Here is a 57,671-nt window from a genome sequence, read left to right as displayed (position 1 = left end):
ATACCGGTTACAAAGGCCGGGTGGGTGTATTTGAATTACTGGAAATGACTGAAGCGATGATGATGGCTTTAAAGCGTAATGACAGTGAGGCTTTTAGTAAATCCGCTAAAGAAAGCCCTAATTTTATCCCCTTAGCTAAAGCCGCTTTTGATTATGCGGTACAAGGGGTGACTACCGTGGAAGAAGTATTACGCTTAGTTGAGACTATTGATATTATTTAATGAGTAAGTTGCCAATGAAACAGCTAAGAAAGCAGTTAAACACACAATTAAGCAATATACCTGTTAAGGCATAGAGATATTTATGGCGTCATTTAATTATACTGGGCGAAATGCCAACGGTAGCCGAGTAAAAGACAGCATTGAAGCAGCAAACTCTGCTATTGCCGCGGAAAAAATATTCAAAAAAGGCATTACGCCAACGTCGATTGTAAAGGCCAAATCTGGCAGTACGGGTAGTGCTAATCAAGACATAATGGAGCTGTTTAATAATGGCAGGGTCTCTTTAGAAGAGTTAATTATTTTTTGTCGACAAATGTATGCCTTGATGCGCTCCGGCGTGCCAATATTACGATCAATCAATGGCATGGTTGATTCGGCTAACTCGCTGACCTTAAAAAAAGCCTTAACAGACATTGGCAAACAATTAGAAGGCGGTTATAGCTTTTCTTCTGCGCTAAATCAGCATCCTAAAATATTTGATCATCTCTTTGTATCCTTGGTCCATGTTGGCGAGAATACCGGTCAATTAGAGCAATCTTTTTTCAAATTAATTTCTTATTTAGAGCGAGAGTTAGATACTCGAAAACGGATAAAAGCCGCGTTACGTTATCCTACTATGGTATTGATAGCCTTATCGGCAGCGATGGTGATCTTAAATATTTTTGTTATTCCAACGTTTGCCACAATGTTTTCACGCTTAGGAGCCGATTTACCGCCGGCAACAAAATTTATTATGGCTAGCTCTAATTTGTTCACCAATTATTGGCCGTATATGATATTTGCCGCTATAGGCGGGTTTTTTATGGTGAAGCAGTCGCTGAATACTAAGCAAGGGCGTTATCAATGGGATAGACGAAAAATAAAAATCCCCATTATTGGCAGTATCATCGAACGCTCTATCTTGGCGCGCTTTTCCCATAGTTTTGCCATTGTCTTAAAAGCGGGTGTGCCAATGACTACAGGGTTAACCCTAGTGGCCGAAGCTGTTGATAATAGCTATATGCAAGAAAAAATATCTGCCATGAGGAAAGGCATCGAAAGTGGTGAGAGCTTATTACGTTCGGCGATGGCAAGTGGCTTATTTACCCCATTAGTCTTACAAATGGTTGCCGTAGGTGAAGAAACTGGACGGGTTGATGAACTACTTGCTGAAGTGGGTGATTATTACGAACGAGAAGTTGATTATGACTTAGCCACTTTAACCGCAAGAATTGAACCATTATTGTTAATTATCGTTGCGGCCATGGTATTAGTATTAGCGCTAGGCATCTTTACCCCAATGTGGGATATGGCCTCGGCTATGCAAGGTTAGCTGATCAGTATCATGACTAAAACGCCCAGTTATACCGAAAAGAAACAAAGATCCCTGACCGAGTTTATTGTTGTTGTTGTTATTATTGCCATATTGATGAAGTTTTTAATCGATATTTCCTTTAGTCAGCAAGCGAAGATAACCAATGTTGCCTTTGTCGGTTTAGGGCAAAGTTTTACCAGTAAAGTCAATGTGGTACATGGGCAATGGTTGATGGATAAACAACCTGACTTTGTCGTGTTAAATCGCTTAAATAGTAATGAGAAGCAATATGTAGCGGTTAACAAGTTTGGTTGGGTTGATGATGACCATAAAAGCCTCGCTTGTCAGCGGATTTGGTCACAAGTTTTAACAATTCCGTTAAAGGTTGTGAATGAGTCAGTGGTAGCGATAGAAATTCACAAAAAGTCCATTAAAAACGGACGTTTATGTCGTTATAGTATTGCTAATGGCCAATCTTTTGATTATCGTAGTGATACAGGCAAAGTGAAGCCGGTTGAATTATTGTCCACTAGTCACTAATTGTTAGCATGAATGCAGCTTAAATAATGATTTAATGAATAGCAACAATGAATTAGCTTGTTTAGAATTGTAATTTTGTTTACAGTCATTGATAATGTTAAACTAAGCATTAATAGTAATAGTAAATTATATAAATTTGAGGCTCATACTTATCGGGTCTACATTTAAAGTATTAGCGGATAAAAAAGGTTAACTCTATGATGAAACGTATTACTCATAAACAATCGGGCTTTACCCTTATTGAATTGGTTGTTGTAGTTGTTATTTTAGGTTTTTTGGCAGTAACCGCTATTCCCAAATTTATCGATTTAACCGAGCAGGCTAAGCAAGCCAATATTGAAGGTATGGCTGGTGGTTTTGCCACCGGTGTTTCATTAGCACGTTCGCAATGGGAAGCTGAAGCACGTCCAAAAGATACCAACGATGTGCATTTGGTAAATTACGACGGTACTACCGTTTACTTAACTACTGAAGATAGCACAACTAGCCCAACTATTAGCCCAGGTTATATTGTCGGTACCGACGCAACTAAAGGTATTAATACCGGCCTTAGCATGGATACTGATGCTTGTATTTCGGTATGGGATAACTTATTGCAGCAACCACCTTTAATAGCATCGGATGTTGCACAAATTAATGCAGATGATAGTTTTAGATATTTAGCGACCAAAGATCCTGATACTTCTGGCGCTACCACATTATGCCATTATCATTTGAAAGAGACATTAGCACGTAATAGTGCCGGTGCTTACCTTGCACCAACAGTTTTAGCCCAAGAGGGTAATAGTTTTAGTTACCAACCCGCAAACAGCTCGGTAATTATTTATATCAATAACAATTAATTTCGGATAGTTGTTATTGAATCATCAAAAATACATCACGTATTTAATTTTGTAGTATAGAGGAAAAAGCATGAGAAGTAGTATCAATATAAAAGCAAACCAAACAGGCTTCACGCTAATTGAATTAGTTGTGGTAATCGTCATCTTAGGTATTTTAGCCGTTACGGCAGCACCTAAATTTATTGATTTAACTGGTGATGCTAAAGCATCTGTTGTACAAGCAGTCGATGGTTCATTGAACTCAGCTGCAGATTTGGCTCATGCTAAAGCATTAGTTGCAGGAGTTACAACTGGCCCTATGAGTATTGCAGGTCAAAGCATTGTAATTGTTAATAGTTACCCAAATTCAGCGACTATTAATTTATTAATGGATGTTGATGGCTCTGACTTTACCTTTTTGGCATCGGGTGGTGTTGCAACTTACACACATGCTAAAGCTGCGTCAGCAGCTGGATGTGTAGCTTCATATACTAATGCTACCGATGAGTTCTCTAAGCCAGCTATCGCAAGCATCACTGATCTCTGTTAATATTTCGAAAAGCTACTTAATGGTAGTAATTAAATCAAAGCCGGGCTAGCCCGGCTTTTTTGTGCCTGCTAAATAGTCGCATGCATTATCTGAATATAATTTGTATACACGGGGGGCCGTTATATCCTTAACTGAGGTCTTGCTGCTGTATACAGCTATCCACACATAAGTTAAGTGGTATGTATTGATTGTTGGGTAGGCAAGGGCTGGATATATTTTACTTGGTAGAAATCACTGTGTATTTTGTGTTTTCACCAATAGTATTACTACTAACCCAGAGGCTTATTAACTGAGCTGAGAGCATAAATAGCGTTGAATACCCTCAGATTATAAGTGCGCTACTTATCAGACATATCAGGTTCATTAGCCTTAATGATACTTGATCCCCAGTTAATCCTTTCTGGGTAAGTCCGCTTAGCTTCTTCGAGTAGCAATTGATATGCTTCATGTTGTCCTAGTGCTTTTATTACTAATAAGCAATTTATATACAGCCCTTCTCTAGGCTTGTGCTTGATACGTTGTAATGCCCAGTAAAGGTAGGATTTGAGCTTATTACCATCACTTTCCTTTAAACCATCAATTAAAATATGTTCATATACGATGGCATCAAGACGACTTTGCCAAGCCATGGGGTTGATTATATTTTTTAGGTTTTTCTTTGCATCGATACTTGTTGGATTCTTTTCATGTTCAACTATTATATGAGCGGTATGTAAGGTTGTCAGCAGAAACGGGATGAAAATAGCCGGAATCAATAAAGCCAAAAAGCGTAAAAGGAAGGTCTTTTCTATTGAGATATTTTGATGACTTTCATCGTCAGCCAGTGCAAAGCGATCCACCAACCACAGCATAACTAAAAACACTAACCAATGACTAACACTGCTATAAAAAGGGAATTCTAGCTGGCTGTGCAACAGTAAGGGCAATATTAACGCTAATACAACTAAGCCTGTTGTTAATGGTATTTTAGCCCAAGTATAAATATAGCCAATGATAAATAATACAAAAGCAACTAAGGCAATTATGCCGCCTTCGACCACCCAAAAAAGCACCTCATTATGTGGATGAGACAAGTTGGCAATGATATTACCAATTTCAGGATTCTCAAGTGCATATTCATTAAAGTGATCAATAAAACTGCGTTCAAAGCCACCATAACCATAACCGATTAATAGTTTTTCTTTAATCATGTCTGCACTCACTATGAAAATGGCGTCTCGAGCACCGACATTCTCATAAACTTGCTGGCCACGAACGGGAGTGCTTGAGTTTTCGAGGCTGATAGTGGCACTAACTATTGCTAGCGCGATAGTGACCAAGTTAATGAGTAATTTTTTTTTATTTTTTTGATATAAATAGGGTGAAATAAGCAAGAGCACGGCGAGAGCCGCGACAAAGCCGGTACGAGATTGCAGTAAGACTAATAAAAAACTGGTCAAAAAGAGGCTAGATAATATCAATAAGTAAAATAAAATCTTGGTGTTTTTGCTTTGCGTTAATCGCTGGGACTTTATTGACAGGAATAAGGCGATAGCTAAACCGGTAGCCATAAAACTTGCCATTACATTTGGCTGAATGAAAACACCGTGTGGTCGACTGCTACCTACAATATATCCACCCCAATCACCAGCTTCAAAGATAAAAAATTGCACTAAACCAAAACATGCTTCAATAACAACGGCCAGTAAAATTAGGATAAGCAAGTGCAATGCATCGATTTTTGAAAGCTTAAATTGATACAGTGAAAAGAGAAAAAGTAAGCCACCCACTAAGGCTAGGATTCGGGGAATAGCATGGTCGGTAAATTCGAACTGGTAAAACACCGGAACGATTAAACAAGTCACGCCTAAGCTCAGCCATAAAAGCATCTTGCTATAGTAGACTTTCTTATTTAAGGTGATTTGCCACAAGCCAAGTGATATCAGGATTGAAGTGATTAGCCAAGCAATAACATTATAGGAATAGTATAAGCCGACGCCACCGGGGGTATCTAAAACAATATGCATGCCGACAAGGAAATAAAGTATGAGAAAAAACTTATAATAAGGTAATAAAGACAAAATAAACTCGGCCGGAAAATACGAAACCTGAGTATACAATTTAAAGCTAAAGTGTTGTAATATATTCACTATAACTTGTTGGGTATGTTCGAGCGATACTGTCGAGGCTTTGCTGGAAATACTATTGCTGCAACACTATTATTAGAACTAAATGCTGGAAATAATGAAAGTTATGGAAATTGCCATCGGAAGCTGTAATGAATAACCAAGGTTTTACTCTCATTGAGTTAGTCGCGGTGATTTTGCTGATCTCTATTTTAGCGGTGTCAGTTGCCCCCAAGTTTGACGGTACTGCCGGCTACGAAGCGCACGCCCATCGAGTGCAACTTATCGCCTCCCTGCGCTTAACCCAACAACGCGCCATGCAGCAAACGGACTCCACTACTGGCTATTGTCATGAATTAGTCTTTGATAATGTTCAAAGTCGTTACGGTATTCCCAATCGAATTAATTGCACACCAACCAACCCAGTATTTCCCTCTGATTGGCAAGCAGATGCTACCGGCCATACCGTAGATACTAGTTATGACATCAGTTTTAATGTTAACGGTAATAGCAACCCGCAAACAGTTGGTTTTGATTGGCTGGGCCGACCGGTTGGCGCTTGTGCTGGTGGCTGTGAAATTAATGTCGTTAGTGCCGTGCAAACACTTAAAATAACCATAGAATCGGAGGGTTATATTCATGTCTTTGACCTCCCATAGAAAATCATTGAGTTTTCAGCAAGGTTTTACCTTAATCGAGTTAATTATTGGCATTGTGGTACTCTCCATTTCGTTAGCCATAGTCAGTACCTTGATTGGACCAGCAGAAGAAAAAAGTGCCGATAACGTTCTGCAAATAAAAGCTTCTGAGCTTGGCCAAAGTTTGATAAATGATATAACCAGTCGGGCTTTTGATGATAACTCTGATATGTCCGGTGGTTTGGTCAGATGTGGCGAGCCTGATATCGCTAGCAACCCTTGCTCAGTGATACTTGGCCCTGAAACCGGTGAAGTCACGAGAGATCAATTCGATGATGTTGATGACTTTGATGGTTTTACCGCAAAAGTTAATTCAACCAATGACCCTATCGATGGTGGTTATCGCCAATTTACCATTAATGTCAGTGTCGTGTATGCCGGTGCGGATTTAGGATTGGCGCACAGGTTAGCAAAACGTATTACCGTCACGGTAACCACTCCTTTGGGAACCGCGATTGAATTCACTAGCCATAAGGCGAACTTCTGATGGTGGGTAATAAATTAAAACACAGTAGTAGCGATTATTTGACCAAGAGAAAGCTAAGTCACGGTTTTACCTTAATCGAGCTGGTCTTAGTGATTATGATTTTAGGTATCATGGCGGCTGGTATTGGTGGTTTTATCAGCTTATCTACGCAAACTTACTTAAACGCTTCTAGCCGTGATGAGTTAATAGGCAATGCCCGTTTTGTGGTTGAGCGACTCAATCGCGAGTTACGTAATGCACTGCCTAGCAGTATTCGCACCAAAGAATGGGACGGGGACACAGTGCAATGCATTCAGTTTACCCCGATAGTTGCCAGTACCGTTTATACTGATATTCCGGTTTTACCTGAGCCCGCCAGTCAAACACTTTCAGTCATTCCATTTAATGGTTCGGATGGTACCCCTTATCAATGTGCAAGCGGTTGTAGTGATCTTGTCACCGTTTACCCACTCAATAATGATGATGTATATGCTGACTACAGCACGACTGTCGGAAAACTATTTCGTCTTGGAGTCATTGAACCTTTGGTTGACCCTGGGCAATTAAACATACCGCAAGCAGTTTCCTTTGCTGAAGACTCTCCTACCCAGAGGCTTTATATCATCAACGAGCAAGTCAGCTATTGTGCCATTCCGGGATACATAGTTCGTTTTAGTGAGCCAGTTAGCGATGACGAACAAACATATCCCATTGGAATTCCGCGTACTTATATGGCGGGCTATTTAGTTAATGATATCAGTGGCCATTTACCTTTTAGCTATCTACCACCGACACTAAAACGTAATGCGGTGGTACAAATCCATTTGCAATTTACTAATGATGGCGAGGACTATGTTTTTGATCATGAAGTACATATAAGCAACGTACCTTAAACTATATGCCCCTTAAAATGAGTGTGCCTTAAGGTCTTTATTAATAGTTTACGGACTAACTATTTAAAGCCCCGGATTTAGGGGCTTTTTTTATGCTTTATATTGCAAAAATAAGTGCTTAGCGTTACCGTTATAGTAACTTTGCCTATGAATTGTAGCCTTTACGCCAATATGTCTATTCATTATCAGCATTCTCCTGAAAATACAGCGAAATCTAGTTTACCTTACGCGATTAAACAGCAGGGTAGCGCCATCATTCTAGCGCTATTCGTTATCATTATTCTGTCCTTATTAGGTAGTGCTTTAATGCGCATGATTTCTACCAGTAGTGAAACCGTTTCCCAAGAAGTACTAGGCACCCGCGCTTATATGGCAGCAAACTCGGCTATGCAAGCTGAGTTACAGTTGTTATTCCCCCTTAACGGTGTTGCAGGCAGTTGTAATGCAACAAACAGTTATGATTTACAAACCACATCGAATGATGATATTCCCGGACTATACGATTGCTCAGCAACGACAAGTTGTGATAACTACCATACTGATACCCTTAACTTGGTTGAGTACTATCGTATAACAAGTACCGGTGAATGTGGCAGTGGCACTATGGCGGCAGACAGTCTAAATATGGTCAATAGTAGCCGTACCATTCAAGTAGAAGCGAGGAGTTTGTAAATGAACTGGATTTATCTAAGTTTATCAATCCTTACATATGTTGTATCTACTCCAGTATTTTCCGCTGACTGGTGGGATACAAATTGGAGTAAATGCCGTGAAATTACTATTGATAACACAGGGAATACTACTTTAACTAATTTCCCCGCCTATATCAGTCTGGGCTACGACTCAGATATGCAAACAGACTTTGACGATATTCGCTTTATCAACACAACCTGCAACAATAATGGTTCAGAACTAGATTTTGAAATTGAATCACATACCCCCGGAACAAGCGCTAATATCTGGATTAAGATCGACAGCTTACCCGCAGCGGGAACAACTATCTCTGTATATTACGGTAACGCGTCGGCCGCATCTGGCGAAAATGTTAAAAATACCTGGGACAGTAATTACCAAGGTGTGTGGCATCTGGGCGAAGATACTGAGGAAGCCAATCTTGACTCAACCTCCAATTCAAATAATGGCTCCCCGAAAAAGAAGCCGGCAACCAGTGTAGGAAGAATCGGCAAGGCACTTGATTTTGACGTCGATAAAAAAACTTACGTGAAAATCGATAAAGATGATTCTTTAAATCTCACTGAATACGATGATTGGACTATATCGCTGTGGGTGAAACCATCTAGTGATTTTACCGACAATAAGTATCCAGCAATGTATGTATATGGCGATTACCGTGCTTCGGTAAGTCTTGCTGTAGAGGAAGGGCCTGCTGATGGGAGAATAGAAAACTACCTTAATGACAACTCAGGAATTTACAGCAACAACATCCTCAATATTGGAGAATGGAATCACGTTGTCGTCGTTCGAACGCCGGAGAACACTTATTTTTATCTAAATGGCTCACCTGATGGCTCAGTAGTAAGTCCAACTATTGATTCGGATTACAAAGACTCCTATATCGGTGGGTATCCTGGCTATGAAGATGGTGACTTGAAAGGTGTGATCGATGAAGTCCGTGTCTCTAACTTGGCCAGAACTGAAGACTGGATACAACAAAGTTATCAGTTGGTTGAAAATCAAGATACTCATGTTTCGATTGGCGATGAGATTGCTCAAGGTGTTGATTACAACTTAACGGGGCGTTTGAATATTGATAATGCTTTTGAGGCATATATTTCAACAGATGATTCAGTTCAAGGGACTTTACTTACCTCAGGAGATGTTTGGCAAACAACAAACGAACTAGCAAGTTCGTTAGTTGCCGGCCAAGATTATTATTTGCATATCTATGCAACCGATGAAGCCGTACATGCAAATGACGTGGCTGGTTTTTTAGGTGACTTTGAAATAACGGGTACAGAACATACCTTTTCAAATGGCCTGAAAACACTTGATACAAATACCGCTAACTGGTCTGTTAGTAAAACAGGTTGGGAAGATTACCTGCCTGTTTCAGGCTATGGTACAAACGGTGTCGGCCCTTGGGGAACTAGAGTCGACGTTAGTGCCACGGCGCAGTGGATCTGGTCCTCAGATAACAAGGCTGATAACGTCAATTATTTTTCAACTAAGATTACGGCGCCAGATACAACTAATCTTCACCTTGAATATCGTTTTGATGACTGTAGTTACGAAGATGGTGGTGAAGTTCTTGATAGTGCCGGAGAAAATCATGGCACACCAAATGGCACTGTAGGGTTATATGATCCAGGGAAAATAAATACAGGGTTAGACTTATCCAATTCAGATTCGACTAATTGGGTTAGAGTACCCAACGAGAGCGTACACGGTTTAACAGATTTCACTATTACTACGTGGATTAAAATAAGTAAGCAAGATAAGAAAAATGATCAGTATATTTTTTATGCGTTAGGAAAGGATAAACACGACAAACAAATCGATATACACCTACACATAGAAGATAAAAAGAAAAAAGATAAGGTACACCTTAATGTCGCAGGTGAAGAGGAACAGTTCGAAGTTAACTTAGAGTTTGATGATGACGAGTGGCATCATTTAGTTTTAAGGCGCGATGGGGATAAAATCTGTTTTTTTATTGATGGTGCTGAGGCCCATTGTAGTGGAGGGAACGCTGACGATGAAGGCGAGGAGATCGAAATAAAGGATGGAGAGGAAGGCGATGATGCGGTTGTTATAGGTCAAAAACAAAAAGAATTTGGCGATGACTTTGACTCTAAAAAGGCTTTTACAGGTCAATTAGAAGAATTTAAAATATTTAACCAAGCTCTTTCTGAAAATGATATTCAGCAAATGGTTGCTAATGAAAATAATGGAAAAAATTATGATGGTAGCTCTAGGGCACCTTCTTCATGCAGTAGCATCCCTAATCATTTTCAAATAGATACAAAAGATGAAATAGGACTTACCTGTGAGCCGGATGTAATAACTATCAAAGCTTGTGCTGATGACTTATGTGAAGTTCCTTATCTAGCTGGGACTAGCACAACACTAACGGTTAGTGGGGTTGTTGATACTTATTCACCAGTAACCTTTGGTGTTGGTGAAAGTGAAGTTGAGGTTAGCTACAGTTACACCAAAGAAGGAGAAGTATCTTTAAGTTTACTTGATGCTTATAAATGCTCTAATGCTGATCCTATACCTTGTAAAGTCCATTTTCACAATGCTGCTTTTGTCTTCAGTACTATAGAAGATCAAGTCGCAGGTGTAGATTTTATAGGCATTAATATAAAAGCAGTTAAAGATGAAAATGGCGTTTGTACGGATATTTTATCAGGACCTAAAGATGTAGAAATGGCGATGGAGTATATCGCGCCAAATAGAAGCACAGATAATAAATATTACTTATCAGGTAAAGAAATACCGAAAAACCCCTCAAACAATGTAAATGACTATGAGAAAGTTTCGCTTAATTTTGTTACTGACTCTACAGCTGATCTAGGAGTAAATAGGTATGATGATGCAGGACAAGTAAAATTGTATGCCCTTTATGTAGAACCAGCAAGTGGCAATAACGCCGCTTTTACCATTTCAGGTTCATCGGATGCTTTTTGGGTAAGCCCACATCATTTTGCTGTTGCAGCAACCAATGGCAGCGTTGTTTTGGATGGTAATACTCATGATTCGAACAAAAAACAAGTTGCTGGCGATAACTTTACAGTATCAGTCATGGCTCAAAATTTTGATAATAACGCTACCACTAACTATATTGCCCAACAAGCGCAACTACAGTTAGAGCGGACAGGACCGACAAACGGCGGTGCTGAAGGTACATTAACCTATAGCACTAATCAAAGTATTATTAGCCAGCTTACTAATGACCCTTCCTATTACACCGATGCGACAGACCTTGTTTTCGATTTAAGCGGGGAATATCACTTTAATGGCGCCATGTACAGCGAAGTAGGGTTAATTAGACTGTATGTTCGAGACAATAATTATGGCTCCGGAGTCTATAAAGCTGAGGGTAGTGCAAATTTCGGTCGATTTATACCCAGTCACTTTGAAGTGACGAACATTGTTGATGGTATGTCAGTAGGTGCTTGTAGTGCGGGTGGCTTAGACATACCTTTTGTTTATAGTGGGCAAATGTTGTCTGATGAACCAACTACAGGGGCGTTAAGTTATGTACTTAGGCCATCAATCACGGTAACCGCAAAATCCAGTATATGTACTACTAACTCTGATAGTTGTACTACTACAAAGAACTATACTGGGGATTTCAATAAGTTATCAGTGGATAGTTATGATCGAATAATACCCAATACTGATGCGACTCAACCTGGTAAAGATCTACTTACCTTAGTCGCTTTAGTCGCTAATTTTGATGTTGCAAGCCTAGTAGGCGTTGATGGTGAGGTTACTTACACCTATAGCGACAATGATAATTTTGTTTATGTAAAAGAAGCCAATAGTGAAGTGAATGAGTTCACCAGTGATATTGAGTTATCTTTAAGGGCAATTATTGATAGTGACCTTGTGGAAACGCTCGATAATGAAGTAGATAAAGTTGGTATTATTGCCACTTTAAATACTAAAGGTAAACTAATCCGCTTTGGCCGTGCTCAGTTAGAAAATAGCTATGGTCCGGAAACGTCGAATTTACCGCAACCATTGTCCGTGAATTATTTTGAAAACGGGCAATATACAGTTGCAGCAAACGACGAATGTACGCCATATGATGCCGCCAATATGACGGTTACTAATACTGGCGTGTCAGAGCCTTTACCATTGCCCTTACCAGGTATTGATGCTGTAGATGGCGAGTTTATTAATGAAACCCCACCAGGACAAACTCGTGTTATTGAATTAACAGCGCCAGGTGCAGGTAAAACCGGCCAAGTTGCCGTCATTTATGACATAAGTGATTGGTTAAAGTACGACTGGGCTTATGATGATGAAGGGGTAGATGGTCTATACAATGACAACCCTAGAGCGGTGGCTACCTTTGGTATTTACCGCGGCAATGATCGCATTATTTATCAACGCGAGATAGCGAAATAAACTAGCTAAATACTTCTATATTATAAAATGAGACTTGGGTCTCATTTTTTTTAACTTTTCTTTAGTCCATTCTTTTAAAAAAGCAACACATTAGTGACATACTAAGGTATGATTATCTGATCTGTTATACCCATATCAACAGCATCAATTTAATTAGCATTTTACAGGACATTTTGAGCTATGTTTAAAAAAATTCGCGGCATGTTTTCTAACGATCTTTCCATCGATCTAGGTACCGCCAATACACTTATTTATGTAAAAGACCAAGGTATAGTGTTAAACGAGCCTTCTGTAGTTGCCATTCGTCAAGATCGTGCTGGTGGTTCTAAAAGTGTTGCTGCAGTAGGTGCTGCTGCTAAAGCCATGTTAGGTCGAACGCCGGGTAATATTGAAGCGATTCGTCCAATGAAAGATGGTGTCATTGCTAACTTTTTTGTGACTGAAAAAATGCTACAACACTTTATTAAACAAGTGCACAGTAATAATTTTTTACGTCCTAGTCCTAGAGTTTTAGTCTGCGTTCCTTGTGGTTCTACCCAGGTAGAGCGTCGTGCTATTCGCGAATCAGCCATGGGTGCTGGCGCTCGTGAAGTTTACTTAATTGATGAGCCAATGGCCGCTGCTATTGGTGCTGGCATGCCAGTGTCTGAAGCAACGGGCTCTATGGTAGTTGATATTGGTGGTGGTACTACTGAAGTGGGTATTATTTCATTAAACGGCGTGGTTTATTCCTCATCAGTACGTATTGGTGGTGATAAATTTGACGAAGCAATCATCAACTATGTTCGTCGTAACTTTGGTAGCTTAATTGGTGAAGCTACTGCCGAGCGTATTAAGCATGAAATTGGTACCGCTTATCCAGGTGATGAATTGATTGAAATTGAAGTTCGTGGTCGTAACCTTGCTGAAGGTGTACCGCGTAGCTTTACTTTAAACAGCAATGAAATTTTGGAAGCATTACAAGAGCCGTTAAGTGGTATTGTCAGTGCGATTATGGTGGCGTTAGAGCAAGCTCCACCAGAATTGGCTTCTGATATATCAGAACGCGGCATGGTGTTAACCGGCGGTGGTGCTTTATTAAAAGACCTTGACCGTTTATTAATGGAAGAGACCGGTATTCCGGTAGTGGTTGCTGACGATCCATTAACGTGTGTTGCCAGAGGCGGCGGTAAAGCCCTAGAGATGATTGATATGCATGGTGGGGACTTATTCTCCTATGAGTAGAATCAACTTTTCTTCTGCGTCATTTAGCCCAATTACGGCGTTAATAGTACTCATTGACTAACGTCAACTCCGTGCTATTGCCTTGTACTTGAGCTAAATGCCTGTGAATAAATAGTTGATTGAAACTAGATAAATTATTTAAAGGTTGTGGTATTTATCATGAGCTATTACCTTTTAAAAACTAAAGCCTAATACATCTAGCCTGTAACGTTTTATGAACCCAATTTTCAAACATGGCCCATCCCCACAGTACCGAATCATTTTGGTGCTGCTTCTTTCTGCTTCATTGATGTTTTTTGATCATCAAATGGCAAGCTTTGAAACGGCTCGTGGTTATTTACAGTCGTTAGTGAGTCCCTTGCAATACATGGCTAATGCGCCTAAACAAATGATGAATTGGGCCTCGAGAAATATCGTTACCCGTCAACAACTCATGGCGCAAAATGAACATTATCGTGAAAATGAATTGTTCTTTCATGAGCAAGCGATGCAATTGAGCATTGTCACTTTAGAGAACGAACGTTTACGCTCATTACTGTCTTCACCCGTTCGTGCGGGCATTGATAAAATGTTCGCCGAAATACTGTCGGTGGATAGCGACCCTTATTCCCATCAAGTTGTCATCAACCGTGGTGCAAACGATGGTGTTTACGAAGGTCAGCCGGTGTTGGATGAAAAAGGTATCGTTGGGCAAATATTACATGTTGGCGCGAGTAGCTCTAGGGTGATATTAATCAGCGATATCACCCATGCCGTTCCGGTCCGTATTCAACGTAATGGCCTAAGGCTCATTGCTTCTGGTAGCGGTCAGATAGATCGTCTTATTCATAACTTTGTGCCACACAGTGCTGATATAAAAAAAGGCGACTTGTTGGTCACATCAGGGCTTGGCGGGAAATATCCTGAAGGTTACCCCGTTGCCCGCGTTGTACTGGTCCGTACCGATGAGTCACGAGAGTTTGCCATTATCTATAGTAAACCCGTCGCTCAAATAGATAGGTTACGTTATTTGTTATTACTATCGAATACACCGTCTAAAGAGCAGACAACAACACCGCGCGTGGATGGTGCGAGTGCCGTTAAAAAAGATTCCACAGTGGCAGGTAAATCGTAATGTTTGCTAATAATGGTATTATTATTCTATTGACCTTGCTCATTGCTTTAATGGCAAGTATTACGCCTATGCCACTGAGTGTTGATGCCTTTCGTCCCGACTGGGTATTAATTGTGTTAGTTTATTGGTGCTTGGCCTTACCTGACAAAGTTAACATTATTACCGCCTGGGTCATGGGTTTTATCCTCGATGTTTTACTTGGCTCGGTACTTGGGATACATGCTTGCGCCATGGCATTATCGGTTTACATAGTCGTGGTTAACTTTCAAAAAATCCGTAATTTTTCTGTTTGGCAACAAGCACTGATTATTGGTGTGCTTTCGGCTCAATACCATCTTATTGTCTTTTGGTTACAACGCTTATTGACGGAAGTTGTTTTCTTACCTAGTTACTTATACCCAGTGATAACAACTATTGTGCTTTGGCCGTGGGTGTTTCTCTTGTTACGCCGGGTGCGTCGCCATTTCAAAATCAAATAGATTACTGAACATACTAGCTAAATGCATTGAGCATGGTTACATTGGGGCTAGATAAATGCCGACTCAACAATTACTTTTCAAGGGCTGGTCAAATCATCAGCATATAATCTATGGTCAAGGTAAAGGCGAGTTCAATCGCTAGCAGTAAAAAACTCATTTTAGCCTCGCAATCTCCGCGACGTAAAAAGTTGTTAGCGCAATTAGGCTATCAATTTTCTATCCAGGTCAGTGATATTGATGAAACCGTAGCCGTGTCTGAAACGCCCTATGCCTATGTGTTACGTTTAGCTAAACATAAAGCACAACATGTTTGGTCACATTTGCCGACCACAACACAGCAAAATAGCGTTGTTTTAGGCGCAGATACCAGTGTGGTATTTAATGGCCAAATTCTCGGCAAGCCAGAAAATGAAGCAGACAGCATTAAAATCTTATCTTTATTATCTAACAATCAACATCAAGTACTCACTGCTATTGCCCTGGCGAGCAATGAGGGTGTTATCGGACAGGTCATTACCACAGAGGTGTTTTTTAAAAGCTTGAGCAAAAGTGAAATAGCGGCGTACTGGTTAACGGGTGAACCACAAGACAAGGCCGGTAGTTATGGTATTCAAGGGTTAGCCGGACAGTTTGTTAAAGGTATAAATGGTAGTTATTCAGCCGTGGTTGGCTTACCACTTTATGAAACCGCCCAGTTACTTGGTGAAGCTGGCATTTATGGCAGCATCGAAGCAAAATAAATTATTGAGCCGAATGATAGCGCTTAGTCATTGTTCTAAGCTATTGATCTAAATTATTGATCTAAGTAATCGAATGAAGGGATATTTATGAGTGCCGAATTATTAATTAATGTTACGCCTAGCGAAACACGCGTTGCCTTGGTCGAAAATGGTTCATTGCAAGAAGTACATATTGAACGCCAAGGTAAACGTGGCATCGTGGGCAATGTTTACTTAGGTAAAGTTATTCGTGTACTGCCAGGTATGCAGGCCGCTTTTATTGATATCAACCTAGAAAAAGCAGCTTTTCTGCATGCCTCTGATATTAATAGCAAGCTCATTTTAAAAGAAGAAACTGAGCAAGTACCAGATATTCGATCTTTAGTCCATGAAGGGCAACTTATCATGGTGCAAGTGGTAAAAGACCCGCTTGGCTCGAAAGGGGCACGATTAACCACAGATATTACTATTGCTTCTCGGTATTTAGTGTTGATGCCAAATTCACAACATGCGGGTATTTCATTACGCATTGAAGATGAAAGTGAACGAGAAAGGTTAAAAAAGATTGTTAGTCCTTATTGTGATGAGCATCAAGGCTTTATTGTCCGTACTGCGGGTGAAGGTGCCGGTGAAATTGAGTTACAACATGATGCCGAGTTTTTACGACGTGTTTGGCGAAAAGTCCTAGAGCGGAAACAGCGTAAGCAAACCAACTTACCGCTTTATCAAGATTTGTCGTTATCTTTTCGGGTTTTACGAGATTTTGTTGGTATTCAACTCGAACGTATTCGTGTTGACTCTAAGTTAACCTTTGACCAGCTAGCATCGTTTACCCAAGAGTTTGTTCCAGAGCTAACGCCTTTATTAGAATATTACCCGGGCGAGCGACCAATTTTTGATTTATTCTCTGTTGAAAATGAAATTCAGCGAGCATTACATCGTAAAATAGAGCTGAAATCGGGCGGCTACTTAATCATAGATCAAACCGAAGCCATGACCACCATAGATATTAATACCGGCGCTTTTGTGGGACACCGTAATTTAGCTGACACCATTTTCAGTACCAATATTGAGGCAACACAAGTTATTGCCAGGCAATTAAGACTGAGAAACCTGGGGGGCATCATCATTGTCGATTTTATCGATATGCACAATGAAGATCACAAACGCAGAGTATTGCACAGCCTAGACATGGCCATGAGTAAAGACAAGGTAAAGTATAGTCTGCACGGATTTTCAGCCCTTGGCTTAGTCGAAATGACACGTCAACGTACCCGGGAAAGTTTAGAGCACGTTCTGTGTGGAGAGTGTCCACTGTGTACTGGTCGCGGCCACCTTAAAACAGTAGAGACAGTATGTTTTGAGATTCTAAGAGAAATTGTCCGGGTGAACCGCGCCCATGATGCCGAAAAATTCACCGTTTATGCGGCAAGTGCGGTCAGTGAGTATCTCGTCAATGATGAGTACCACATCTTAGCTGAAGTTGAAGTTTTTATTGGTAAGTTGATTAAAGTACAAGCCGAACCCATGTATAATCAGGAACAATTTGACGTTGTGATGATGTAATCGAACGCTATTGAATAAAACCTTGCGGGGTAGGGGGCATTTAGTCGCTTTTTATCGCTACCCCGGTGTAATTACCAAATAAAAAATATAGGACATGCTAAGTTTTAATGAACATTGTAAGTACTTCTAACCGCTGGCTAAACCGCCTTTATAAAACAGTTGCCATTTTGTTGGTGTTGTTAGCGGTACTCATTAGTGCCTTCCGCCTATTTCTCCCTTATGTGCACCATTACAAACTGCCACTACAAAATTACTTGAACGAACAGACTCAAGCAAATATTATTATTGGTACTTTAAATATGACTTGGCAAAAGTCAGGGCCGATCTTAGTTATAGGTGATGTGCAGGTACTAAAAACAAAGCGCGCTGCTATTTTTATTAAGCAAATTGAGTTACAAGTAGACTTTTGGGCAACTATTTCAGCGCAAAGCCTTATCTCGAAAAATTTAATTATTTCCGGTGCGCTCGTCGATATCTCAGAGACGCTTTGGCAAAATAAATCCCATAAAAACACCCCAGCTCCACTGGTAAAAGACGATGAAATAAATGACATTGATGTTATTAGTGATCTGTTTTTAAATCGGATAGAACGTTTTTCTATTCGAGATAGCCAAATAACTGTGCGTAGTAAGGCTAATACCCGAAGTATCAGGCTAAATCAGTTACGTTGGCTAAATACTGGTGAGCGACATCAGGCACAAGGTAGTGTGGTACTCAATGGTTTAAGCTCTAATAACTTGCAGTTAAAGTTAGACTTACAAGGTGAGCAAGCTAGTGCGCTGACTGGGCAGTTGTACTTACAAGCAAACCATATAGATATAACGCCATGGTTAGGTAACGTGTTAGTTATCGATGATGATAAAACTAACACGGATATTAATTTTTCAGCTTGGTTACGTGTGAACGAGAGTCGTATTAATCGTTTACAAATCAATTTTGAAGAAAGTAGCATGAATTGGCGCTTTGAAGACAAGCAACAAAAACTTACTTTAGATCAAGGGCAACTGCTGTTGGTCAAAGGCAAGGCTGCACATAGCTTTAAGCTTTTTAGTACACCACTCTCCTTAAAGATTAACGAACAACCCTCACAAAATTTTACCGCTATGTTGGCTAAAAATTCGGATGATTTCTCCTTACATTTATCTGAAGTAGATGTTGCCATGCTCGCGCAACTAGCACCATTATTAGTCGCTAAGCAAGAAACACGTAATTTACTAGCGCAGATGACATTAACCGGAAAAATTGAAGACCTCTATGTTCGGAACCACAACAACGAACTGCAAATAGTGACAAATTTCTCCAGCTTTAATAACAGTTTTAGTCACGGTATACCCGGTTTAGAAAATGTTTCAGGCAGTCTTAGTTTTATCGATAATTATTTATCGGTAGATTTTGTTGCTGAGCAGGGGCGGTTAGATTTTGACAAGTTATTTGTGCAAGCCTTCCCTTATCAACGTTTAACGGGGCAGTTAAATGCCGTTTTTGATGATGATGGTTGGGCATTGACGGTTGAAGAATTTGATTTCATCTCAAAAAATATTAACTTATCTGCGCAAGTTAAAGTTGAAGCCCCTAATGATGGTGAAGTCAACTTAGCTTTATTAACTCATATATCCAATGGTAATGCTGGCCTGGTCGGGCGTTATCTGCCGCTAGCCATTATGAGTGATAATTTAGTTAACTACTTAAATTCTGCCGTAGTCTCTGGTCGTATTGAAAATGCGCAAGTGCTTATTAATGGCCCAATAAATCGCTTTCCATTCACCGATGGCAGTGGAATTTTTGTGGTTGATGCAGAATTAAGTAAAGCAGAATTTAAGTTTGTAGAAAATTGGCCTGCGATAACTGATTTTGTCGCTAATTTAAACTTCACTAATAATTCTATGATGATTACCGGCCGAAGCGGTAGCCTAACCGGCTTAGATGTAACAGGAGTACGTGCAGGCATTGCCGACTTAGCTAATGGTCAGGTTTTGACCGTAGAGGCGGAAATTAAACCGACCAACCCTCGCTTTATTGGTGACTTGATGAACGAAAGCCCATTTAAAGATAGTGTTGGTAGTGTGTTAGCGCAATTACAAGTTGAGGGGCAAGTGAGCGGAGAGTTTCACTTGAACTTACCGCTAAATAATAATGCACAAGCGCTTGCGAGTGGCATCATTCATTTTGATAATAACGACGTCGCTTTGCAAACCCCTAAGATGAACTTTAGTGGTGTTAAGGGGCAGCTCAGCTTTAGTAACGATCAAATTAATACTAAAGATTTACAGTTAATGTGGCAGGGTTTACCGATTAGCCTCGACATTAAAGGCATGGATAAAACCGATTATTACAATACCGATATCAGCCTTTCTGCACTATGGCAAGAGTCTACATGGCTAGCCCATGTGCCAGAGAAACTGCGTCGCTATACTCAGGGTGAATTAGCTTGGCAGGGAAAGCTATCGTTACATCAACACCATCAAGGTGGTTTTTCTTATAATGCTAATTTTAATTCTGAGTTAGTCAATACTCAGTTATTGTTACCGGCGCCTTATGATCGCACTGATAAGCAAGAAAATCATTTATCAGTACAAATTAATGGTCAAGAAGCACAGTCGAAAATCATTTTGAATTATGGTAATAAACTGCATTTTTCGGGGGTTTTAGACCACGATACTACCGCCTTTACTCGTGCGAATTTAATGCTTGGTGAAGGCATTATGGCTTTGCCAAGTAATGGCTTTCATATTACCACCAAGCTTGAATATGCTGATTTTTCTAAGTGGCAGCCATTGATTAGTGATATTGTCGATAGTACTAATCAACCGAGTGCAAATATAAGTTCGAGTACCGGCGCAGAAAATTCAACACCATTCTTAGCGAAACCTAAACGAATTCGCGGTTCAATAGCTCAATTAGAAATACTTGGCCAACAGCTACACAATGTTTCTTTTAATTTGTTAGATAAACCACAGTGGTGGCTCTTACAACTCAATGCTAAAGAAACCCGTAGTCAAATAAAGCTTTACCCCGATTGGCTAGAGCAAGGTTTGGACATTAATGCTGAGTTCATCAAGTTAACACCGACTAAAGAAGGCGATGAGGACAAATTACCTTTCGTTAGCAAGCAGCCCGATAAAGCTGAAAATGATATTGTTTTTGCTAATATCCCACCGATTAAATTCCATTGTGATCTTTGTACAATTGGTGCGTTATCATTGGGTGAAGTTGATGTAAATGTTAAGCGTGTTGACGATCAAATTATAGCGTTGACAAGCTTCACTGCTAAGCGAGGTAAAACATACTTATCTCTCTCGGGTCAGTGGCTTCATAATGAGCAAGAGTCTACCACCTCTATATCGGCTAAGTTATCCATCGATGATATAGAAGCAGAGTTAAAAGCCGTCGGCTATGAATCTATTATTAAAGATAGCGGCGCTAAAATAGAGGCAGATTTTAGTTGGGAGGGTGGGCTGCATGACTTGTCGATTAGCCAACTAAACGGGTCGGTTAAAGGTCGCTTGGATGATGGTTACTTAGCGGATGTCAGTGATACCGCACGTATCTTTTCAATACTTAGCTTACAATCTTTAGTGCGTAAGTTAACCCTAGATTTTCGTGACATTTTCAGTGATGGTATGTTTTACAGTAATATCAAAGGCGACTATAAAATAGACCAAGGTTTGTTAACTACCCAAAATACCGAAATGAAAGGCACTGCCGGTGATTTGTTTATGACAGGGTATACCAACTTGGTCACGGGTGAGCTTAATTATGATATGTCTTACAAGCCTAACTTAACCTCAAGTTTACCGGTACTCGCGTGGATAGCTACTTCTTTGAACCCCGTGACTTTTCTTGCCGGGGTAGCTATTGATCAAGTCGTTAGATCTCAAGTGGTGTCAGAATTTAAGTTCAAGCTAACGGGCACAGTTGATAACCCTGACTTTAAAGAAGTCGATCGAAAAAGTAAGAATATTAGCATTGAGGACACGGTGCCAGCCCAAGATAATAAGCCAAAAGAGTCAGGTATAGATAAGCCACTAGATGCGAAAAAGGGTGAATTGACTGATGGTTAAACTGAGTGCGATACAATTATCATCGGCGGCAGGTGTAGAAACTAACTTAGCTAAAATTTCGAAAATATTGGCTGAAATTACCACCGCTTCTCAAGCTGAGCTGCGAGATAAGGTTAGCGCACAGGAAACTCAACACCTTATTGTCTTACCTGAATGCTGTTTATATTTTGGTGGTAGTGATAGCGAGCAGTTACGCTTAGCAGAAACGTCGGCAAAAGATAATGATCTTATCTCTGCCCTTGGCGCCCTTGCCAAACGTTTTAAAGTATATCTAGTCGCGGGTACTATCCCTATTTTGACAGCATCGGCTGAAAAATTTACCAATAGCAGCTGTGTTTTTTCCCCCAGTGGTGACATGATAGGAAGATACGATAAAATTCATTTATTTGATGTTAATGTCAGCGATAACACGAAAAGTTACTGTGAGTCACGTTATACCCAGGCAGGTACGGAAATAACGGTGGTTAACACCGAATTTGCTAATATAGGTTTATCGGTGTGCTTTGATTTACGTTTTCCCAATTTGTTTCAACGCTTATGCCAAGCGGGGGCTGAGATCATAACCGTGCCTAGTGCCTTTACTCGAGTGACAGGCAAGGCGCATTGGCAAACTTTATTACAAGCACGAGCAATTGAAAATCAAGCATATATTATTGCTGCAGGCCAAGAAGGTGTGCATGAAAATGGTCGAGAGACGTGGGGCCATTCAATGATCATTAACCCTTGGGGCGAAATTGAACAGAGTATTGCAACGGGTGAGGGCTTCATTACTGTTGACTATAAAAGCGAAGAAGTAACGCGTATACGACGAAGTATCCCCTTACACTCGCCTTTAAGTTTGCCACTGCAATCAATAATGACAAAGTAAGTACTGTAAATTGATTATATAGCCGTTACCATTCAAAGTGCACTCTGAAACCTGTATCTTGATTGATAACGGATATAACTAACGAATATAGAAGTAGAGCTAATACCTAATGAATAGTGTGGAAAAATCCTTATTAAGCGATAGTCATATTGATGGCGAGTTATTATCAAAAACCTTAAAGAGCATGATGAATCGACAAGTCGATTATGCCGATTTGTATTTTCAGGCAAGCCAGCATGAGACTTGGGTGCTTGAAGACGGTATTATCAAAGAAGGATCGTACAACATCGAGCGTGGCGTCGGTGTTAGAGCTATTTCAGGCGAAAAAACCGGTTTTGCCTATTCAGATGAGATTTCTCCCCAAGCACTGCAACAAGCTGCGGATGCAGCAAAGGGAATTGCAGATAGCGGTACTGGTGCGCAAGTTAAAGCATTTTGTCGACAATCGCCTATCAAAGTTTACCAAGCAGTAGAGCCTCTGGGAAGTTTAACTCAAGAACAAAAAATTGACTTACTGCATCAAATGGAAGCACATGCACGTCAAGTAGATAGTCGTGTAAAGCAAGTTATTGCCAGCATTTCAGGTGTTTATGAAACCATATTAATTAGTGCTAGTGATGGTACTTTTGCTACCGATATTCGCCCATTGGTTAGATTAAATTGTTCAGTGTTAGTTGAAGCAAACGGTAAACGTGAACGCGCCAGTGCTGGTGGTGGTGCTCGCACCGATTACAGTTACTTCTTTGAAGTTGAAGCCGGCGATAATAAAGCACGCTATCTTGCTTATGCTGAGGAATCGGTTAGGCAAGCATTAGTTAACTTAGTTGCCATTGAAGCTCCTGCAGGCACATACCCTGTGGTATTAGGTGCAGGTTGGCCGGGTGTATTATTACATGAAGCGGTTGGTCATGGTTTAGAGGGTGACTTTAACCGTAAAGGCTCGTCAGCATTTTCAGGTAAAGTGGGTCAACAGGTCACTTCTGAGCTTTGCACTATTGTAGATGATGGTACCTTGGCCGATCGTCGTGGTTCAATTTCTATTGATGATGAAGGTACGCCGGGTCAATATAACGTCTTGATCGAAAAAGGTATCTTGAAAGGTTATATGCAAGATAAGCATAATGCCCGTTTAATGGGGGTGAAACCTACCGGCAACGGTAGACGTGAATCTTATGCCCATTTACCTATGCCGCGTATGACTAATACTTATATGTTAGCGGGAGAGTCGAGTCCTGAAGATATTATTAAGTCCGTTAAAAAAGGCATTTATGCACCAAACTTTGCCGGTGGCCAAGTAGATATTACCTCTGGAAAGTTCGTTTTTACTAGCTCTGAAGCTTATTTAATTGAAGATGGTAAAATAACATCACCAGTGAAAGGTGCCACTTTAATAGGTAATGGCCCTGAAGCGATGAAACGTATCAGTATGGTTGGCAATGACTTAAAGTTGGATGCCGGCGTCGGCGTTTGTGGTAAAGATGGTCAAAGTATACCTGTTGGTGTTGGTCAACCAACGGTGAAAATTGATGAAATGACCATTGGTGGTACCCAGTAAGTTGTAACCTTAGTTAAAGTAGCAAGCACTGATCACTGATCATTGATAGTGCTTGCTAACGTTAACTAAATCATCTTTGTAGCCGTTACAGCCACCAATTTTAGGCGTTTGCTTTAAGGTAAGTGAACAAGTTTTTATAATGTTTACCTAACTTTTCAGCCTTTTTCTCTTTCGCTGCATTGCGAATCAACTGTTTGATCTTTTGGCGATCTATTTGTGGGAACTCAGCGATCAAGGCTTCAACGGCTTCTTTCCCTTGCTCAATTAACTCATCTCTAATGCCTTCTAAGCGAATAAACTTTGCTGTTTCTTGCTGGTGCTTATTAGCCATCACTTCAATAGCATGATGAATTGGCTCAAGGTCGGTTTCTAATAATACTTTGGCGGTATGACGAATGTGGCGACGTAAAGCTTCATGCTTATTACTAATTTTATCCGCTAATATCATAGCGTATTTTAAGTCTTCACTTAACGGCAAACGGCTACGTTGATGCTTTGACATTTCTATCAAGCTTTGGGCAAAATCTTGTAAATCATGCATTTCACGCTTTATTTCGGTTTTACTTTTTAATTCTTCTTCGATTTCTTCTGATGATTCGTCGATATCTTTAGCTGACTGGGGCATAATAATGTCTAATACCATGTTAAAATAAATAATAATTACACTTATTATATCACTAAAAAAATAATAATCTAAGTCGCTCTTTTATACCTTGGTGAATAATTACCGCTCTCGGTTGATCGATAATTTATCTTAATAGATATTAGACCTGTTACTCCTTAAAAAGAAAAGAGAAAGTAGAAACCAATATGACCATAGCCTCTAAATCGCATGATCCACTGATTAATCAACTCAGCGAGGTAAAAGCACGTGTTGCCACTGTCCTTGAATTAGCTAAATCACTTGGCGCAGATGGTGCTGAAGTAGCGATGAGCCGTCAACAAGGCTTAAGTGTTAGTACACGCATGGGTGAAGTTGAAAATGTTGAATTTACCAATGATGGCGCTTTAGGCATTACGGTTTACCGTGAAGGCCGAAAAGGTAGTGCTTCAACAGCCGACTTATCGGAGCAAGCTTTAACGCAAACGGTTACTGCAGCGATAAATATTGCTAAATATACTTCGGTAGATGATTGCTCTGGTCTTGCAGATAAAGAACATTTAGCAATGACACCATTGGATTTGGACTTATATCATCCACACGAAATAAGTACGGAAGAGGCGATTGAACTAGCAAAGGAATGTGAGCATAGTGCTTTAGCTGTTGACCCACGTATTTCTAATTCAGATGGCGCCAGCTTTGACACTTTTTCAGGCTTTAAAGTTTACGGTAATAGCCATGGTCAGTTAGTCGGTTATCCCAGTACTCGCCATAGTTTAAGTTGCGTGATGATTGCCAGTGAAAACGACCAGATGGAACGAGATTATGCCTACACGGTTAGTCGTGAATTCGCTTTATTAGAAAGCGCTAAAAATATTGGCTTACAAGCCTCACAAGAAGTGCTATCACGTTTAAATCCTCAAACGATTTCAACAGGTAAAGTACCGGTACTTTTTAGGGCGGATATTGCTAATACTATTTGGGGGCACTTTATTGCCGCGATTAGCGGTGGTAATTTATACCGTAAATCTTCGTTCCTACTCGATGCCATTGGTAATGACGTATTCCCTAAATTTTTAAATATCACAGAAAAACCCCATATTGCTCGGGCTTTAGCCAGTAGTGCCTTTGATAGCGAAGGAGTATTAACGCAAAATCGCGATATTATTAGCGAAGGCGTATTGCAAACCTATCTTTTAACTAGTTACTCTGCGCGTAAGTTAGGGCTAACTACCACAGGTCATGCGGGAGGCATTCATAACTGGTTGGTTGATGCCCAAGGTCATGACGGTAGTTTTGATGCTATGTTAAAGACTTTAGGAACGGGTTTACTTGTTACCGAACTCATGGGACAAGGAGTCAATGTAGTTAATGGCGATTATTCTCGCGGAGCGGCAGGGTTTTGGGTCGAAAATGGTGAGATTTCTTATCCAGTGAGTGAAATCACTATTGCAGGTAAGTTAGCTGATATGTTTAAAGGCATTGTCGCTGTAGGCTCTGATGTAGATATGCGCGGTAGTATTCGTACCGGGTCTATTTTGATTGATGAGATGCAAGTCGCAGGACATTAGCCAGTAAAATACCTGTTTAATCTACTTATAAAAACGTTATCGATTTTGTCATTGATAACGTTTTTTTATCAGTGGAATTTGTCAATACTCTGGTCGCTTGTCGATTCGTTAACTAACCTCAACTCTGGATAATGAATGTTAATTTTTTTAAGTACTTATTTATTATCAATCGCATAGCATAAACACCTATGCTATAAGTTTATTTATTCGTCTCAATATTGATAGTTTTGGTGAAAACAAGGCGGTATTACGTACCCAATAACTGGTTATTGGTAGGAATACCAACGCTGATATCGCCTAAAATAGCTTTTTGAGTAACTTTGCTTATCCAGAGTTGAGGTTAACTAACCTGAACTCTGGTTAATTAATGAATAGGGTAATATTAGGTCAGAAATAGTGTCGCTGTGCCTAGGAAAGCAAAAATCCCCAAGACATCGGTCACTGTAGTAATAATTACGCCACCAGCGAGAGCCGGATCAATTTTAAGGCGTTTTAATAAGAGCGGAATACTGACACCGGCTAAACCTGCTGCGGTCATATTCATTAGCATGGCAAACGCGATAACAGCGCCAAGCATTAAATCCTGTTTCCAAACTGCCACCACGGTCGCAATAAGCACCGCCCAAATAATGCCATTTAAAAAACCAATGGCAACTTCTTTGGTTAAGAGTGCGCGAGCATTACTCTCACCCACGTGGCCTAATGCCATACCACGAATAACCAGTGTTAAGGTTTGATTACCCGCAACGCCACCCATACTAGGCACGAGAGAATTCAATACCGCTAAAATAGCTAACTGTTCAAATATACCTTCAAACATACTGGTAACAGCGACTGCCATTAAGGCAGTAATAAGATTGACGCCAAGCCATAATGAGCGTTGCTTAGTACTTTTTATTACCGGGGCAAAGGTATCTGCTTCATCATCTAAACCGGCCATACTCATCATCGAATGCTCAGCATCTTCACGAATGATATCAATGACATCATCAATGGTAATACGACCAAGCAAATGTCCTGAGCCATCGACAACCGGGGCTGAAAACCAATCATGTCGTTCAAAAAGCTGCGCAACATCTTGTTCAGTCATATCTGCAGGCACCGCTTCAATTTCAGCATTAATAAGACTAGAAACGATAACATCAGTTTTAGCGGTTACTATAGAAGCCAGTGAAACCGCACCAATAAAGAGGTTTTTAGGGTCAACGACATAAAAGGAGTCAGTTGCTTCAGGCAGTTCACCTTTTTGTCGTAAATACCTCAAGACCACGTCAACACTTACATCAGGGCGTAAAGTGATGGTGTCGGTATTCATGATAGCGCCAGCAGTATCTTCTTGATAAGCTAAGGCTGCTTCTACTCGACTACGGTCCTGTGAGTCCATTGTGTTAAGGACTTGGTTAAATATACTGTCAGGTAATGTTCGTAATACCTCCGCTAAATCGTCGACATCCATGCCTTCGGCAACAGCAGCGAGCTTTTCAGGCCGCATACTTTTAAGGATACCTTTACGAACTTCTTCGTTAAGTTCTTCTAACACTTCACCGTGAAAGTCAGGATCAATGAGCTGCCAAAGTACCGGTCGGCTTTTTGTGGTCGAAGACTCTAAAATTAGGGCTAGATCATATGCAGGCATGTTCTGGAGTAACTTTCGCACGTAGACGAACATGCCACTACCAAGGGCTTCGTTAACTTGCTGCAACCGTTGTTGGTTAAACTCTTGCTCTGATACTTCTGGCATAGCGAATCTGCTTTTTTAGTGATGAGTGCACAGAAAACCCTCTAAAGAGTGTACCGCTGAAAAACTGGCTAACGGAGGGTTATTTGATGATAGAAAATCGCTTTAGTAGAAACAGCTGAAATTCAACTTAAGTTTATCGTAAGTGAGTGGTTTTATCAGCTTTTTTATCTTTGATGTTAGTCTTTATCGTTAGCTTTTGTCATTCTGCTTCGTCAAATTTATCAGAGATTAATTGGCAAATTTCAGCTAACGCCAATTGTGCATCTTTACCTTGGGCTGTGATTTTAACACTTTTACCTTGACCGCCAGCTAACAGCATTAGTGCCATAATGCTGTTGGCATCAGCTTCTTTACCGGCTAATTCTAGGGTTATTTTAGCGGTAAATCTTTGACTTAGTTGCGCAAGTTTAGTGGCAGCACGCGCGTGTAAACCTAGTTTATTGCAAATGGTAACTTGCTTAGATAGCACACTCACAGCACTGTGGGCTTTTTAGGTTGATTTAACATCAATATCTCGATGGTGAGTTTGGATGTCTTCTCGCTCTTTACGGAAGTTTTTTGCCAACATTTCTGCGATATAAACGGATCTATGCTTACCGCCAGTACAACCGATGGCTATAGTGACATAGCTACGATTATTACGTTCTAAATGTGGTAACCAAGTCATCATGAAGTTGTTTATTTGCAATATGAACTTAGTCACTATGGTTTGACTGGCTAGGAACTCCTTCACCTCGAGGTCAATGCCAGTTTTACCTTTGAGTGATTTCTCCCAAAAAGGATTGGGTAAAAAACGCGCATCAAAGACATAATCTGCATCAACCGGGATACCGTGTTTAAAACCAAAGGATTCAAATACCAGCACCATAGAACCTGTTTTTTTACCTAAAATCCTCTCTCTCACTAAGTCAGCAAGTTGATGAGGAGTGAGTTGGCTAGTATTGATATATAAATCGGCGTTAGTGGAGATCGGCTCTAGTAATGTCTTCTCGAGTGTAATCGCTTGCTCAAGCGGAATATTCTTTTTAATAAGTGGGTGTAAGCGGCGAGTTTCACTAAAGCGTCTAATTAAGTCTTTATCATCCGCATCAAGAAAGAGAGTATTGACATCGACGGCTCTAGGTAAATAGGCAATGATTTCCGGAATATCCTGGGGATCTTCAGGTAAGTTTCGAACATCTAAACTTACTGCGACATTATCATAATCGTTGATTACCGTGTGAGTTAACGCCGGTAAAAGATTAATAGGAATATTATCTACGCAATAATAGCCGAGATCTTCTAATACGCGTAGCGCAACTGATTTACCTGAGCCAGAACGACCACTGACGATGATTAATTTCATTTATTATCTTCCGACTACTGTGTTATATAGCGCTAGCTTGCTTGTTGAATCAAGTTATAGAGTGCTAGGGTATCATGGCATTTTCTTACCTGTTTAAGCATTTTTTTGTCACTGAATAATTTAGCAATATTTTGCAGGGTATTTAAATGCTCTTGACAGCTATGTTCAGGTACAAATAATGCGACAAAAATGTCTACATCTCTGTTATCTATGGCATCAAAATCAATGGCCTTTTCCAGGGTAATTAACACCGCTACCGCCTTACTAGCATTGGGCAGTCGACCGTGAGGAATAGCGATGCCATTGCCAATCCCCGTACTGCCCACTTTTTCTCTAGCCAACAAACTCTCTAAAAGTTGGTATGGCTCAAAATCTGGGAGTTGATTGGCGGCGAGTTGAGATATTGTTTCAAGAACTCTTTTTTTACTGCTTACTGTTTCATCACAGCGAGTACAGCTTGTTGTTAGTATTTCTGATAATTGCATAATAGTGCTATTAGTTTTAGGCGCCCGTGTGTGCTATTCATTTAGCTAAGGGCGCCAGATCTTACTTGCTTTAATTTCTTTAAAGCATTATCTAAGGTGACTCAACTTAATGCTGGGAAACCTTGCCTTTATATTTGAGAACTTGTCGGTCGAGTTTATCAACTAAGGTATCAATTGAGACATACATATCGGCATTTACCGCTGAAGCAAATACTTCACTGCCATTAATATGCACGCGGGCTTCTGCTTTTTGGATCAGCTTTTCAACAGTAAGTACGATGTGAATATTATTGATGTGATCAAAATGTCGCTCAAGCTTTGAAAACTTATTATCAACATATTCGCGTAATGAACTTGTTACTTCTACATGGTGGCCAGAAAGATTAATTTGCATAAGCATGATCCTTTTTTGTAGTCTCTAAAGTAAACTCTTACGTTGGTTTGACGGTGGGATCGCTAACGATTCCCGGTATTTAGCAATTGTGCGTCGCGCCACTTTTATTCCCTGCTCGGCTAATAAATCAGCCATTTTACTATCACTTAACGGCTTCGCAGGATTTTCCGCTAAAATGAATTTTTTAATTAAAGAACGAATTGCTGTCGATGAGCACTCGCCACCATTTTCTGTACTGACATGGCTAGAGAAGAAATATTTTAGCTCAAAGATACCTCTTGGTGTATGCATATATTTTTGAGTGGTGACACGAGATATCGTGGACTCATGCATATCAACAGCCTCAGCTATATCATTTAACACCATAGGGCGCATAGCTTCTGCGCCATGCTCTAAAAAGCCTTGCTGACGTTGTACTATGCAGTTTGAAACTTTAAGTAGGGTGTCATTACGTGACTCTAAACTTTTGATAAACCATTTAGCTTCTTGTAGGTTTGATCTAATAAATTGGCCATCATTGGTTGATGATTTCATTGTTTTCGACATCGCCGCATATTGCTTGTTTATCGAAAGTTTTGGTGCTGTGTCTGAGTTCAGTTCAACTATCCATCGACCATTTTTCTTTTCAACGGTGACATCAGGTATAACGTATTGATCATCCCCTTTAATAACCGCATCACCAGGGCGCGGGTTTAAGCTTTGGATTAAACGCATGACTTCACGCAATTGATCTTCTTTTAGCTTAGTCTTACGCATTAATTGGCGGTAATCTCGATTACCCAGTAAATCAATATGCTCACGGATAATTAATTTACTTTCTTTTAGATAAGGCGTATCAGCGCTAAATTGGTTTAATTGAATAAGTAAACAATCGGGAATTGAGCGGGCGGCGATACCAATAGGGTCGAACATATTAATACGTTTCAGTACGGCTTCTACTTCATCAAGCTCTAGATTGTCAGTACCAACACTTTCAAGGATATCTTCAGGGGATACGGTTAAATAACCCGCAGTATTAACCGCTTCGATAATGGCAATCGCGATGGTTTTATCGGTATCAGTGAAGGGGGTTAATTCCATTTGCCATAATAAATGATCTTGGATTGAATCACGGGTTTCACCTTGATAAGTGAAATCATCAGCGGGGCTGCTTACCGCACCCGTATTGGATACTCCTGCACTGTAACTCTCTTCCCACGTGGTATCGATATTAAGTTCTTCGGGGATCTCACTTTTCGCCATAGCTTCAGCGGTACTGATTTCGTCTATACTTGCCTGTTGCTCTTCACTGCCGTCGGACGTCGGTTGCTCGTCAGTTTTATCATTAGTATTGGTGGAGAAAGCTTCTTCGAGATTATTTTTATCACTATCACTATCACTATCATTTTGAGACTTTTCATCAAGCTCAAGTAATGGGTTGCTCTCTAAAATTTCTTGAATTTCTTGTTGTAACTCTAACGTCGACAATTGCAGTAGCTTAATCGCTTGTTGCAACTGCGGGGTCATGGTTAATTGTTGTCCAATACGGAGCTGTAATGTAGGGCGCATCTAGGTTATATAATTTCCTATTTATTATTCTAAGCAGCTACTTTTAGCATTGAATAGCTACTTTTATCAAATTGGTCTGGTTAATATTTTTAAGTTATCGCTTAACTTATACAGTAACTATAGCGTGAATTGTTCACCTAGGTATACATCTCTGACTTTTTGATTAGCAAGTATTTCCTCAGCAGTACCTTGGGCAATTATTTCACCATGGCTGACAATATAGGCGTGCTCGCAAACGTCTAGTGTTTCTCTGACATTATGATCCGTGATCAATATACCAATGCCTCGTTGTTTTAACTGTAAGATGATTTTTTTGATATCGCCAACTGAAATAGGGTCAACACCAGCAAAAGGTTCATCAAGTAAAATAAACTGCGGATCTGCTGCTAAGGCTCGAGCAATCTCTACCCGCCGTCTCTCACCGCCCGATAAGCTCATGCCGGTATTGTCTTTAATATGACAAATATGAAACTCTTCTAATAAGTGCTCAAGCTTCTCTACGCGTTGTGCTTCAGTTAGCTCTTTTCGTGTTTGTAATATCGCCATGATATTGTCAGAAACAGTAAGTTTCCTAAAGATAGAGGCTTCTTGAGGTAAGTAGCCTATTCCTCTTCGAGCTCTTTCGTGCATAGGAGCAAGGGTTAGGTCTTCCCCGTTTAATTTGATAGAGCCGTTATCATTGGGGACTAAGCCGACGATCATATAAAAAGAGGTGGTTTTACCGGCGCCATTTGGGCCTAATAAACCAACGATTTGGCCCGCATTGACTTGTAAGCTAACATTTTTCACAACCTGTCTGTTTTTATAAGATTTTGACAAACTATCGGCAATAAGGGTATTAACCTTGGCTGCGCTTGGTGTATTAGAGGTCACTGTTGTCACCATCTTTTTTTATTGTTGTTTTGCTATTGGCTTCGGTAGGCTTTTTTTCTTTAGACTTTTCGTGCGTCTCTTTTTGATTTTTTAATATTGTTGGTTGCAGCACGGTAGTAACCGGTCGGTTATCAGCGCTTTGTGCTTCGAGCTGTTCAGTTAAGGTGTTATAAGTAATGATATCACCACTGACTTCACTGCCTGCTTGTTTCACCAATGCGTTACCCGAAATGGTGATATTGTTTGAATTTGGGTTATAGGTTATTTCATCGGCTTGTAAGCTGATAAGGCTGCCATCGTCGAGCATTTGTTGAAAAATAGCCGGTTTACCTTTAGCTAGATAAGTATCGCTTTTGATACCCGTTTTTTTATCAATAAGGCTGAATACTTTAACAATGTCGGCAGTAATAGAGATAGAGCCTTGACGAATACTGACATTACCTAAATAACTAGCGATTTTATTTTTAAGATCGGCAGCTTGTCTTTGTGATTTGATGGTGATTTCTTGTTCTAAATCTTTATTAGCAGCTTGCGCAGGGCTTAAAAGAATAAGGCTACAAGTCAATGCAAGTACTCTAAAAGTACTCTTTGTTATATTAGCTTTCATCTTGGTGTTTATAAATAGTGCGTTCATGCTGGGTTAGGGTCATCTGTTTAGTGTTTAAATCGATTATTAATCCAGAGCCGTACATAGTGAAGTCTTTACCTATCACCACCACGGCTTGCTCGGAACTAATGATATTAGTTTTTAAATCTAGTGCGATCGTTTTGCAATGAATTTCTTTTATTAAACTGTCAATTTCAGTGGCTCTTATACGGACATTATGCTTTAGCTCAACACGATTATCTTTATAAAGTGTTGCTTCTTGAGCACTGATTTCCCAAGGCTTACCTTCTTTTTTCGGATACAAGGTGTAATTGGGTAACTCAAAGAAACTGACTTCTAAATCTGCATAGTGCTCCATGCGCTCGGCTTCAATAGTATGTGATAGTAGCCCTACGTCACTGTAAATTTTACTGCGTAATTGCTCGGCAATAAAGTCAGGTCTCTGCTCATCAACAATCAAGGTGTCTTCTTCAATCGAAGAATTACGCCACTCCATGATGCCATATACTAACGCACTTAACAGCAAGACAAATAGCGCTAGGCTATTTAATCGATTCATACACTTGCACCTGTGGCACTGTCTAAGTTACCTTGGCTTTGCATAATTAAATCACAAGTTTCACGAACCGCACCGAAACCGCCACGAGTGAAAGTGGTATAATTGGCCGCGTTAAGTACCAACGGATGGCCATCGGATACGCTGATGCCAAGGCCGACAGCTTCTATGCAGGGTAAATCGGGTACATCATCACCGATATAAGCGACTTCTTTAAGGTCAATGCTGAGTTGTTGAGTTAATTCAACCAGTGCGGGTAACTTATTTTCTTGCCCTTGGATAATATGCGCTACATTTAACGCTTTCATACGGTTGGCGACAATGGCAGAGTTTCTGCCGGTAATAATAGCGACAGCAACACCGCTAGCCCCGAGTGCTTTTATGCCAAAACCATCTTTAGTATGAAAGGCTTTGAGTTCTTCGCCGTTATTGCCTAAATAAATTCGGCCATCAGAAAAAACACCATCAACATCACATACCAGTAATTTTATTTGCTTAGCTTTAGCTAAAACTTGGTTTTGCACTTCGCCGTATAAAGTATTCATTAAAGTACTCCTGAGCTTAAGAGATCATGCATATTCATCGCCCCTACAGGAACATTGTTGTTATCGACAATAATAAGACCGTTGATCTTTTTATCTTCCATAATTTTTATGGCCTGTGCTGCGAGCATATCACGATGCGCGACGCTTGGATTGTGGGTCATTACGGTACTGATATTATCGCTGTGAATATCAATTCTATTATCTAATACTCTGCGTAGGTCACCATCGGTAAATAAGCCGACAAGTTGCTGTTGTTCGTTAACTACCGCCGTCATGCCTAAGCCTTTTAAGGACATTTCAACTAAGGCATCTTTGATAAGTGCGTGTTCAGTTACTACGGGCAGTCGTTCTCCTTGATGCATAATATCGTTTAGGCGAAGGAATAGGCGCTTTCCTAAACTGCCTCCCGGGTGAGATAAAGCAAAATCGTCAGCAGTAAAACCACGGGCATTTAGCAAAGCGACGGCTAATGCATCCCCCATCACTAAAGCAGCCGTAGTACTTGATGTTGGCGCTAAACCGAGCGGACAAGCTTCAGCCGAAACCTTAATGCATATATGGGTGTCGGCTAATTTAGCTAAGGTTGAATCAGTATTACCTGTCATTGAAATTAATTTAGCGCCAATGCGCTTAATAACCGGGATGATAGCTAGTACTTCGCTAGTTTCACCTGAATTAGAGATGGTTAACACCACATCACTACTGGTGACCATACCTAAATCGCCATGACTGGCCTCGCCTGGGTGAACAAAAAATGACGGTGTACCTGTACTGGCAAGTGTCGCTGCGATTTTACCGCCAATATGGCCAGACTTACCCATACCAATTACGATCACACGACCTTTACAATGAAACATCAGTTGACAGGCTAGTTCAAAGTTATCATCAATAAATTGCTCTAATTCAGCAATGGCTTGTTGCTCAATTTTAATGACATTCTTGGCTAATTGTTTAAAATTTTTCATAATGATTGATTTATATCAGCTTTTATTATGACAATTGACTAAAAAGTAATACTTGATAAGCGATAAAGCTTAACAGTAATAAGGCACCTTTTGCACGAGTAATTCTAAAGGCACCAAAGCGGCGACTAAAACATAAAATGAATAACAGTAAAGTCACCCCTAACATGTAAGGCGCATCTCTACTGGCAGCCGAGGGATCAATATCACCCGGTGTAATTAGACCGGCAATAGGTAATACCGCTAAAATATTAAAGATATTTGAGCCAATGATATTACCTAACGCTAAATCATCTTCTTTTTTAATAATACTCATGATACTTGCGGCGAGCTCTGGCAAGCTAGTACCTATGGCAATAATAGTGAGGCCAATAACTAAGTCACTAATACCGAATTCTTTAGCAATAAATACCGAGGAATCAACCAAAAAGCTCGCACTCAATGGTAATAAAATGATACCAACGCCTAACCAAAGCAAGGATAACTTCATACTTACCGCGGGAGCAACGTCCTGCTCTGCCTCGATAATTAACGGGTCATCACTCGGTTTTCCTTGGGTTTGCTTTAACGTGATAACAAGTAAGGCAATGATATAAATGGCAAAGCCTGACATTAAAATTATGCCGTCAATGAAGCTTAAATTATTATCAATCAGTAGCCAATAACCTAAGGCCGTGACAGCTAAAATAAGTGGGATTTCACGTTTTATTGTTTGTGACGAAACTGTTAACGGTTGGAGCAAAGCCGTAAGACCAAGTACCATAGCAATATTGGTTATATTTGAACCAATAGCATTACCAATGGCGGTATCTGGGTTACCTTGCATTGATGCTGTTGCCGCTACCATCATCTCTGGTGCGGAAGAGCCCATGGCAACAATGGTTAAACCAATAATCATGGGGGAAATGCCTAGATTTCTCGCTAACGATGAAGCGCCAAAGACGAATTTATCAGCACTCCAAACTAAAGCAATCAGGGCAATGAGTAATATAAAAATTTGTTCTAGCATTAATGACTCCAAAGTTAAGAGTAAATTGTCGCTCGTTGTAAGGGAAAAAAGAAGTATTAATGTCAACAATTCGAAAATAATATTGTTTTGCTTTAGTTTTAAGCGGATTCAATCAGTTTCTTACAATTTTTACCTCGAAATTCCTTTATTTCTAATGAAGAATTATTGTTGCTCAGGTAAAATCCATAGTTATTAAAGAATTTACATTGCTAATTAAGCAATTAAAAGAAACAGTGACGTTGAACGATGACAAACTCCACACCGACAGTAAATTTGGTTGAAATTGAAAACCTAACCTTTAAACGAGGTGAACGTGTCATATTTGACGATATCAGCTTGTCTATCCCTCAAGGGAAAGTTACCGCTATTATGGGGCCAAGCGGCATAGGTAAAACAACCTTGCTGCGTTTAATTGGCGGTCAAATAAGACCTGAAAGTGGTAATATATTTTTTGATGGTAAAAATATCCCGAAACTCTCTCGTACTGACTTATATGCTGCTCGTAAGCATATGAGTATGCTTTTTCAAAGTGGCGCGTTATTCACCGATATGAGTGTTTTTGATAATATTGCTTTCCCAATAAGAGAGCACACTCAGCTATCTGAAGCCATCATTGAGAAGATTGTCCTGATGAAACTTGAAGCCGTTGGCCTTCGTGGTGCCAGGCACTTGCAACCGAATGAACTCTCTGGTGGCATGGCGCGCCGCGTCGCATTGGCACGAGCAATCGCTTTAGATCCTGAGTTGATTTTGTATGATGAACCTTTTGCAGGTCAAGATCCTATTTCGATGGGTGTTATTGTTCGCTTAATCCGTTCCTTAAGTGATGCACTTGGTTTAACTTCTGTTGTGGTCTCTCATGATGTCCCTGAAGTAATGAGCATCGCAGATTATATTTATATTGTCGCCGGAAAGAAAGTGATAGGACATGGTACGCCTGAGCAGATTCGCCAAGACACGTCTCCTTTGGTGCAGCAGTTTGTACGAGGCGATGCCGATGGTCCAGTACCTTTCCATTATGATGCACCTGCTTATCGTGATGAACTCGTCAAACAATATTAGGGAAGAGTAAACTAAATGAATTTTTTTCAATGCAATCATTTTCGATGTAATAACTTTCGATATAATAATATACGAGGCATAAAGTAGTGCAGCAGTTACAGTTTTTGGGTAAGCAAACCCTTGATATGATAAGTGGGTTGGGGCGTGCGGTTATATTATTATTATCGGCATTATTGCATGTGCCTAATTTCCGTAAAGGTACACCGCTGTTAATGCAGCAGTTGTATAGTGTCGGTGTACTATCTTTATTAATAACCATAGTGTCAGGCACATTTATTGGCATGGTATTAGCCTTACAAGGTTATACCATTTTGGTAGGCTATGGTGCTGAAGCTAGCTTAGGCCCTATGGTAGCTCTATCTTTATTACGCGAACTTGGCCCTGTCGTTGCTGCTTTGTTATTTGCAGGGCGAGCAGGCTCTGCCTTAACGGCTGAAATAGGCTTGATGAAAGCCACAGAGCAGTTATCAAGTTTAGAGATGATGGCGATTGATCCCTTAAGACGCGTTATAGCGCCACGCTTTTGGGCGGGGTTTATAAGCTTACCGCTATTGGCGGCAATTTTCTCTATGGTTGGCATACTTGGCGCTCATGTTGTCGGTGTTGGTTGGCTTGGCGTTGACGGAGGTACTTTTTGGTCAGTGATGCAAGACCAAGTTGATTTTGAAAAAGATATTTTAAATGGCATTATTAAAAGTATTGTTTTTGCTTTTATCGTTATGTGGATAGCGGTATATAAAGGCTATGATTGTGAGCCAACGTCAGAGGGTATAAGCCGGGCGACGACCTCAACTGTGGTACAATCATCCTTATTAGTTTTATGTTTAGATTTCATTTTAACGGCATTAATGTTCGTAAAGTAATTACGTTAATTATTATTCTCGTTTAATTTTTGTTGAATTTTTTATTACAAGGCGTTGGTGGAAGACATGGTGTCTAAGAAAATAGAGTTATTGGTAGGTTTATTCGTTGCATTAGGTATTGCAGCATTATTAATGTTGTCGCTGAAAGTGGCAAATTCTGGTATCGGCGGTGGTGGAGAGAGTTATCAGCTTTTTGCTAAATTTGATAATATTGGTGGCTTAAAAGTTCGTTCACCGATAAAAATTGGTGGTGTTGTTGTGGGTCGCGTTAGCGATATATCCCTAGATACAGAAGATTACACACCGGTAGTTACCCTGGACATTTATATCCAGTATGACCAGTTTTCTGACGCAACTTCGGTAGCTATTTTAACGGCAGGCTTATTGGGTGAACAATATTTAGGTGTGCAACCAGGTTTTATCGATGAATCGGTTGATATGTTGCAGCCAGGCGATTTTATTGAAGATACTAAACCAGCACTTGTCTTGGAAGAATTAATTGGTCAGTTTTTATTCAGTCAAGGAAGTGATGATGAATAGTAAGATAAGTTTATTTTCACACTTTACCGGAAAACGCCAAGGTACTATTTTAGTTGTCATCATTAGTTGTCTTTTATCGACACTCTCTTTTAGCCAAATGACTGTGGCAAGTAATGTTGTTAACAATACCAGCTCAACAACAGAAGTTAAGCAAAAAACTATAGATCAAAGCAACCCCTATAAAATGGTGAAAAGTGCGGCAGAAAAAACCTTTAAACGATTTTCTAGTGAGCAGCAGGCAATTCAAGAAAACCCTAATTTATTGAAAGATATAGTGCGTGAAGAACTTATGCCTTATATCAATCATAGGTACTCAGCGTTTAAAGTCATTGGCAAACACTTAAAAAACACCACCGCGGAAGAACGTAGTGAGTTTGTGCCTGTTTTTCGTGAGTATTTAATAACTTCTTATGCGCAAGTCTTTACCCTTTATGAAAACCAACCTGTAGAGTTTGCTCCTGAAAAATCCTTTGCCGATAAAAGGATCGTGGCGGTTCGTACTAAAATTATCATGTCTGGCAGAGATGACATTGATGTTTCTTTTAAAGTGAGATTAAATAAAAAAACTCAACAATGGCAAGCATTTGATCTGGTGGCTGAAGGTGTTAGTTTACTTGATGCAAAACAAGCAGAGCTAAGTAGTATTATTAGACAAAAGGGCTTACCTTATGTTACCGAGCTCTTAAAAATAAAGAGCACTAGGGATATCGTCATTAAAAACAGAGCCGTAAAGGGTAAAGGCTCTGTCGTTAAGATTGATAAGGATAAATAGTGAGTAAAGCGAATATAGTCCTAAATCACGGTACTCTTGCCATTTCAGGTGAGTTAAGTCGTCATAGCGTGGCACAAATAAAAAATAATGAATATATTAAGTGGTTCGACCATAGAGCTGTTAATGTTGACTTAAGACATGTAAGTAAGATAGATACCGCTGGTCTAGCTTGGTTGTTCTACCTGTTAGAGCAAGCAATGAAAAGCTCTTGTCAGTTAAGTTTTAGCAATATCCCTGAGAAATTAACTAAACTAATTGCTTTAAGTGGTGTAGATGGCTTATTACCCGTAAACTGTGATTAGTAACCATATATACCCAAACCGCGTGAAACATGCATCTTCAAGTGGCTTGGGTATCAATAACGAACAAAGGAGACTCCCTTGGAAGTTGGTGAGATTGAACAATTAGTAAGTAAATTAATAAACGAGGCCCTTGAACTTGATGAAGTTCATGTAACATTTGATGGCTCTCAATGCCGTATTAATGCAGTTAGCGATATGTTTGATGACTTAAGCCGTGTTAAGCGTCAACAAGCGGTTCTTAAGCCATTAGCTGAAATTATAAAAGACGGTACAATTCACGCAGTGACAGTCAAAACATTTAGTAAAGCACAGTGGAAGCGCGATAAACTGTTTAATTAACAGTAAAGTTGTTACTAAAATGTTTTTTTAATGCCTAGTTTTTTATTGCTAGGCATTTTTGTGTATACTGATTCGATATTTTTTAATCATTTTTAAATAAGTAGTAGTTATTTTGGACGCATTTAAAGTTATTGGTGGTAAACCACTACGCGGCGATGTCGTGATCTCTGGAGCAAAAAACGCTGCTCTTCCTATTTTGATGTCAGCACTATTATCTAAAACAGCTATTGTTTTTAGTAATGTACCGAAACTTAATGATATTTTAACAACAGTTAAATTATTAGGTCAATTAGGCGCTAAAACAGAATGGCTTGGTGAAGACAAATTAATGATCGATGCTAGCCATATTGATACTTGTCGTGCACCTTATGATTTAGTAAAAACTATGCGCGCTTCAATCCTAGTCTTAGGTCCATTATTGGCTCGAATGGGGCATGCTGAAGTATCTTTACCTGGTGGTTGTGCTATCGGCGCAAGACCGGTTAATTTACATATTCAAGGCTTGAAATTGATGGGGGCTGATATTACTGTTGAAGACGGTTATATTGTTGCTAAAAATCAAGGCCGTTTGTCTGGCGCCACTATCTTCATGGATACTGTTAGTGTTACCGGTACTGAAAATCTCATGATGGCTGCGGCATTAGCTGAGGGTATTACGGTTATCGAAAATGCTGCGCGTGAGCCCGAAATTGTTGATCTCGCCAATTGTTTAACTAGTATGGGTGCTAAAATTAGTGGTGCTGGCACTAACACTTTAACCATTGAGGGTGTTAGTGAGCTCCGTGGTAAAGAATATACGGTTATGCCTGATCGCATTGAAACGGGTACTTTCTTAGTGGCAGCTGCAGTAACGCAAGGGCACATTAAGTGTTTAAATACCGATCCAAGTTCGTTGGAAATGGTGATAAGCAAGTTAAAAGAAGCAGGTGCAATTATTACCACAGGTGATGATTGGATTGAGCTTGAAATGACCGGCCCTGCAAAAGCTGTAAATGTAAAAACGGCACCGCACCCAGCCTTCCCAACTGATATGCAAGCCCAGTTTATGACTATGAACGTTTTAGCTGAAGGCACAGCAACGGTTATTGAAACTATTTTCGAAAACCGCTTTATGCATGTGCCTGAATTACAACGTATGGGCGCTGATATCACTTTAGAAGGAAATACTGCGATAGTGAAGGGAGTTGCTAGCCTTAACGGCGCACAAGTGATGGCAACCGATTTACGTGCATCGGCAAGTTTAGTGATTGCCGGTTTAGTGGCGAAAACACCTACGCAAGTTGATCGTATCTATCATATTGACCGTGGCTACTTATGTATTGAAGGTAAGCTGCAAGCTTTAGGCGCTGATATCACCCGTATTAAAGTAGATTAAGTAGATTAAGTATTTGCGATAAGAAGTGAATAAATAATCACTTGTTATCAACGAAGGCTAGTTCCTATTAAGGTGCTAGCCTTTTTTTATGTCTTTTCCTCGTACTGACATGCAGTTAACCTGAACTTTGGATAATGAATACTTGATGTTTAAATAAAAACAACAACTTAGATTATGAATAACGGGTTATTTATCGACGTTTTAACGCTGAGAATAGGATAAAGGGGAATATTGAGTAAGTGTTGCTTATCCAGAGTTCAGGTAGTTACTCATTTTAGGGCGTAGTGGAAAGGAATTATGTGAGAGATAACCTCATCTACGCTTATGTAACCTATATATGATGACGGTCGCATAGCACAAGGATGAGAGCCCGAGCAAGGGTTGTCAAAAAGAGCTTTTTAAGACAATAAAAAAGGACATCCTTTGCAGGTATGTCCTTCTTCAAACATCTATAAGTTAGCTATTAGCTAACCTATACTTTGCTAATTAAAGAGCAACGATGTTTTCAGCTTGAGGGCCTTTCTGACCGTCAGTAACTGTAAATTCAACTTTTTGACCTTCAGCAAGAGTTTTAAAACCGTCACCAACGATAGCGTTGAAGTGAGCAAAAACGTCTGGGCCGTTTTCTTGCTCGATAAAACCAAAACCTTTAGCTTCGTTAAACCATTTTACTGTACCAGTAGTAGTAGACATAAGTGTATCCTATAAATATTTAAGAGTAATTGTGCTGACAATTTTGTATTAAAACATCATTGACAACGGGCTTGCTAAAAAGAGTTGCTATTACTTATAAATCAGGACGTGTTACAGATATCTTATCTAAGGTAAGCATGAGATAACATCGAAATGGTGTACAAAAAAATAAAACTAACTTCAAGCTGGGTGCATTATATAGCGAGTAATATTTATGTCAAGCCTAAGTGTGCATTAAACTGCAAGATTAAATAGAACCTAACGCTTGCAGCCTAATTTATTCGTTATAATTTAAACTCTTGTACTGATTGTTGCAGCTCTTCTGCTAAACGAGCAACTTCACTACTTGAGGCCGCCGTTTGTTTTGAGCCAGCCGTTGTTTGTTCGGCAATGGTTACAATCGATTCAAGATTTTCGCTTATTTCATGCGCAACAACGCTCTGCTCTTCGGCTGCGGTTGCTATCTGTGAACTTCGGTCGAAAGCCTCGTGTACGGCTTGAGTAATAACTTCTAGTGCTTGATCTGCTTCTTCACTTTGTTTAACACACTCACCGGCTTTAGCTTTACCTGCATCCATCACCGTTACGGCTTTGCCTGCACCTGATTGCAATGCTTCTATCATGGTTTGAATTTCTGAAGTAGATTCTTGTGTTCGACTGGCAAGGGTACGAACTTCATCAGCAACAACGGCAAAACCTCGGCCTTGTTCACCTGCGCGTGCTGCTTCAATTGCGGCATTTAGTGCCAGTAGGTTTGTTTGTTCGGCGATACCCCGTATCACATCTAATATGCCGCCAATAGAGGCACTGTCTTGTTGTAGTTGATTAATCACTTGTGAAGCTGAGTCAACTTCTTGGGCAAGTAATTCGATAGTTTGACGGTTCCTAGCTGAGATTACTTTAACCCGTTCCGCTTCCTCATCAGCATGTTTTATTTCGCCTAAAGCATCGTTAGCACTGGCAAGGACGCTTTGTGAAGTACTGCTCATTTCAGTGGTTGCTGAAGCGGCTTGTTCCAATTGATTACGCTGTTCTTCAATGGCCGTGGTGCTTTGTGCAGTCACCGCCGAGGTTTGCTCTGCGGCCGCAGCAAGTTGGGCTGAGCGATTAACAATGCTTTCAATTAAGGTACGTAAGCTATCAATTAATAAATTACAGTTTTTAGAAAGTTCAGCAAATTCATCTTTACCGCTTTCATCAAGCTTCATTGACAGGTCACCAGAGGCAACTATATTGAGCATTTGGTTCACTCGTGCTAGCGGGCGCGTAATACCAACAAGGGTTGCTCTAGCAATAACTAGGGCTACTACAATAGAAATGAGCATAATAATGATGGTCTGGGTGTTTCCTCGGTTTACTGAGTCTGTTACTAATTGACTTGCATCGACGGAGGTTTTATTGGCAAGTTCAATTTGCTTTTCTAACACGCTATTAACTTGTTTAGCTGCTTGCTCTTCTTGTCTTAGCATTGTTGTGGCTTTTTTATTAGCGGCTAATTGAGCTGATTTATGAGCGAAAATACCGTTTCGTTGGGATAGTAGTGTCTGAATTTCATTAAATGCTACAGCAACTTCTTGTGATAAATTGTTTAGCCCATGGATATTTAGTTCTACAATTATATTATCAACAGACTTAGCAGCTTCACTCATGCTACGCGAAATTTCACCCTCAATTAGTTGGGCGGTACTTTTATCGAGGATATCACGATATTCAAATGAAGAAGAGACAACTGAGTTGAACTGATTTTCCAAATACTCACTTAAACTGATCGCTTGTTGCAATTGAGTATCGGCAAGTTCATGGTCAGCCAAGTCTAAAAGAAGCATCACAGTATCATCAGCTTTTTCTTCTAAAATATCTACTTTGTCGGTCAAGAGTCGCTGTTGCTGGATACTCATTTTACGGCTATCAAACAAATCGATGCCTGCTTTGTGGAAACTAGCATAACGTTGGTCTACTTGATTAAGGTTGTTGAATAAGTCAGCTTGCCCAGCAACATTTTGTTTTAATTCTTCTAATTCGCTGCTAAACAGTACATTTATCTTGTTATAGTGACTTAGTTCTTTGGCGAGTTGCGATAGATCAACTTGATAGTAACCTTTTAACGTTAGGTTAGTCATTTGACTTAGCTCTAGCGCAAGCTTATTACTGGCTTTTAACGTAGGAATTGCCAGGGTATTTTGTTGCTGAGTTGACTCGCTAACGGTATTTAAATTAAGTAAAGATATGCCACTAATTATAGTGAGCAAAACAAACATAATGAAGAAACCGCCAATGATCTTTATTTTTACAGTTAAATTCATAGAATCCACCTAATTTAGGCTACTTGCCTAGTTAATACGTTAATTTATTTTGATATTTATCAAGCTTAGCTTGTATCGGCGATATATAGGAAATATTTAATTTTATTTTCGATATATCCTGACAATGACATCTTGGGAGATAGCTAGCTCCCTCTTAGGCTATTTTAGCAAAATTAGGCTCTTTTGGAAAAAAAAGAGCCTACTTTAGGTTATAGCCGCTTGTATGAAGTATTTTTTATCATGCCATCGAAGCATGGTTAACTGATTTCCCCAAACACAACCGGTATCTAGTGGGTATATATTTGCGTGGGAGCATTGCCCCATTAATGAAGCCCAATGACCAAAAATCCAGGGCGTGTGATTAATGGTTTGAGACAATTGATACCAAGGGTAAATGTTGGTGAGTGTATTTTTATCCGGCGCTTCTTTTTGATTAAATTCCAGTGAGCCATCACTAAAACAGTAACGCATGCGAGTGAATGCATTAATACTATAGCGAAACTTATCTACATCACTTTCAGCCTGCTGCCAATTATTAGGCTGCTCACCATACATAAGAGTTAGCCAACGCTTTCGGTCATTACTGGCTAGTTTACTTTGGACAAATTCTGCTTGAGTTTGAGCATCTGTTATCTGCCATTGCGGCGAAATACCAGCATGACTCATATAAACAAACTCATTACTGCCCCTAGCTAAGTGATTTGAGGGCACATCTGAAGGGAGCAGGGGGAATTTTTGCAGTAAGGGCTGCTTTGCTAGCCAATCCATCAATTCGTCAACGTCATGGGCAGCGAGTAATTCAGCTAATTTATCTGAATTTTTTGCTTTTTTTATACCAGCGTGAACCGCTAATAAGTGAAGGTCGTGGTTACCTAAAACAACTTTGGCACTGTCACCAAGCGATTTAACCAATCGCAAGGTGGCAAGTGAGTCAGGCCCTCGGGCGACTAGATCACCGGCAAGGTAGAGCACATCTTTTTTTTTGTCAAAATTAACTTGCTCGAGTAAAGCAATTAATTCGTTAAAGCAACCTTGTACATCGCCGACCAGATAAATCGCCATAAATTTATTTTACCTCGGGTGGCATTTCCTCTGTGGCGCTGTTATTGCCTTTGCTCGCCATGTGTCTTTTGCCTTTAACTGGCGCAACTTCCGGTGGGTTATCGACAATAAAATCGGCAAGTTTTTTGAAGTCATCAAGCGTTAAGTTTTCTGGACGTAAATTAGCATCAATATTTAACTCAGCTAATTGCGCTACGCTAATGAGTTTCTTAAAGCTATTGCGAATAGTTTTTCTACGCTGATTAAAGGCTGCTAAACAAATAGTATTTAAGGCCTTGATATCTTTAACCGGGTTTTCAATATGTGCATGGGGGATTAAACGCACAATGGCAGAGTCAACTTTCGGTGCCGGTTTAAAGGCCTCGGGGCCAATTTCCATCACCGGAAATACTTGGCATTGATACTGAGTCATTATCGATAAACGACCATAAGCTTTACAATCAGGGCTCGCAGCCATACGTTGAACTACTTCTTTTTGAAGCATAAAGTGCATATCTTTCACTTTGTCTTTAAAAGTTAGCAGATGAAAAATCAGCGGGGTAGAGATGTTGTAGGGTAAGTTACCAAAAATACGTAATGGCTTTTCTTCACTCGACAATTGTGCAAAATCAAATTTTAACGCATCGGTTTCATAGATAGTTAAGTCGTCGGCTATAAAAGGATGATGACGAAGTCTATGTGCTAGATCTCTATCTAATTCAACGACTGATATTTTACCTGCGCGTTCGATGACCGGTTCGGTTAATGCACCTAAACCAGGGCCTATTTCTACCAGGTTTTCCCCTGGCTCAGGGTTGATTGCATCGACAATGTCGCTGATGACAGCTTCATTATGGAGAAAGTTTTGTCCAAAGCGCTTCTTGGCTTGGTGACCTAAATGTTTTTTATCGTTCATAACTCTATCTTGGTTAAACTATTTGTTGCTTGCTAAGTGAATGGCGTTGTTCATCGCTTCAATAAAACTACCTGAATCAGCAGTGCCAGTGCCGGCGAGATCTAAAGCGGTTCCATGGTCTACAGAAGTACGGATAAAGGGTAGTCCTAAAGTTATATTTACTGAAGAGCCAAAGCCTTTATATTTTAGCACAGGTAAGCCTTGGTCGTGGTACATGGTTAAAATGGCGTCGGCATCATTAAGATATTTTTCTTGAAAAATAGTATCGGCCGGTAAAGGGCCAATAATGTCTATGCCTTCAGCGCGCAGTGCGGCGAAGGCTGGCTCCATTATTTCAATTTCTTCACGACCTAAATGACCGTCTTCACCCGCATGAGGATTGATACCACAGGCATAAATTCGTGGCGCTTTGATAGCGAATTTATCTTGTAAGTCGCGATTCAATATACGAGTCACTTTTTGCAAACGCTCAAAGGTTATTGCTTTAGATACATAGGCTAAAGGGATGTGAGTGGTTACTAATGCCACCCTTAAGCCTTTAGTTGCAAGCATCATGACTACATCAGTACAATTGGCTTGATTAGCGAAAAATTCAGTATGACCACTAAAAGCAATACCTGCTTTATTTATTAAGCCTTTATGGACAGGGCCAGTAACTATGGCATCAAATTCACCAGAGATATTTCTTTCACTGGCAATTGTTAGGGTTTCTACTACATAGGCACCATTGGCAGTGTTTAATGTACCAGGAATGCAAGGTTGGTTAAGTTCAACATTAAGAATCGTTAATGTACCAGCTTTTTGTGGCTTTGCCGGAGACTGCTCATCATAATCGATTAACGTTAGTGATAAAGAAAGTACTTCAGCACGCTCTAGTAATAGGCTTTTTGAAGCAAGCACTACCATTTCTACCGGCCAATCTTGTTGAGCAATAGTGATAATTAAATCAGGACCAATGCCTGCAGGCTCACCTGGTGTTATGGCAATGCGTTGGATCATTACTTTTCTTCCAGTTCGAAAATTTCGATGTAAGCTTCATCACGGGTTTCTTTTAACCAACGGGTACTTTCCATACCATATTTTCGGTTGAAGAGGATTTGATGAGCGCGATTTGAATTCATCTGTGAGGTTGTATCGACCATACGTCGATCTTCTAGTTGAATAATATGCCAACCAAAAGATGAGCGGAATGGCTTATGGTATTCGCCTTTATCCATCGTTGCTAATGCATTTTGAAAGGCAGGATCAAAGGTAGTCGGGTCAAACCAGCCTAAATCACCACCACGAACCGACGTTGGCCCATCAGAATGCTCTTTCGCTAATTCTTCAAAAGTCGCTTCACCGGCATTAATTTGGTTTAATAAACCTTGTAGTAGGTCTTTTGCTTTGGCATCACTTAAAATAATTGAGGGCTCTATTAAGATGTGGCGTGCTTTTATTTCTTCTACTTCAATGATTTTTCGGCCGCGAATATCTAACACTTTCACAATACTGAACCCTAAGCCGGTTCGGATCGGACCTATAATGGTGTCTTTAGGTTTGTCGTTAATTAACTCAGAGAAAAGCGTTGGCATTTCATTAATGTTCTTCCAACCTAGATCTCCGCCTTTTAACGCATTGGCATCGCCTGATGAAGTAATCGCTATTCTAGTAAAATCAGAACCTTCATTGAGTAACTTAACCACCCTATCGGCGCGAGTTTTTGCTGCCGCTAAATCTTCCTGGCTAGCATTGGCAGGGAACTCAATTAAAATATGACCTAAATGATATTCTACATTGTTAGTCGTTTGCTCTTTCATGACAGTGATTAAGTTACTGATTTCTTGTGGAGATACAAAAATACGGCGCTGAACACTATTACGGCTTACTTCTCCAGTAATCAGTTCTATACGGACATTCTCGCGGTACTTTTCATAACTACTGCCTTCACTAATTACCTTATCTCGAAATTGAGCTAGGGTAAGTTTATCTTGCTGAGCCATGTTATTTATGGTCTGGTCAAGTTGCGCATCACTAATTTGAATACCCATACGTTGACCTATTTGAGTCATGAGGCTGTCATTTATCAGTTTATCCATCACTTGAATGCGTAAGGCCTTATCAGAAGGTAAACTTTGGTCATTGTTTTTCGCTTGCTGTTTAATACTGGCAAGTAAATCAGTCACTTCAGATTCAAGTACTACGCCACCATTAACTATGGCTGCAACTCGGTCGAGCAACACTTCTTCGGCTTGTGTTGGTGTTACGACGGTAAGGATAAGGCTTGACGCTATCAGTATTACTTTAATTGTATTTATCATTATTTATTTCTTGTTTTGTATTTTAAATTTGCAAAGGTAGCGAACTGTTTAAGTTAATTCTATCGCTTAATTTTGTAAGTAATAAGGGCGTTTATAACCAAATATACTCTTATCAAACATTTCTTGGGTGCCTATGGCGGATTGCTTGCCATCTAAGCCTTTAATGATGAATTTGATGCTAATACCAGTGTCAAACTCTTCACGACCTTCTGATCCAAGGTTATCTGTCTCTAAGTTAGAGTTAATATGCCTATGGTAGGCAATACGTACTGCCCAACAGCAGCTCTCATATTGAAAGCCGGCATATGACTCAACACTTCTATTTTGCTTTAAATCTTGCGTTAAACGCCCGACAAAGGCCCAGTTTTTGTTAATAGCAAAACTGGTTAAAAGGGAAGCTTGCTCTAGGCTATCACCTGAGACATTTCGGGTATAGCGATGGTTCAATTGTACTAAATTATATTTATCAATTTGATAATCAAGATTGACTTGGCCTTTATTGGTGAAGTCTTCTAGAGTGTTATATTGAATATCCCCGCTCAGTTGCCATTGGTGATTAATCCGGTAAAACAAGTCGGCGGCAACCGAAGATTGTTTATTGTTGGTATCGTTAGAAATGCCATTATCTGATAACAAGGCATCATTGGCAAGTTCACTATTTTGATCACCTATATACTGAATGCGACCAATACTAGCACGTATTATTTCGAGATTCTCAGCATCTAGTAATCGACTGGTAATACCCCAAGTATATTGGTTGGCTGCTGCTATCCTATCCAAGCCACTATAACTGGTATCACGAAAAATACCGTGAAAATCGTCTTGTAACGTTGTGGTGTCATACAAGCCTATCATGGATTGATCTTTTTCTGGCACATAAAGGTATTGTAATTGCGGCTCTAAGGTATGACGATAGCTCTCTCCGAAAGCGAGTACTTCTCGATCAAAGTTAATACCACCATGAATACGCACCTTAGGTAAGGTTCTTGTCACTGTTTCTTCTAATGGACTGCCCGTGGCAATATTATCTTGTTGGTAATAAGTATGCATTACCTTTACTTCAGAATTCAAGAACCAAGCGGGTCTAACAATAGGGAAAATAAACCCGGCTTCGACATGGTAGCGGTTAGCTTTTACTTGATCTTTTTCGGATGACTGGAAGTTAGTCATTTCAGAATATAATTCAAATTGGCCAGAGATAAAGTTTAAAGGTTGTTGAGCCGATAATTCGAAGTGTGGATAGGTTTTATAGCTAGGCTCATGATTACCCAATACTTCAAAATCTTGTACTTGTACTGTCGCCTGCCATTGCTCTCCAAAATAAGCTACTTCCCCAGTTTGATAAAGGTAAGCATCATTTGAATTATATTGCTTACTACCAATATCGACTAAGTAATTATCATCACTGATGGTGGTATAATCGAGATATACTCGGAAGTCTTCAGAAAACGTACCGACATGTTGAAAACGTGCTAAATATCGAGGGTCATCATTGCTTTTAATTTCGTTGTCATTGTCTAAATATTCAATGTCAATTTGACCTGATTGCATGTCCATCAGGTAACGGAATTCTGTCTGTAATTGTAGACCGCGTTTAGACATATAGCGTGGCGTAATCGTGGCGTCGTAGTTTTCGGCTATATTCCAATAAAAAGGTGCGGAAAATTCTACGCCTGAGTTGCTAGAGCTACTTAACTCAGGATATAAAAAGCCACTTAAGCGTTTTTTCGAAATAGGGAAAGAAAAATAAGGCACATAAAAAACCGGGACATCAAGCACTCGAAATTGAGCGTGATAGGCTTCACCGAAGTCACCACTGGCAGATAAATTAATTTCAGCGGCTTTTATTTGCCAGTCAGGTACTTCTTGTGAACAAGTGGTGAATGTTGAGTTAATTAGGCGAAGTACTCCCTCACCATCAATAGATATGCTACCCGCTATACCGCGTCCAGGGTTTCCATCAAGTTGATATGAAGCCGACGTCATTGTGGTGGAGCGATCAACCTTACTGGCACTTAAGGTCTCGGCGAAAATGTTAATTTGGTTACCTTGGTAGTGAATATTCCCTACTGCCTCTATTTGCATCTTCAAACGGTTGAAAGCAAGTTCATCGGCAAGGATTTTTTGATTTTTATCGACTAAGATGACCGAACCTTTAAATTGAGCCAGCTGGTCTTTTTCGATACGGGCATGTAAAGATGAAATACGGATATTATCATCAAGCACTTCAGCCATACCAATAGCAATATCATCAAATACTGGCAATGGGCACAGCATTACTTTGCTGTCAGGTGCTTGAGTCTTTTTTTCTGTGTTCGCCTGGGCAGCTTTTGGCAAGCAAGCAAACAAGGTAACTAAGGCAACTAAGGTAAAACTCAATGAGCGGGAAAAAAGCATTTATTGTCCGGAAAAAGGTGAAAATTGTTATTAATTGATTTTCTAGCGATGAATCAAGTATTTTAACGGCTAATTGCATTATGATATAGCAATTTTTTCAGTTGGACTCAATTCTTGTGTCATAGTTCAGCTGTTAACGAGTTATTTATTTGAGGAACGCTCAGGAATATGCATATTTGGGGTAAAATTTTAGGTTTTCTGTTTGGCTTTATGCTCAGTAAAACTTTGTTTGGTGCTTTACTTGGCCTTTGGCTAGGTCATTTTTTTGATCGCGGTCGCGGTTTTAATTTTAACGGCTTATCAGGTGGCAAAGAAGACGAAGTATCGAGACAGGCTGCTTTCTTTTATACCACTTTTTCTGTCATGGGCCATGTCGCAAAAGCTAAAGGGCAGGTGACTAGCCACGAAATAGCCTTTACCAATGCATATATGGATAAGTTGGGACTAAGCAATGAATTACGTCAACAAGCGCAAGATGCTTTTCGTGAAGGTAAGTCATCAGGCTTTCCCCTTAAAGAACGCCTAGTAAAATTTAAACGCTTGATGGGCCGCAGACACGATTTATTGTTAATGTTCTTAGAGATTCAAATTCAAGTTGCCTTTAGTGATGGTGAGTTAGATGATGCGGAACGCTCTGTTTTGCATACCATAGCTCAATTTTTAGGGTATTCAGCTCGTGAGCTTGATAACTTATTGGAAATGATTATCGCTGGTGCTAACTTTCAGCAACAAGGTGGAGGATATCGTCAGTCAGGGCAAGCACCAGCGAGTGGTCAACAGTTAGCTAATGCCTATAAAATGTTAGGCATAAATAACCATACTGCCATGCCAGCCATTAAAAAGGCTTATAAAAAGTTAATGTCACAACATCACCCCGATAAATTAATGGCTAAGGGCTTACCACCAGAAATGATGGAAAGCGCTAAGCAAAAAACCCAAGATATTCAAGCGGCTTATGATTTGATCACTAAGCAGAAAAAGTAATGAGGAGACGCCAGTCTAAGGCTGACGAATCCCCACAAATATTAATGTAAGCAATGACCAGTTATTGTTCCGCATTACTGAGTAAACAAGCGAGACGCGTACACGCTCTTTGACATCCTGTCACCGCGATATAACGTTCGTCCTGACGTACATCAACGCGGCTCCTTGAAGTACTTGATTGAATGCAAGATTAGGTTTACTCGTATCATCCATGATACTCACCTGCTTCGCAGGTTAGCTAAAGCTATTCAAAAAGGATCCAGACCTTTTTGTTATTCGTAGCGTGGGGAGTCCAGAGAGCTTAACTTAGGCGTAACGCGGTAGTCCTCATTCTTTTCTGGGTGTTGTCGCCACCGCGACGCTGAAGAAACAAAAAACAGAAGCTAAAATTATAAGCACGTACTTTGTAAAAAGTTGTGGGGATTCGTCAGAGCTTAAGGGCTTAAATCGGGCTTATTTGATTTTGGTGAAAATCACACTGAACCATAGGGTGATTTGAATAAAAGAAAATTTTTATTAAAAAAATTGTTATACCAGTTTCATTAAGTTTGTGATCTTGTTGTGCATAGGGAAAATAAATCAGGGCAAGGCGCTCGATTGAGTAATAGCTGGCTATTGGGATTGAGAGTAACGTAGCCTTGGAGTATTTTAACCAGCACAATAGAGCAATAATTTAATGAGATTGGTATTATAGGTTACCAACCGATAGCTTTAAGCCAGCTGTTGACCTGACTCAATAACTCTTTATTGGGGTAATAACCGGTAAGGCTATTGTTCAGTTGGCGTTGGCGATAATAGACTTTCATTTCTTGTTTAGCGAAGGATTTTCGTTGCGCGGCTTTGGCTAATACCAGCGGGTTATCGTGTTTAAGGAATAGATCAAGCACGGGTAATTCAATAAAAGCTAATTGACGGGCAAAGTCCTCATTGGCACTGTTGATAAGAGCATGATTACTGGATCTATAACTACTTAATAAAATGAGTGCATTTGGCAGTTGGTTACCTTCTTGACTATATAAGTCTACCAAAAAGGCGGCGTTATTTCCTTGAGAAATCACTAACACTATACCTGGGTATTCTTTCGCTGTATTCATCACAGCATTCAACATACTCGCTAGCTTCTCTTTATACGCAGTGAGTATTAATTGGTTCTCTTCCTGCTGCTCTGTAACCGTTATCGCTGTTGAAGGGTAATTTTCTGGTTTATTACTCGGCTGTATCGCTATAGTACTCCAACCTTCTGCCGGTAAAGCATTACGTAAGTAATTCAAGGCTTTGGGGTTGGTTGCGCCTTGTTGCCAATCAGGTAGTAAAATGGCAACACCTTTGCTATTAGCGCTAGTGTATTTTTTTACCAGGGTTAAATAATCATCAGGTCCGGCGAGTAGGGGCTTTACCTCATCAGTCGCTAAATAATGTTTTAGATCGTCTTTATACTGCTTGGTTAGTGCGATTGGCTTTTTTATTGGGGCTTTATGCTCAACTTCGCTTTTTGTGTCTTTGTTATCAGCGTTTTCTTTTACTGCTTCTTTTACTACTGGATTAGTCGCTTGCTCAGCAGAAACGGGGGCTATTAGGCCGATAAGAAGAAGTGAACAGATAAATAAGCTCAGTAATACTTGGTCGATTTTAGTTTGCTTTATCTTAGTCACTGCTTTTCCTTAATGGGGTTGTGCTTTGTATCGACCTGAGCATTAAAAGTGTTAATTAACCTCAACTCTGGATAAGCAGCACTTGCTCAATATTCCCCTTCATCCGACTTTCAGCGTTAAAACGTCGATAAATAACCCGTTATTCATAAACGTTTTGCCTTGATAATCGAATAAATTGAAACATTGATAGAGTCTGTTACTACTTAATTTTGTAAATTTTTGTCTAAAATACTTAAGCTCTTGTTTTTACTTAAACATCAAGCACTCATTATCCAGAGTTCATGTTAACTAAATGGGCACAGTGCATGAAAGCTAATCGGTTGTTCAGTACTTGGATGAAATAAACTTAACTTTAACGCATGGAGCTGCAATCGATTTCTCATGGTGAGTGCCGCTTTAGTTGCATAAAGTCTATCACCTAAAATAGGGTGACCTAAAGCAAGCATATGTACTCTGAGTTGATGAGACCGACCCGTAACCGGGGTCAATTCAAGCAACGTACTGGCTGCTTCATCAGGGATATCATCCTGACTAAGTATACGGTAATGGGTTAATGATTTTTTACCATTCTCAAAATCAACTTTTTGCTTAGGCCTATTGGGCCAGTCACAAATCAGCGGTAAATCAACACTGCCTTCGTTTGCTGCAACGTTGCCAAAAACACGGGCGAGGTAAGTTTTTTTTGTTTTTCTTTGTTCAAATTGGCGGCTGATAGCGACATGTGCGGGTTTGTTTAACGCCATAATCATTATGCCTGAAGTTGCCATATCCAACCTATGTACGATAGTCGCGCTAGGCAATACTCTTTGGACACGGTTTTGTAAACAATCTTGGTGCTCAGGTAGACGGCCTGGCACACTTAAAATGCCACTGGCTTTGTTGATAACGACCATATCATCATCTTGATAAATTATATCTAGGTAAGGTGACATCGGTGGTAGATAGATAAAATCGGGGTTTGCGCTCATTATTTTCTCATGAATTGATGGCAAGGCTAAAGTCAAAGTAACTTAGCCTTGCTTCATTAATCTACTATTATAGCTGTTAGTGTGAAACCACTATCATGCGGATTGCTTCAAAGGTCAATTGTGCTTTATCAATGTAGTGACTTAATTCATCTTGCTGCTGACTAATAAAATCAATTTCTTCTTGACGAACACTTGGGTTAATGGCTTTTAATGCGGTTAACCTCTGCTGCTCAGCAGATAACTTGTTTTGCATAGCCGCTAAAGATTTCTCTTGAATAGCGACAATACTTTTTTCAGCGTGTGCCTCTGCTTTCGTCACTAAAGGAGCAATTTGCGATTTAAGTGCTTTGATAAGTTGTAAGGCCATTTGTTTTTTCACTGGCGATAATTGTTTATCAAGTAGCTTTTCACTGACTTTATCGGCTAAATTATTGCCATTTTTGTCGACTAAAATTCGAATCGGTGTAGTCGGTAAATAACGACCTAGTTGCAAGTGAGCAGGCGCGGTTGCTTCAACAGTAAATAAACATTCAAGGAAAAAAGTGCCAACCGGTAGTGCTTCATTTTTCAATAAACCAATACTGGCATTGCCAATTTCATCACTTAAAACCAAGTCCATCACCCCAAGAACCATGGGATGATCCCAAGTTAACAATTGATAGTTCTCATTAACTAAGGCGGTCTCTCTATCAAAAGTAACTGTGGTGCCGTCTTCAGGAAGGCAAGGGAAGTTACTATTAAGCATGTGCTCACTTTGATTTAAAGCAATGGCATTATCAGCTTTATCATCTTGTTGCACGCCAAAGACATCGAACGCTTGGAACATAAACTGAGGTAGGCCAATCTCATTATCTGCTTGTTGGATTTTCTCAACTAATTCATGGGCGCGTCCTTGACCAGATGAGTTCAATTCTAATAATTTATCGCGGCCAGACTCTAGTTCGGCTTTAATGGTTAAATGTTTTTGCCAACTATCACTGATAAGCGATTCAGCCTCTGCTGATTGCTGCTGACAGCTTAACGCCAATGAAAGTAATTGGCTGCCAAAGGCCTCAAAAACCACTCGGCCGGAGATACAAGTATGCTCAAATGCTTGCATACCTTGTTGATACCAATCAAATAATAACTGTTGTGCGGATCCTTCAAAGTAAGGTACGTGAATACGGATTACTTCGGTTTGGCCAATTCGGTCTAAACGGCCAATGCGCTGCTCTAATAAATCAGGATTACGCGGTAAATCAAAAAGTACTAGGTGATGAGCGAATTGGAAGTTACGTCCTTCACTACCAATTTCCGAGCAGAGTAATAGCTGAGCACTGTCTTCATCTTGGGCGAAATATGCGGCGGCTTTATCTCGTTCAAATATCGATAAACCTTCGTGGAAAACAGCGCTGCGAATACCTTCTTTAATACGCAGTGCGGCCTCTAAATCAATGGCAGTTTGCGCGTGTGCACAAATTACTAATACTTTTTCTTTTTTAAGTGACTGTAACAGTTCAATTAAATAATCAACTCTCGGATCGAAGTCTGTCCAGATTTCATTTTTTTGATCCAAGCCATAGAGCATTTCTGGGGTAAAAATATACTTAGCTTGCTTTGATTTAGCTAATGTCTCTGGGCTGTCGTTGAGCATGAATTCATTAATGGTTTCTTGATATTGCTCAGGCATAGGTAATACTGCAGGTACTACTTTACGCGCAGGGAAACCTTTAATGGTATTGCGAGAGTTTCTAAATAAAATACGACTCGTGCCATGTCTATCGAGTAACTGCTTTAATAAATTTTTACGTACCTCTGCAGAGGCAGTGCTGTCAGCTTGGTTTAACTCATTCAGCTGAGCGCTAATAGTGGTTTCTTTTAATAAATCTGTCAGGGTTTGTTCTTGCTCTGGGCTAAGTTTGTTGCCCTCAACTAAAGCGTTGGCGGCATCAGCAACTTCGCTATAGTGCGACTCTTCTTCGATAAATTTTTGATAGTCATAAAATCTATCGGCATCAAGTAAGCGTAAACGGGCAAAGTGACTTTCATGACCTAATTGATCAGGCGTTGCCGTTAATAACAATACGCCAGGAATAACTTGTGCGAGTTTTTCAATACATTGGTACTCAATACTTGGTTTATCTTGTTGCCAATTCAAGTGATGGGCTTCATCAACCACCATTAAATCCCAATCTTCACTGACAAGCGCGTCATACCATTCAGGATTCTTAGTAATAAAGCCTAAATTAACCAGAACCAGTTGCTCTGAGCTAAAAGGATTCGCTTTTTTGCCATCCACATAGTTATCTTGGCTAGTTTCAACACAGCGTTCATGATCAAAGATACTAAAGTTTAAATTAAAGCGACGTAGCATTTCTACCAACCATTGATGCATTAAAGACTCAGGTACTATGATGAGAATTCTTTTAGCACGACCGGTGACTAATTGCTGATGGATGATTAGACCTGCTTCGATAGTTTTCCCCAATCCGACTTCATCGGCGAGTAATACCCGTGGCGCAAAACGGTTACCGACTTCTTCGGCAATATACAGTTGATGGGGTATCAAGCTCACTCGAGCGCCGGTCAAACCTGTTAAGTCAGATTTTTGCTGTTGGTATTGATGTTCTAAGCAGTCTTTACGTAAGCGAAACCAGTCTAAACGATCAACTTG

The 57,671-nt window shown here is 40.1% G+C and carries 51 protein-coding genes (2 of these 51 only partly in view); 27 read left to right on the top strand and 24 right to left on the bottom strand.

Annotation, left to right across the window (positions count from 1 at the left end; translation table 11 throughout):
- The 5 genes from F580_RS0108565 to F580_RS27105 form a co-directional block, all read left to right on the top strand.
- Positions 1-221 carry the final stretch of a GspE/PulE family protein gene (locus F580_RS0108565; RefSeq protein WP_019027302.1) on the top strand. It extends 1,492 nt beyond the left edge of the window, so 221 of the gene's 1,713 nt are visible here — the last part of the coding sequence; its start codon lies beyond the left edge, outside the window; the stop codon is at positions 219-221.
- Positions 222-303: 82 nt separating this feature from the next.
- Positions 304-1,533, top strand: a complete 1,230-nt coding sequence (locus F580_RS0108560) for a type II secretion system F family protein (RefSeq protein ID WP_019027301.1) — start codon at positions 304-306, stop codon at positions 1,531-1,533.
- A 12-nt stretch (positions 1,534-1,545) separates the two neighbouring features.
- Entirely contained in the window at positions 1,546-2,055 is a 510-nt protein-coding gene (locus tag F580_RS0108555) for a hypothetical protein (protein WP_019027300.1), read from the top strand.
- Positions 2,056-2,252: 197 nt separating this feature from the next.
- Complete coding sequence (locus F580_RS0108550; RefSeq protein ID WP_019027299.1) at positions 2,253-2,897, top strand: pilus assembly FimT family protein; 645 nt, start codon at positions 2,253-2,255, stop codon at positions 2,895-2,897.
- A 70-nt stretch (positions 2,898-2,967) separates the two neighbouring features.
- Complete coding sequence (locus F580_RS27105) at positions 2,968-3,426, top strand: type II secretion system protein (RefSeq protein ID WP_019027298.1); 459 nt, start codon at positions 2,968-2,970, stop codon at positions 3,424-3,426.
- Between the two features lie 338 nt (positions 3,427-3,764).
- Here F580_RS27105 and F580_RS0108540 read toward each other — a convergent pair whose 3' ends face one another.
- Positions 3,765-5,555 carry a PglL family O-oligosaccharyltransferase gene (locus F580_RS0108540; protein WP_019027297.1) on the bottom strand — a complete coding sequence of 597 codons (1,791 nt, stop codon included), beginning with the start codon at positions 5,553-5,555 and terminating at the stop codon, positions 3,765-3,767.
- 128 nt (positions 5,556-5,683) lie between these two features.
- On the opposite strand from F580_RS0108540, the gene F580_RS0108535 reads away from it, so the two are divergent.
- The 13 genes from F580_RS0108535 to tldD all read left to right on the top strand — a co-directional run bounded on the left by F580_RS0108535 (position 5,684) and on the right by tldD (position 24,274).
- Complete coding sequence (locus F580_RS0108535; protein WP_019027296.1) at positions 5,684-6,190, top strand: type II secretion system protein; 507 nt, start codon at positions 5,684-5,686, stop codon at positions 6,188-6,190.
- Entirely contained in the window at positions 6,171-6,716 is a 546-nt protein-coding gene (locus F580_RS0108530) for a type IV pilus modification PilV family protein (RefSeq protein ID WP_019027295.1), read from the top strand. Before F580_RS0108535 ends, F580_RS0108530 begins: the two co-directional genes overlap by 20 nt.
- Positions 6,716-7,588 carry a PilW family protein gene (locus tag F580_RS0108525; protein WP_019027294.1) on the top strand — a complete coding sequence of 291 codons (873 nt, stop codon included), beginning with the start codon at positions 6,716-6,718 and terminating at the stop codon, positions 7,586-7,588. The genes F580_RS0108530 and F580_RS0108525 overlap by 1 nt, the downstream gene beginning before the upstream one ends.
- A gap of 147 nt (positions 7,589-7,735) precedes the next feature.
- Positions 7,736-8,260 (top strand): pilus assembly PilX N-terminal domain-containing protein, encoded by a 525-nt coding sequence (locus F580_RS0108520; protein ID WP_019027293.1) that lies wholly within the window; start codon positions 7,736-7,738, stop codon positions 8,258-8,260.
- Entirely contained in the window at positions 8,261-12,688 is a 4,428-nt protein-coding gene (locus F580_RS0108515) for a DUF2341 domain-containing protein (RefSeq protein ID WP_019027292.1), read from the top strand. It abuts the gene before it with no gap.
- A 180-nt stretch (positions 12,689-12,868) separates the two neighbouring features.
- The gene (locus F580_RS0108510) at positions 12,869-13,912 is read left to right on the top strand and encodes a rod shape-determining protein (protein ID WP_019027291.1); all 1,044 of its coding nucleotides are present in this window, start codon (positions 12,869-12,871) and stop codon (positions 13,910-13,912) included.
- A gap of 214 nt (positions 13,913-14,126) precedes the next feature.
- Entirely contained in the window at positions 14,127-15,026 is a 900-nt protein-coding gene (gene mreC / locus F580_RS0108505; protein WP_051092062.1) for a rod shape-determining protein MreC, read from the top strand.
- Complete coding sequence (mreD, locus tag F580_RS0108500) at positions 15,026-15,505, top strand: rod shape-determining protein MreD (RefSeq protein ID WP_019027289.1); 480 nt, start codon at positions 15,026-15,028, stop codon at positions 15,503-15,505. The genes mreC and mreD overlap by 1 nt, the downstream gene beginning before the upstream one ends.
- 110 nt (positions 15,506-15,615) lie before the next feature.
- Positions 15,616-16,245 carry a Maf family protein gene (locus F580_RS0108495; RefSeq protein ID WP_019027288.1) on the top strand — a complete coding sequence of 210 codons (630 nt, stop codon included), beginning with the start codon at positions 15,616-15,618 and terminating at the stop codon, positions 16,243-16,245.
- An 87-nt stretch (positions 16,246-16,332) separates the two neighbouring features.
- Positions 16,333-17,790, top strand: a complete 1,458-nt coding sequence (gene rng / locus F580_RS0108490; protein WP_019027287.1) for a ribonuclease G — start codon at positions 16,333-16,335, stop codon at positions 17,788-17,790.
- Between the two features lie 107 nt (positions 17,791-17,897).
- A complete protein-coding gene (locus F580_RS0108485; protein WP_019027286.1) occupies positions 17,898-21,851 on the top strand; it encodes a YhdP family protein in 3,954 nt (1,317 codons plus the stop codon).
- Positions 21,844-22,719, top strand: a complete 876-nt coding sequence (locus F580_RS0108480) for a carbon-nitrogen hydrolase family protein (protein WP_019027285.1) — start codon at positions 21,844-21,846, stop codon at positions 22,717-22,719. The genes F580_RS0108485 and F580_RS0108480 overlap by 8 nt, the downstream gene beginning before the upstream one ends.
- A gap of 109 nt (positions 22,720-22,828) precedes the next feature.
- A complete protein-coding gene (tldD, locus tag F580_RS0108475) occupies positions 22,829-24,274 on the top strand; it encodes a metalloprotease TldD (RefSeq protein ID WP_019027284.1) in 1,446 nt (481 codons plus the stop codon).
- 100 nt (positions 24,275-24,374) lie between these two features.
- Here the strand turns inward: tldD and yjgA are convergent, their stop codons facing one another.
- Complete coding sequence (yjgA, locus tag F580_RS0108470; protein WP_026301342.1) at positions 24,375-24,899, bottom strand: ribosome biogenesis factor YjgA; 525 nt, start codon at positions 24,897-24,899, stop codon at positions 24,375-24,377.
- 191 nt (positions 24,900-25,090) lie between these two features.
- Here yjgA and pmbA point away from each other — a divergent pair, with 191 nt between their 5' ends.
- Positions 25,091-26,446 (top strand): metalloprotease PmbA, encoded by a 1,356-nt coding sequence (gene pmbA, locus F580_RS0108465; protein WP_026301341.1) that lies wholly within the window; start codon positions 25,091-25,093, stop codon positions 26,444-26,446.
- 382 nt (positions 26,447-26,828) lie between these two features.
- Here the strand turns inward: pmbA and mgtE are convergent, their stop codons facing one another.
- The 12 genes from mgtE to F580_RS0108405 all read right to left on the bottom strand — a co-directional run bounded on the left by mgtE (position 26,829) and on the right by F580_RS0108405 (position 36,511).
- A complete protein-coding gene (mgtE, locus tag F580_RS0108460; protein WP_019027281.1) occupies positions 26,829-28,187 on the bottom strand; it encodes a magnesium transporter in 1,359 nt (452 codons plus the stop codon).
- A gap of 199 nt (positions 28,188-28,386) precedes the next feature.
- Positions 28,387-28,662, bottom strand: a complete 276-nt coding sequence (locus F580_RS0108455; protein WP_040357064.1) for an HPr family phosphocarrier protein — start codon at positions 28,660-28,662, stop codon at positions 28,387-28,389.
- A 15-nt stretch (positions 28,663-28,677) separates the two neighbouring features.
- Entirely contained in the window at positions 28,678-29,532 is an 855-nt protein-coding gene (gene rapZ, locus F580_RS0108450; protein ID WP_019027279.1) for an RNase adapter RapZ, read from the bottom strand.
- 32 nt (positions 29,533-29,564) lie between these two features.
- Positions 29,565-30,017: a PTS IIA-like nitrogen regulatory protein PtsN gene (gene ptsN / locus F580_RS0108445; RefSeq protein WP_019027278.1), complete on the bottom strand. Its 453-nt coding sequence runs from the start codon at positions 30,015-30,017 to the stop codon at positions 29,565-29,567.
- A 106-nt stretch (positions 30,018-30,123) separates the two neighbouring features.
- Complete coding sequence (hpf, locus tag F580_RS0108440; protein ID WP_019027277.1) at positions 30,124-30,411, bottom strand: ribosome hibernation-promoting factor, HPF/YfiA family; 288 nt, start codon at positions 30,409-30,411, stop codon at positions 30,124-30,126.
- Positions 30,412-30,435: 24 nt separating this feature from the next.
- Positions 30,436-31,959 carry an RNA polymerase factor sigma-54 gene (locus F580_RS0108435; protein WP_019027276.1) on the bottom strand — a complete coding sequence of 508 codons (1,524 nt, stop codon included), beginning with the start codon at positions 31,957-31,959 and terminating at the stop codon, positions 30,436-30,438.
- 117 nt (positions 31,960-32,076) lie between these two features.
- Entirely contained in the window at positions 32,077-32,844 is a 768-nt protein-coding gene (gene lptB / locus F580_RS0108430; protein ID WP_051092061.1) for an LPS export ABC transporter ATP-binding protein, read from the bottom strand.
- Positions 32,822-33,439: a lipopolysaccharide transport periplasmic protein LptA gene (lptA, locus tag F580_RS0108425; protein ID WP_019027274.1), complete on the bottom strand. Its 618-nt coding sequence runs from the start codon at positions 33,437-33,439 to the stop codon at positions 32,822-32,824. Before lptA ends, lptB begins: the two co-directional genes overlap by 23 nt.
- A complete protein-coding gene (gene lptC / locus F580_RS0108420) occupies positions 33,429-33,998 on the bottom strand; it encodes an LPS export ABC transporter periplasmic protein LptC (RefSeq protein ID WP_019027273.1) in 570 nt (189 codons plus the stop codon). The genes lptA and lptC overlap by 11 nt, the downstream gene beginning before the upstream one ends.
- Positions 33,995-34,540, bottom strand: a complete 546-nt coding sequence (gene kdsC, locus F580_RS0108415; protein ID WP_019027272.1) for a 3-deoxy-manno-octulosonate-8-phosphatase KdsC — start codon at positions 34,538-34,540, stop codon at positions 33,995-33,997. The genes lptC and kdsC overlap by 4 nt, the downstream gene beginning before the upstream one ends.
- Entirely contained in the window at positions 34,540-35,505 is a 966-nt protein-coding gene (locus F580_RS0108410; protein WP_019027271.1) for a KpsF/GutQ family sugar-phosphate isomerase, read from the bottom strand. Before F580_RS0108410 ends, kdsC begins: the two co-directional genes overlap by 1 nt.
- 25 nt (positions 35,506-35,530) lie before the next feature.
- Positions 35,531-36,511 (bottom strand): calcium/sodium antiporter, encoded by a 981-nt coding sequence (locus F580_RS0108405; protein WP_019027270.1) that lies wholly within the window; start codon positions 36,509-36,511, stop codon positions 35,531-35,533.
- 246 nt (positions 36,512-36,757) lie between these two features.
- Between F580_RS0108405 and mlaF the strand changes: the two genes are divergently transcribed.
- From mlaF to murA, 7 genes are all read left to right on the top strand, one after another.
- Entirely contained in the window at positions 36,758-37,573 is an 816-nt protein-coding gene (gene mlaF / locus F580_RS0108400; protein WP_019027269.1) for a phospholipid ABC transporter ATP-binding protein MlaF, read from the top strand.
- A gap of 86 nt (positions 37,574-37,659) precedes the next feature.
- Positions 37,660-38,436 carry a lipid asymmetry maintenance ABC transporter permease subunit MlaE gene (mlaE, locus tag F580_RS0108395; RefSeq protein ID WP_019027268.1) on the top strand — a complete coding sequence of 259 codons (777 nt, stop codon included), beginning with the start codon at positions 37,660-37,662 and terminating at the stop codon, positions 38,434-38,436.
- Between the two features lie 66 nt (positions 38,437-38,502).
- Positions 38,503-38,976 carry an outer membrane lipid asymmetry maintenance protein MlaD gene (gene mlaD / locus F580_RS0108390; RefSeq protein ID WP_019027267.1) on the top strand — a complete coding sequence of 158 codons (474 nt, stop codon included), beginning with the start codon at positions 38,503-38,505 and terminating at the stop codon, positions 38,974-38,976.
- Positions 38,969-39,748 (top strand): ABC transporter substrate-binding protein, encoded by a 780-nt coding sequence (locus F580_RS24205; RefSeq protein ID WP_019027266.1) that lies wholly within the window; start codon positions 38,969-38,971, stop codon positions 39,746-39,748. The genes mlaD and F580_RS24205 overlap by 8 nt, the downstream gene beginning before the upstream one ends.
- On the top strand, positions 39,748-40,050 hold the full coding sequence (locus tag F580_RS0108380) for an STAS domain-containing protein (protein WP_019027265.1): 303 nt from the start codon (positions 39,748-39,750) through the stop codon (positions 40,048-40,050). Before F580_RS24205 ends, F580_RS0108380 begins: the two co-directional genes overlap by 1 nt.
- A gap of 78 nt (positions 40,051-40,128) precedes the next feature.
- Entirely contained in the window at positions 40,129-40,389 is a 261-nt protein-coding gene (locus F580_RS0108375; RefSeq protein ID WP_019027264.1) for a BolA family protein, read from the top strand.
- 112 nt (positions 40,390-40,501) lie between these two features.
- Complete coding sequence (murA, locus tag F580_RS0108370) at positions 40,502-41,764, top strand: UDP-N-acetylglucosamine 1-carboxyvinyltransferase (RefSeq protein ID WP_019027263.1); 1,263 nt, start codon at positions 40,502-40,504, stop codon at positions 41,762-41,764.
- 486 nt (positions 41,765-42,250) lie between these two features.
- Here murA and F580_RS0108365 read toward each other — a convergent pair whose 3' ends face one another.
- The 7 genes from F580_RS0108365 to F580_RS0108335 all read right to left on the bottom strand — a co-directional run bounded on the left by F580_RS0108365 (position 42,251) and on the right by F580_RS0108335 (position 51,414).
- A complete protein-coding gene (locus tag F580_RS0108365) occupies positions 42,251-42,457 on the bottom strand; it encodes a cold-shock protein (protein ID WP_011045258.1) in 207 nt (68 codons plus the stop codon).
- Between the two features lie 284 nt (positions 42,458-42,741).
- Positions 42,742-44,760, bottom strand: coding sequence for a HAMP domain-containing methyl-accepting chemotaxis protein (locus F580_RS0108360; RefSeq protein ID WP_019027262.1), 2,019 nt, complete (start codon positions 44,758-44,760; stop codon positions 42,742-42,744).
- A 204-nt stretch (positions 44,761-44,964) separates the two neighbouring features.
- Complete coding sequence (locus F580_RS0108355) at positions 44,965-45,822, bottom strand: symmetrical bis(5'-nucleosyl)-tetraphosphatase (RefSeq protein WP_019027261.1); 858 nt, start codon at positions 45,820-45,822, stop codon at positions 44,965-44,967.
- 4 nt (positions 45,823-45,826) lie between these two features.
- On the bottom strand, positions 45,827-46,717 hold the full coding sequence (gene rsmA, locus F580_RS24200; RefSeq protein WP_019027260.1) for a 16S rRNA (adenine(1518)-N(6)/adenine(1519)-N(6))-dimethyltransferase RsmA: 891 nt from the start codon (positions 46,715-46,717) through the stop codon (positions 45,827-45,829).
- An 18-nt stretch (positions 46,718-46,735) separates the two neighbouring features.
- Entirely contained in the window at positions 46,736-47,716 is a 981-nt protein-coding gene (gene pdxA / locus F580_RS0108345; RefSeq protein ID WP_019027259.1) for a 4-hydroxythreonine-4-phosphate dehydrogenase PdxA, read from the bottom strand.
- On the bottom strand, positions 47,716-49,017 hold the full coding sequence (gene surA, locus F580_RS0108340) for a peptidylprolyl isomerase SurA (RefSeq protein WP_019027258.1): 1,302 nt from the start codon (positions 49,015-49,017) through the stop codon (positions 47,716-47,718). The genes pdxA and surA overlap by 1 nt, the downstream gene beginning before the upstream one ends.
- 66 nt (positions 49,018-49,083) lie before the next feature.
- Entirely contained in the window at positions 49,084-51,414 is a 2,331-nt protein-coding gene (locus F580_RS0108335) for an LPS-assembly protein LptD (protein ID WP_019027257.1), read from the bottom strand.
- Between the two features lie 168 nt (positions 51,415-51,582).
- Between F580_RS0108335 and djlA the strand changes: the two genes are divergently transcribed.
- Positions 51,583-52,398, top strand: a complete 816-nt coding sequence (djlA, locus tag F580_RS0108330) for a co-chaperone DjlA (protein WP_019027256.1) — start codon at positions 51,583-51,585, stop codon at positions 52,396-52,398.
- A gap of 695 nt (positions 52,399-53,093) precedes the next feature.
- Here the strand turns inward: djlA and F580_RS0108325 are convergent.
- The 3 genes from F580_RS0108325 to rapA all read right to left on the bottom strand — a co-directional run.
- The gene (locus F580_RS0108325; protein ID WP_019027255.1) at positions 53,094-54,050 is read right to left on the bottom strand and encodes a DUF3530 family protein; all 957 of its coding nucleotides are present in this window, start codon (positions 54,048-54,050) and stop codon (positions 53,094-53,096) included.
- A gap of 284 nt (positions 54,051-54,334) precedes the next feature.
- Positions 54,335-55,018: a pseudouridine synthase gene (locus F580_RS0108320; protein WP_040357086.1), complete on the bottom strand. Its 684-nt coding sequence runs from the start codon at positions 55,016-55,018 to the stop codon at positions 54,335-54,337.
- A gap of 76 nt (positions 55,019-55,094) precedes the next feature.
- Positions 55,095-57,671: the 3' portion of an RNA polymerase-associated protein RapA gene (gene rapA, locus F580_RS0108315; protein ID WP_019027253.1), read on the bottom strand. The gene runs 351 nt beyond the window's last position; 2,577 of the gene's 2,928 nt are visible here — the last part of the coding sequence; its start codon lies off the right edge, out of view; it ends in the stop codon at positions 55,095-55,097.

The organism is Colwellia piezophila ATCC BAA-637, from assembly GCF_000378625.1.
GTDB lineage: Bacteria > Pseudomonadota > Gammaproteobacteria > Enterobacterales > Alteromonadaceae > Colwellia > Colwellia piezophila.
The sequence above is the reverse complement of the archived record's forward strand: the minus strand, read 5'-3'. Positions and strand labels throughout refer to the sequence as shown.

Coding starts and splice junctions, on each gene's coding strand:
- rapZ (WP_019027279.1), bottom strand. CDS start 29,532: ATGAAATTAATCATCGTCAGTGGTCGTTCTGGCTCAGGTAAATCAGTT.
- mreC (WP_051092062.1), top strand. CDS start 14,127: ATGAACCCAATTTTCAAACATGGCCCATCCCCACAGTACCGAATCATT.
- F580_RS0108435 (WP_019027276.1), bottom strand. CDS start 31,959: ATGCGCCCTACATTACAGCTCCGTATTGGACAACAATTAACCATGACC.
- F580_RS0108335 (WP_019027257.1), bottom strand. CDS start 51,414: ATGCTTTTTTCCCGCTCATTGAGTTTTACCTTAGTTGCCTTAGTTACC.
- F580_RS0108510 (WP_019027291.1), top strand. CDS start 12,869: ATGTTTAAAAAAATTCGCGGCATGTTTTCTAACGATCTTTCCATCGAT.
- lptC (WP_019027273.1), bottom strand. CDS start 33,998: ATGAATCGATTAAATAGCCTAGCGCTATTTGTCTTGCTGTTAAGTGCG.
- hpf (WP_019027277.1), bottom strand. CDS start 30,411: ATGCAAATTAATCTTTCTGGCCACCATGTAGAAGTAACAAGTTCATTA.
- F580_RS0108550 (WP_019027299.1), top strand. CDS start 2,253: ATGATGAAACGTATTACTCATAAACAATCGGGCTTTACCCTTATTGAA.
- F580_RS0108355 (WP_019027261.1), bottom strand. CDS start 45,822: ATGGCGATTTATCTGGTCGGCGATGTACAAGGTTGCTTTAACGAATTA.
- mlaD (WP_019027267.1), top strand. CDS start 38,503: ATGGTGTCTAAGAAAATAGAGTTATTGGTAGGTTTATTCGTTGCATTA.
- F580_RS0108320 (WP_040357086.1), bottom strand. CDS start 55,018: ATGAGCGCAAACCCCGATTTTATCTATCTACCACCGATGTCACCTTAC.
- djlA (WP_019027256.1), top strand. CDS start 51,583: ATGCATATTTGGGGTAAAATTTTAGGTTTTCTGTTTGGCTTTATGCTC.
- F580_RS24205 (WP_019027266.1), top strand. CDS start 38,969: ATGAATAGTAAGATAAGTTTATTTTCACACTTTACCGGAAAACGCCAA.
- F580_RS0108530 (WP_019027295.1), top strand. CDS start 6,171: ATGTCTTTGACCTCCCATAGAAAATCATTGAGTTTTCAGCAAGGTTTT.
- F580_RS0108405 (WP_019027270.1), bottom strand. CDS start 36,511: ATGCTAGAACAAATTTTTATATTACTCATTGCCCTGATTGCTTTAGTT.
- mreD (WP_019027289.1), top strand. CDS start 15,026: ATGTTTGCTAATAATGGTATTATTATTCTATTGACCTTGCTCATTGCT.
- tldD (WP_019027284.1), top strand. CDS start 22,829: ATGAATAGTGTGGAAAAATCCTTATTAAGCGATAGTCATATTGATGGC.
- F580_RS0108515 (WP_019027292.1), top strand. CDS start 8,261: ATGAACTGGATTTATCTAAGTTTATCAATCCTTACATATGTTGTATCT.
- F580_RS0108520 (WP_019027293.1), top strand. CDS start 7,736: ATGAATTGTAGCCTTTACGCCAATATGTCTATTCATTATCAGCATTCT.
- F580_RS0108365 (WP_011045258.1), bottom strand. CDS start 42,457: ATGTCTACTACTACTGGTACAGTAAAATGGTTTAACGAAGCTAAAGGT.
- F580_RS0108485 (WP_019027286.1), top strand. CDS start 17,898: ATGAACATTGTAAGTACTTCTAACCGCTGGCTAAACCGCCTTTATAAA.
- kdsC (WP_019027272.1), bottom strand. CDS start 34,540: ATGAATACTTTATACGGCGAAGTGCAAAACCAAGTTTTAGCTAAAGCT.
- F580_RS0108535 (WP_019027296.1), top strand. CDS start 5,684: ATGAATAACCAAGGTTTTACTCTCATTGAGTTAGTCGCGGTGATTTTG.
- F580_RS0108495 (WP_019027288.1), top strand. CDS start 15,616: ATGGTCAAGGTAAAGGCGAGTTCAATCGCTAGCAGTAAAAAACTCATT.
- rng (WP_019027287.1), top strand. CDS start 16,333: ATGAGTGCCGAATTATTAATTAATGTTACGCCTAGCGAAACACGCGTT.
- yjgA (WP_026301342.1), bottom strand. CDS start 24,899: ATGCCCCAGTCAGCTAAAGATATCGACGAATCATCAGAAGAAATCGAA.
- F580_RS0108410 (WP_019027271.1), bottom strand. CDS start 35,505: ATGAAAAATTTTAAACAATTAGCCAAGAATGTCATTAAAATTGAGCAA.
- F580_RS0108360 (WP_019027262.1), bottom strand. CDS start 44,760: ATGAATTTAACTGTAAAAATAAAGATCATTGGCGGTTTCTTCATTATG.
- pdxA (WP_019027259.1), bottom strand. CDS start 47,716: ATGATCCAACGCATTGCCATAACACCAGGTGAGCCTGCAGGCATTGGT.
- F580_RS0108555 (WP_019027300.1), top strand. CDS start 1,546: ATGACTAAAACGCCCAGTTATACCGAAAAGAAACAAAGATCCCTGACC.
- F580_RS27105 (WP_019027298.1), top strand. CDS start 2,968: ATGAGAAGTAGTATCAATATAAAAGCAAACCAAACAGGCTTCACGCTA.
- ptsN (WP_019027278.1), bottom strand. CDS start 30,017: ATGCAATTATCAGAAATACTAACAACAAGCTGTACTCGCTGTGATGAA.
- mgtE (WP_019027281.1), bottom strand. CDS start 28,187: ATGCCAGAAGTATCAGAGCAAGAGTTTAACCAACAACGGTTGCAGCAA.
- mlaF (WP_019027269.1), top strand. CDS start 36,758: ATGACAAACTCCACACCGACAGTAAATTTGGTTGAAATTGAAAACCTA.
- lptA (WP_019027274.1), bottom strand. CDS start 33,439: ATGAAAGCTAATATAACAAAGAGTACTTTTAGAGTACTTGCATTGACT.
- rsmA (WP_019027260.1), bottom strand. CDS start 46,717: ATGAACGATAAAAAACATTTAGGTCACCAAGCCAAGAAGCGCTTTGGA.
- F580_RS0108525 (WP_019027294.1), top strand. CDS start 6,716: ATGGTGGGTAATAAATTAAAACACAGTAGTAGCGATTATTTGACCAAG.
- surA (WP_019027258.1), bottom strand. CDS start 49,017: ATGATAAATACAATTAAAGTAATACTGATAGCGTCAAGCCTTATCCTT.
- lptB (WP_051092061.1), bottom strand. CDS start 32,844: ATGGTGACAACAGTGACCTCTAATACACCAAGCGCAGCCAAGGTTAAT.
- F580_RS0108480 (WP_019027285.1), top strand. CDS start 21,844: ATGGTTAAACTGAGTGCGATACAATTATCATCGGCGGCAGGTGTAGAA.
- F580_RS0108560 (WP_019027301.1), top strand. CDS start 304: ATGGCGTCATTTAATTATACTGGGCGAAATGCCAACGGTAGCCGAGTA.